The 47990-nt window shown below is 39.6% G+C and carries 57 protein-coding genes, 1 pseudogene and 1 riboswitch; of the genes and pseudogenes, 47 read left to right on the top strand and 11 right to left on the bottom strand.

Annotated elements, in window-relative coordinates:
- Positions 1-104: 104 nt before the first annotated feature.
- Positions 105-350 (bottom strand): hypothetical protein, encoded by a 246-nt coding sequence (locus P5G49_RS16455; protein WP_301245589.1) that lies wholly within the window; start codon positions 348-350, stop codon positions 105-107.
- 112 nt (positions 351-462) lie between these two features.
- Between P5G49_RS16455 and P5G49_RS16450 the strand changes: the two genes are divergently transcribed.
- The 3 genes from P5G49_RS16450 to P5G49_RS16440 are packed head-to-tail and all read left to right on the top strand — an operon-like array spanning position 463 to position 2506.
- A complete protein-coding gene (locus tag P5G49_RS16450) occupies positions 463-1227 on the top strand; it encodes a metal ABC transporter ATP-binding protein (RefSeq protein ID WP_301245587.1) in 765 nt (254 codons plus the stop codon).
- 2 nt (positions 1228-1229) lie between these two features.
- Positions 1230-2096, top strand: coding sequence for a metal ABC transporter permease (locus P5G49_RS16445; RefSeq protein WP_301245585.1), 867 nt, complete (start codon positions 1230-1232; stop codon positions 2094-2096).
- Positions 2093-2506 carry a Fur family transcriptional regulator gene (locus P5G49_RS16440; protein WP_301245583.1) on the top strand — a complete coding sequence of 138 codons (414 nt, stop codon included), beginning with the start codon at positions 2093-2095 and terminating at the stop codon, positions 2504-2506. Before P5G49_RS16445 ends, P5G49_RS16440 begins: the two co-directional genes overlap by 4 nt.
- A 45-nt stretch (positions 2507-2551) precedes the next feature.
- Here the strand turns inward: P5G49_RS16440 and P5G49_RS16435 are convergent, their stop codons facing one another.
- From P5G49_RS16435 to P5G49_RS16420, 4 genes are all read right to left on the bottom strand, one after another.
- The gene (locus P5G49_RS16435) at positions 2552-3133 is read right to left on the bottom strand and encodes a 5' nucleotidase, NT5C type (RefSeq protein ID WP_301245581.1); all 582 of its coding nucleotides are present in this window, start codon (positions 3131-3133) and stop codon (positions 2552-2554) included.
- Complete coding sequence (ispG, locus tag P5G49_RS16430; RefSeq protein WP_301245579.1) at positions 3130-4254, bottom strand: flavodoxin-dependent (E)-4-hydroxy-3-methylbut-2-enyl-diphosphate synthase; 1125 nt, start codon at positions 4252-4254, stop codon at positions 3130-3132. Before ispG ends, P5G49_RS16435 begins: the two co-directional genes overlap by 4 nt.
- An 88-nt stretch (positions 4255-4342) precedes the next feature.
- Positions 4343-4672, bottom strand: a complete 330-nt coding sequence (locus P5G49_RS16425; RefSeq protein ID WP_301245577.1) for a hypothetical protein — start codon at positions 4670-4672, stop codon at positions 4343-4345.
- A 46-nt stretch (positions 4673-4718) separates the two neighbouring features.
- The gene (locus tag P5G49_RS16420) at positions 4719-5222 is read right to left on the bottom strand and encodes a DUF1189 family protein (protein WP_301245575.1); all 504 of its coding nucleotides are present in this window, start codon (positions 5220-5222) and stop codon (positions 4719-4721) included.
- A gap of 202 nt (positions 5223-5424) precedes the next feature.
- On the opposite strand from P5G49_RS16420, the gene P5G49_RS16415 reads away from it, so the two are divergent.
- The 4 genes from P5G49_RS16415 (at position 5425) to P5G49_RS16400 (ending at position 10571) form a co-directional block, all read left to right on the top strand.
- Entirely contained in the window at positions 5425-7056 is a 1632-nt protein-coding gene (locus P5G49_RS16415) for a Na/Pi cotransporter family protein (RefSeq protein WP_301245573.1), read from the top strand.
- Between the two features lie 22 nt (positions 7057-7078).
- The gene (locus P5G49_RS16410) at positions 7079-7564 is read left to right on the top strand and encodes a DUF456 domain-containing protein (protein WP_301245572.1); all 486 of its coding nucleotides are present in this window, start codon (positions 7079-7081) and stop codon (positions 7562-7564) included.
- An 84-nt stretch (positions 7565-7648) separates the two neighbouring features.
- Complete coding sequence (gene sodA, locus P5G49_RS16405; protein WP_301245570.1) at positions 7649-8248, top strand: superoxide dismutase SodA; 600 nt, start codon at positions 7649-7651, stop codon at positions 8246-8248.
- Between the two features lie 109 nt (positions 8249-8357).
- The gene (locus tag P5G49_RS16400) at positions 8358-10571 is read left to right on the top strand and encodes a peptidoglycan D,D-transpeptidase FtsI family protein (RefSeq protein WP_301245568.1); all 2214 of its coding nucleotides are present in this window, start codon (positions 8358-8360) and stop codon (positions 10569-10571) included.
- Positions 10572-10613: 42 nt separating this feature from the next.
- On the opposite strand, the gene P5G49_RS16395 is transcribed toward P5G49_RS16400, so the two are convergent.
- Together P5G49_RS16395 and P5G49_RS16390 are read right to left on the bottom strand one after the other, a co-directional pair.
- Positions 10614-11099: a hypothetical protein gene (locus P5G49_RS16395; protein WP_301245566.1), complete on the bottom strand. Its 486-nt coding sequence runs from the start codon at positions 11097-11099 to the stop codon at positions 10614-10616.
- Positions 11096-11452, bottom strand: coding sequence for a hypothetical protein (locus tag P5G49_RS16390; protein ID WP_301245564.1), 357 nt, complete (start codon positions 11450-11452; stop codon positions 11096-11098). The genes P5G49_RS16395 and P5G49_RS16390 overlap by 4 nt, the downstream gene beginning before the upstream one ends.
- Positions 11453-11622: 170 nt before the next feature.
- On the opposite strand from P5G49_RS16390, the gene rpmG reads away from it, so the two are divergent.
- The 5 genes from rpmG to P5G49_RS16365 all read left to right on the top strand — a co-directional run bounded on the left by rpmG (position 11623) and on the right by P5G49_RS16365 (position 15837).
- Positions 11623-11772, top strand: coding sequence for a 50S ribosomal protein L33 (rpmG, locus tag P5G49_RS16385; RefSeq protein ID WP_060210366.1), 150 nt, complete (start codon positions 11623-11625; stop codon positions 11770-11772).
- A 62-nt stretch (positions 11773-11834) separates the two neighbouring features.
- The gene (locus tag P5G49_RS16380) at positions 11835-12416 is read left to right on the top strand and encodes a 5-formyltetrahydrofolate cyclo-ligase (RefSeq protein ID WP_301245561.1); all 582 of its coding nucleotides are present in this window, start codon (positions 11835-11837) and stop codon (positions 12414-12416) included.
- A complete protein-coding gene (locus P5G49_RS16375; protein WP_301245559.1) occupies positions 12413-12613 on the top strand; it encodes a YqgQ family protein in 201 nt (66 codons plus the stop codon). The genes P5G49_RS16380 and P5G49_RS16375 overlap by 4 nt, the downstream gene beginning before the upstream one ends.
- Positions 12614-12758: 145 nt before the next feature.
- Entirely contained in the window at positions 12759-14639 is a 1881-nt protein-coding gene (locus P5G49_RS16370; RefSeq protein ID WP_301245557.1) for an LTA synthase family protein, read from the top strand.
- Positions 14640-14718: 79 nt separating this feature from the next.
- Complete coding sequence (locus P5G49_RS16365) at positions 14719-15837, top strand: YqgU-like beta propeller domain-containing protein (protein WP_301245555.1); 1119 nt, start codon at positions 14719-14721, stop codon at positions 15835-15837.
- Between the two features lie 51 nt (positions 15838-15888).
- Here P5G49_RS16365 and P5G49_RS16360 read toward each other — a convergent pair whose 3' ends face one another.
- Complete coding sequence (locus P5G49_RS16360; RefSeq protein ID WP_301245553.1) at positions 15889-16077, bottom strand: DUF2759 domain-containing protein; 189 nt, start codon at positions 16075-16077, stop codon at positions 15889-15891.
- A 161-nt stretch (positions 16078-16238) separates the two neighbouring features.
- Here P5G49_RS16360 and P5G49_RS16355 point away from each other — a divergent pair, with 161 nt between their 5' ends.
- Positions 16239-16868, top strand: coding sequence for an MBL fold metallo-hydrolase (locus P5G49_RS16355; RefSeq protein WP_301245551.1), 630 nt, complete (start codon positions 16239-16241; stop codon positions 16866-16868).
- Positions 16869-16904: 36 nt separating this feature from the next.
- Here P5G49_RS16355 and P5G49_RS16350 read toward each other — a convergent pair whose 3' ends face one another.
- Positions 16905-17147: a DUF2626 family protein gene (locus tag P5G49_RS16350; protein ID WP_301245549.1), complete on the bottom strand. Its 243-nt coding sequence runs from the start codon at positions 17145-17147 to the stop codon at positions 16905-16907.
- Positions 17148-17451: 304 nt separating this feature from the next.
- On the opposite strand from P5G49_RS16350, the gene comGA reads away from it, so the two are divergent.
- The 11 genes from comGA to gcvPB all read left to right on the top strand — a co-directional run bounded on the left by comGA (position 17452) and on the right by gcvPB (position 26073).
- On the top strand, positions 17452-18459 hold the full coding sequence (gene comGA, locus P5G49_RS16345) for a competence type IV pilus ATPase ComGA (protein ID WP_301245547.1): 1008 nt from the start codon (positions 17452-17454) through the stop codon (positions 18457-18459).
- Entirely contained in the window at positions 18440-19483 is a 1044-nt protein-coding gene (gene comGB / locus P5G49_RS16340; protein WP_301245545.1) for a competence type IV pilus assembly protein ComGB, read from the top strand. The genes comGA and comGB overlap by 20 nt, the downstream gene beginning before the upstream one ends.
- Before the next feature lie 12 nt (positions 19484-19495).
- A complete protein-coding gene (comGC, locus tag P5G49_RS16335) occupies positions 19496-19819 on the top strand; it encodes a competence type IV pilus major pilin ComGC (protein WP_301245543.1) in 324 nt (107 codons plus the stop codon).
- Complete coding sequence (comGD, locus tag P5G49_RS16330) at positions 19816-20259, top strand: competence type IV pilus minor pilin ComGD (protein ID WP_301245541.1); 444 nt, start codon at positions 19816-19818, stop codon at positions 20257-20259. Before comGC ends, comGD begins: the two co-directional genes overlap by 4 nt.
- Positions 20249-20551 carry a hypothetical protein gene (locus tag P5G49_RS16325; RefSeq protein ID WP_301245539.1) on the top strand — a complete coding sequence of 101 codons (303 nt, stop codon included), beginning with the start codon at positions 20249-20251 and terminating at the stop codon, positions 20549-20551. The genes comGD and P5G49_RS16325 overlap by 11 nt, the downstream gene beginning before the upstream one ends.
- Positions 20536-20985, top strand: coding sequence for a competence type IV pilus minor pilin ComGF (comGF, locus tag P5G49_RS16320; protein ID WP_301245537.1), 450 nt, complete (start codon positions 20536-20538; stop codon positions 20983-20985). Before P5G49_RS16325 ends, comGF begins: the two co-directional genes overlap by 16 nt.
- Entirely contained in the window at positions 20966-21145 is a 180-nt protein-coding gene (locus tag P5G49_RS16315; protein WP_301245535.1) for a hypothetical protein, read from the top strand. The genes comGF and P5G49_RS16315 overlap by 20 nt, the downstream gene beginning before the upstream one ends.
- A 4-nt stretch (positions 21146-21149) precedes the next feature.
- Positions 21150-21662: a shikimate kinase gene (locus tag P5G49_RS16310; RefSeq protein ID WP_301245533.1), complete on the top strand. Its 513-nt coding sequence runs from the start codon at positions 21150-21152 to the stop codon at positions 21660-21662.
- 223 nt (positions 21663-21885) lie between these two features.
- A riboswitch (glycine riboswitch) is annotated at positions 21886-21978 on the top strand.
- Between the two features lie 142 nt (positions 21979-22120).
- A complete protein-coding gene (gene gcvT / locus P5G49_RS16305) occupies positions 22121-23218 on the top strand; it encodes a glycine cleavage system aminomethyltransferase GcvT (RefSeq protein WP_301245532.1) in 1098 nt (365 codons plus the stop codon).
- 25 nt (positions 23219-23243) lie between these two features.
- Positions 23244-24596: an aminomethyl-transferring glycine dehydrogenase subunit GcvPA gene (gcvPA, locus tag P5G49_RS16300; protein WP_301245530.1), complete on the top strand. Its 1353-nt coding sequence runs from the start codon at positions 23244-23246 to the stop codon at positions 24594-24596.
- A complete protein-coding gene (gene gcvPB / locus P5G49_RS16295; RefSeq protein WP_301245528.1) occupies positions 24589-26073 on the top strand; it encodes an aminomethyl-transferring glycine dehydrogenase subunit GcvPB in 1485 nt (494 codons plus the stop codon). The genes gcvPA and gcvPB overlap by 8 nt, the downstream gene beginning before the upstream one ends.
- Before the next feature lie 136 nt (positions 26074-26209).
- Here gcvPB and P5G49_RS16290 read toward each other — a convergent pair whose 3' ends face one another.
- Positions 26210-26593, bottom strand: coding sequence for a rhodanese-like domain-containing protein (locus tag P5G49_RS16290; protein WP_301245527.1), 384 nt, complete (start codon positions 26591-26593; stop codon positions 26210-26212).
- Between the two features lie 108 nt (positions 26594-26701).
- Here P5G49_RS16290 and P5G49_RS16285 point away from each other — a divergent pair, with 108 nt between their 5' ends.
- On the top strand, positions 26702-27556 hold the full coding sequence (locus P5G49_RS16285; RefSeq protein ID WP_301245526.1) for a hypothetical protein: 855 nt from the start codon (positions 26702-26704) through the stop codon (positions 27554-27556).
- A 23-nt stretch (positions 27557-27579) separates the two neighbouring features.
- Here the strand turns inward: P5G49_RS16285 and P5G49_RS16280 are convergent, their stop codons facing one another.
- Positions 27580-27801 carry a hypothetical protein gene (locus P5G49_RS16280; RefSeq protein WP_301245524.1) on the bottom strand — a complete coding sequence of 74 codons (222 nt, stop codon included), beginning with the start codon at positions 27799-27801 and terminating at the stop codon, positions 27580-27582.
- A gap of 498 nt (positions 27802-28299) precedes the next feature.
- Between P5G49_RS16280 and P5G49_RS16275 the strand changes: the two genes are divergently transcribed.
- The 22 genes and pseudogenes from P5G49_RS16275 (at position 28300) to P5G49_RS16170 (ending at position 47207) form a co-directional block, all read left to right on the top strand.
- On the top strand, positions 28300-28956 hold the full coding sequence (locus P5G49_RS16275; protein WP_301245522.1) for a PIG-L deacetylase family protein: 657 nt from the start codon (positions 28300-28302) through the stop codon (positions 28954-28956).
- Positions 28953-30284 (top strand): glycosyltransferase family 4 protein, encoded by a 1332-nt coding sequence (locus P5G49_RS16270; RefSeq protein ID WP_301245520.1) that lies wholly within the window; start codon positions 28953-28955, stop codon positions 30282-30284. The genes P5G49_RS16275 and P5G49_RS16270 overlap by 4 nt, the downstream gene beginning before the upstream one ends.
- A complete protein-coding gene (locus P5G49_RS16265) occupies positions 30285-31463 on the top strand; it encodes a carboxylate--amine ligase (protein ID WP_301245518.1) in 1179 nt (392 codons plus the stop codon).
- 26 nt (positions 31464-31489) lie between these two features.
- Positions 31490-32551, top strand: coding sequence for a phosphotransferase (locus P5G49_RS16260; RefSeq protein ID WP_301245516.1), 1062 nt, complete (start codon positions 31490-31492; stop codon positions 32549-32551).
- Positions 32548-33486 (top strand): NAD-dependent epimerase/dehydratase family protein, encoded by a 939-nt coding sequence (locus tag P5G49_RS16255; protein WP_301245514.1) that lies wholly within the window; start codon positions 32548-32550, stop codon positions 33484-33486. The genes P5G49_RS16260 and P5G49_RS16255 overlap by 4 nt, the downstream gene beginning before the upstream one ends.
- A gap of 3 nt (positions 33487-33489) precedes the next feature.
- A complete protein-coding gene (locus P5G49_RS16250; RefSeq protein WP_301245512.1) occupies positions 33490-34059 on the top strand; it encodes an AarF/UbiB family protein in 570 nt (189 codons plus the stop codon).
- 430 nt (positions 34060-34489) lie between these two features.
- Positions 34490-37051, top strand: a complete 2562-nt coding sequence (locus P5G49_RS16245; RefSeq protein WP_301245510.1) for a vitamin B12-dependent ribonucleotide reductase — start codon at positions 34490-34492, stop codon at positions 37049-37051.
- Between the two features lie 340 nt (positions 37052-37391).
- On the top strand, positions 37392-37787 hold the full coding sequence (locus P5G49_RS16240; RefSeq protein WP_301245509.1) for a DUF4362 domain-containing protein: 396 nt from the start codon (positions 37392-37394) through the stop codon (positions 37785-37787).
- Positions 37788-38035: 248 nt separating this feature from the next.
- Positions 38036-38692, top strand: coding sequence for a helix-turn-helix domain-containing protein (locus P5G49_RS16235; protein WP_301245508.1), 657 nt, complete (start codon positions 38036-38038; stop codon positions 38690-38692).
- Complete coding sequence (locus P5G49_RS16230; RefSeq protein ID WP_301245507.1) at positions 38667-39110, top strand: hypothetical protein; 444 nt, start codon at positions 38667-38669, stop codon at positions 39108-39110. Before P5G49_RS16235 ends, P5G49_RS16230 begins: the two co-directional genes overlap by 26 nt.
- A 280-nt stretch (positions 39111-39390) precedes the next feature.
- Positions 39391-40197: a helix-turn-helix domain-containing protein gene (locus tag P5G49_RS16225; RefSeq protein WP_301245506.1), complete on the top strand. Its 807-nt coding sequence runs from the start codon at positions 39391-39393 to the stop codon at positions 40195-40197.
- Positions 40198-40208: 11 nt separating this feature from the next.
- Positions 40209-41529: pseudogene (locus P5G49_RS16220) on the top strand (type I restriction endonuclease subunit R, EcoR124 family); the annotation flags it as partial.
- A gap of 160 nt (positions 41530-41689) precedes the next feature.
- A complete protein-coding gene (locus tag P5G49_RS16215; RefSeq protein WP_301245505.1) occupies positions 41690-41908 on the top strand; it encodes a DUF1659 domain-containing protein in 219 nt (72 codons plus the stop codon).
- 38 nt (positions 41909-41946) lie between these two features.
- Positions 41947-42165: a DUF2922 domain-containing protein gene (locus P5G49_RS16210; RefSeq protein WP_301245504.1), complete on the top strand. Its 219-nt coding sequence runs from the start codon at positions 41947-41949 to the stop codon at positions 42163-42165.
- A gap of 64 nt (positions 42166-42229) precedes the next feature.
- Complete coding sequence (locus tag P5G49_RS16205) at positions 42230-42346, top strand: YvrJ family protein (protein ID WP_301245503.1); 117 nt, start codon at positions 42230-42232, stop codon at positions 42344-42346.
- 215 nt (positions 42347-42561) lie between these two features.
- Complete coding sequence (locus P5G49_RS16200; protein ID WP_301245502.1) at positions 42562-42753, top strand: hypothetical protein; 192 nt, start codon at positions 42562-42564, stop codon at positions 42751-42753.
- A gap of 78 nt (positions 42754-42831) precedes the next feature.
- Positions 42832-43209 carry a hypothetical protein gene (locus P5G49_RS16195; protein ID WP_301245501.1) on the top strand — a complete coding sequence of 126 codons (378 nt, stop codon included), beginning with the start codon at positions 42832-42834 and terminating at the stop codon, positions 43207-43209.
- 69 nt (positions 43210-43278) lie between these two features.
- Positions 43279-44280: a protein kinase family protein gene (locus P5G49_RS16190; RefSeq protein WP_301245500.1), complete on the top strand. Its 1002-nt coding sequence runs from the start codon at positions 43279-43281 to the stop codon at positions 44278-44280.
- A gap of 979 nt (positions 44281-45259) precedes the next feature.
- On the top strand, positions 45260-45697 hold the full coding sequence (locus P5G49_RS16185; protein WP_301245499.1) for a VOC family protein: 438 nt from the start codon (positions 45260-45262) through the stop codon (positions 45695-45697).
- A gap of 17 nt (positions 45698-45714) precedes the next feature.
- Positions 45715-46410 (top strand): VC0807 family protein, encoded by a 696-nt coding sequence (locus tag P5G49_RS16180; protein WP_301245498.1) that lies wholly within the window; start codon positions 45715-45717, stop codon positions 46408-46410.
- A 35-nt stretch (positions 46411-46445) separates the two neighbouring features.
- Positions 46446-46709 (top strand): hypothetical protein, encoded by a 264-nt coding sequence (locus tag P5G49_RS16175; protein WP_301245496.1) that lies wholly within the window; start codon positions 46446-46448, stop codon positions 46707-46709.
- Between the two features lie 102 nt (positions 46710-46811).
- Complete coding sequence (locus P5G49_RS16170; RefSeq protein WP_301245495.1) at positions 46812-47207, top strand: metal ABC transporter substrate-binding protein; 396 nt, start codon at positions 46812-46814, stop codon at positions 47205-47207.
- Positions 47208-47990 lie beyond the last annotated feature (783 nt).

Raw genomic sequence — 47990 nt, 5'->3', positions numbered from 1 at the left:
TTTTAAAAAACCTGAGTTGCGTCTTCTTTAGTGTTGTCATTTTTGCGTAGTTGAGAGTTTAATTTTCATGGGAGTTGCTTGTAAGACAACTAACGGGACGTTTTTTAGATCATATCTAAATACTGACGGAATAATTCCTCGCCTTTTTTTTCACCAACAGCAAATTTCACTTTTGCAATGAAGCTTTCTGGGATTCCTGTAAATAGCCAATGAAAGGAAATCTCGTCAAGCAAAGGACGCAAAGCATGAATTTCTTTAACTGATAAATTAATGCCATATGCATCCGCCAATAGTTTAGCCTCATGATCACTCTTCGTTTTGATCTCATTTAAGATTTGCATGTAATCCATATTAACCATTCCTTCTCAATTAGTTGTGCCCTACCACCACTTCGTATATAATCTTAAAAGTAGTAATCGTAATCGTTCCTGTTTACTAAGGAGTATAGAAAGGGTTTTCCATTTGAAAAAGTCGATTATAGAATGTAAAGATGTTTATTTTCAATACGAGCATTCTACTGTTCTTGAAGAAATTACATTGGAAGTGAAAGAGGGGGAGTTTTGGGCGCTTATCGGTCCGAACGGCTCCGGAAAATCAACACTGATCAGTATTATTTTAGGGATTAAAAATCCAGATAAGGGAATCGTGAAATTATTTGGCGAGAATGTTGACTCTTTCCGGCAACGGGAACGGATCGGCTATGTGTCCCAGAAATCCAATTCATTCAACTCAGGCTTTCCGGCTACGGTGCTTGAAGTCGTAAAAAGTGGCTTAACTGGCAAGGTAGGGTTGTTTAAAGCGTTTTCCAAACAGGATGAGCAGCGTGCGATGGAAGCATTGCGCATCGTTAAAATGGATGCATTTTCAACAAAAAACATAGGTGAATTATCAGGCGGTCAACAGCAGCGTGTCTTCATTGCGAGAGCTCTGGTAGGTAAGCCTGATTTACTGATAATGGATGAACCGACTGTTGGAATTGATCAGAAAAACGTTGCTTCGTTCTATTCTATGCTCAATGGATTAAACCGTGAGCACGGTATTGCGATATTGCTTGTGACCCATGAAATCGATTTAGTGACCGATCTTGCAACTCATGTCGCGTGCTTAAATCGGTCAATCCATTTCCACGGCAGAAAAGCGGATTATAAAAATATGGATGATGAAGATATCTCTAACTGGTACGGTCATCCTGTAAGGCGCGTTCATGCTGATCGGGAGGGGGTATAACGATGATCAGTGCTTTATTGACTTATGAATTTCTTCAGAATGCATTTTTATCAGGACTGATTATCGGTATCATCGCTCCTCTGTTAGGCTTATTTATTGTCGTAAGAAGACTTGCATTGATAGCCGATGCACTAAGCCACGTTGCGCTTGCTGGTATTGCCGGAAGCCTTTTTCTTAGCCAATCGGTCCTATTTTTTTCTGCCTTAAATCCAGTTTACCTTGGAATTGCTACGGCAGTCGGGGGTTCGCTATTGATCGAAAAACTGCGGGGTGCGTATAAGCATTTTGAGGAACTTGCGATACCGATTATCCTATCTGCAGGAATCGGCTTTGGAGCAATCTTCATCTCTTTGGCAAAAGGATTTTCTTCCGATTTGATGGGATATTTATTCGGCTCTGTCTCTGCTGTAAGTCGGCAGGATCTATGGATAATCGTACTAGTAGCCATCATTGTTATTGCCTATATCCGATTATTCTATAAAGAACTTTTCGCGTTGTCGTTTGACGGCGAATATGCAAAAATCTCTGGTGTGAATGGAAAAGTCATACAGACGGTTTTTATGATTATTGTTGCATTGGTTATAGGTGCTTCTATGAGAATCGTAGGTATCTTACTTGTATCTTCTTTGATGACCATACCTGTCGCGGCAGCCATACAGCTTGCGAAAAGTTTTAAAGGGGCTATGCTGTACTCGATAATTATTGGTGAGCTTTCGGTCATCATCGGCTTATTTTCGGCGTACTACCTCGATATTGCACCAGGAGGTACAATTGTAATCACTTCAATCATCATATTGTTAGCGGTCTTAGGATGGAACAAAGTGAAAGGTAAACAACGAAGCCGTAATGTAAAGGGGGAATTTGCATGACTTTAGATGAGGCTTGGAGAATCTTGCAGGAAAATCAATTCAAGCGGACGAAGAACCGGGAGACTATTCTTGAATTCTTTGCCGAGAACGATAAATATTTGACGGCAATGGAAGTTCGTAATTTTATGGCTATTGATAATCCAGGAATTAGTTTCGATACGATCTACCGCAATTTAGCTTCATTTTCAAATCTTGGTATTTTGGAAGAAACAGAGTTGAACGGGGAACGTCACTTTCGGATGCAGTGCGATCATGGAGTGCATCATCATCATTTTATTTGCACAACATGTGGAAAGACACGAAATATACTGCATTGCCCAATGGAATCAATTTCGGTGAATTTACCTGGTTACGAAGTGGAAGGGCATAAATTTGAAATCTACGGAAAATGTCCCATTTGCATAGGCTAATAAAATAAGGAGTTGGTCCCCAAATAGGGGCCAACTCCTTTTGTATTACACGATTTCCTTTAGTGGAAACAGTTTGTTGATCCATTCATTTGCTTCTTGCCAACTTTTCACTCGTATAACCCCTTCCGGTATTGGTTCACGGTTATACGGGGTGTCGAAGAGGAAGACTGGAATGTTCAACTCTTCATGTATTCCGACGGCATTATCATGTTTATCCTCAAAAAAAGCATCGACTTCAAACTTCTTCGCAGTCTCGATTTTATGATGGCTTCCGATCAACTCAATGTGATCATACGGAATTTCCTCTCGTTCGAACCACTGGACTGTACAATCTTGGACGTTTTTTCCACGCGCAGATATATAATACAACTCAAAACGCTGTTGTAACTCCAGCAGAATCATTTTAGCGTGTTCGACTGCAGGGGATGTTTCATAGATTGTAGCTTCCGCTTGACGATACCATTCATAGAACTCTTCTTCCTTCACCGGGAAAGCTTTTGTCAAATCATATTCTTTTATATCATCTAAAACGAGATTGCATCCAAATTGTTTATTGATATGCGGGAGAAGGGAAGTTGGACAAGTGACAGTCCCGTCAATATCAATGCCAAAACGGAATTCCCTCATTCTGTTGCTCCGCTTTTCAAGAGAAGTTCTTCTTGACGTTTCTTTTCAAAGTACTCTTCAGCCAACTTATCGATTTCCATTTTCAACTCTTCGACCATAGTTTCCTCTGGAACTTTTCGGACTGTTTTCCCCTTCATGAATAGAAGGCCTTCTCCACGAGCACCAGCAATGCCTATATCGGCTTCGCGTGCCTCACCTGGACCATTCACCGCGCAACCAAGTACAGCTACCTTCAAAGGTGCCTTGATCGTTGAAATATACTCTTCAACTTCATTCGCGATTGAAATTAGATCGATTTCAATACGACCACAAGTCGGGCAGGAGATGAGTGTTGCAGCGTTGGATGAAAGTCCGAAAATCTTCAAAAGCTCACGTGCAACTTTCACCTCTTGTACAGGGTCTGCACTCAATGAAACACGAAGTGTATTTCCGATGCCGGCAGAAAGCAATGTGCCGAGTCCTGCAGCACTCTTAATGGAGCCTGCAAATAGGGTGCCGGATTCAGTAATCCCAAGATGTAAAGGATAGTCAAAAGCTGCTGCGGCTTTCGTGTATGCTTCCACTGCAAGATTCACATCAGATGCTTTCAATGAAACGATAATATCATGAAAATCTAAGTCTTCTAGTATTTTAATATGATGCAATGCGCTTTCAACCATTCCATCTGCTGTTGGATAACCGTACTTTTTAAGGATGTGCTTTTCAAGGGAACCAGCATTTACACCAATCCGTATAGGAATTCCTTTAGCTTTAGCCGCTTTAACGACAGCCTCTACCTTTTCCTGGCGACCAATATTACCAGGGTTGATCCTGATTTTATCAGCGCCTTGTTCAATGGCGATTAACGCAAGTTTATAGTCAAAATGGATGTCAACGACAAGTGGGATATTGATCCGCTCTTTAATCGCTCCGATTGAATTGGCTGCGCGTTCATCAGGGCAAGCCACACGAATGATTTGACATCCCGCTTCCTCTAAACGTAATATTTCAGCAACTGTAGCTTCCACATCATGTGTTTTTGTTGTAGTCATGCTTTGGATAAAAAGCTCATCACTGCCGCCAATCGTCAAATTGCCAACACGGACAGGACGTGTTTTGGATCTGTGAATCATTTCATTCATGGATTTTCTCTCCTTAAAAACTCATAACTGATTTCTATTTTAGCAATCAATCATATGAAAAGACAAGGGATAGTGTCTAAATCATTCTTCAATTGCAATTGTTTTGCCCCGATTTGGAAATAGGAAGCTTAATGGAGAGGCCTCCGATAATATCCTGGTTTCGTAGATGGGGGTTCAGGGAATAGAAAGTAGATAATCTCTCTACAAATGTCATAGTCATGTCCGGATACATTGCAAAAAGCGTTTCAATTGTATCGCCTTCTATAGTAGTGACACGTATCGAGTCAATTGGTGATTCGCTGCAAGGTGGCGCTGTATCCCCGAAAAAGGCTGCCAAAGGGATTGTCCCTTCCGCAAAGTCAATTCGAATAATATGGATAGCAAGAAAAATAACTACAGCTAGTAATAAAGTACGCATGGTCATTCCCCCTCACGGCACTATATGTGGGGAAATGGGAAAGTATTCATTTCGGTGCTTTTGGATAATACTTGAGTGCAGCGGCAATATAACAGATATGTATTAAGGACGTCAAAGTTAAACTAATAGTTTCAGCAGTAGGAAAGAAGTCCAGTCCAATCGTTACTAATAAAGGAACGGTTGCCGCAATGGCTGTAGTTCGCCATAAAAAACGGTACTCCACACGTTTCTTTCTGAGTGTCCCAATGAACATTCCAATTCCCGCAAAGATGCTGATCCTAACAAAGACATAAAATGTCGCAATGACAAATTGAAAGACGAAAGCCATCGGATAAATTAGTCCGCCGATTGTTTTACTATAATCGACTAATTCTGGGGAGGCTTCAAAAAGGTCGACATCACCGAACATAAAACGAAGAATAGAAATCAATGTCATTAATAAGATGAAAAAGAAAGCAAAGCGGATCACTCTTCCAATTGAAAGGAGACGGAATGCTGCAAGCTTTTTCGGTTCGTGAAAGGCAGCAAGGAACATTTGATGAAACTTCACAGTATAACCTCCTTCGATTATCAATAGTTTATCATTTCCGTTATTAAAATAGGTGAATATAAGAAAATTAGGCAGAATGGTGACATTATGTGAACGGATTGTTAAGGAAATGTAAAGATTTGTCCGCTTCTATTTACAATCCTGTAATGATACCAACATAATAGGGTGCTATATATAAAGCGTGATGGAGGTTGGCTGAATAATGGAAATGAATTGGCAGGAAATGCTCTTTCAGTTTGTGGGAGGTTTAGGGATTTTCCTCTTTGCCATTAAATACATGGGTGATGGACTTCAAAAAGCGGCGGGGGATAGATTGAGGTCCATACTGGATAGGTTCACGACCAATCCATTCATGGGTGTGCTTGTCGGTATCATCGTTACCGTTCTTATCCAATCCAGTTCGGGGACAACAGTCATTACTGTAGGATTGGTAAGTGCAGGATTCATGACATTGCGACAAGCAATCGGCGTTATAATGGGAGCTAATATTGGTACAACGATTACGGCTTTCATAATTGGGCTGGACGTAGGGGCATACGCATTGCCAATTATGGCTGTAGGTGCTTTCCTAATATTCTTCATGAGAAAAAATACGACGAAAAATATCGGAGAAGTTATCTTTGGTTTCGGTGGCTTATTCCTTGGTTTAGAGTTAATGAGCGCTGGTATGAAGCCTCTTAGATCGCTTAGTGAGTTCTCCGATTTTACGGTAGCAATGGCAGACCATCCGTTATTAGGAGTAGTTGCCGGAACCGTATTTACTCTTATAGTTCAAAGTTCAAGTGCAACCGTCGGGATTTTGCAAGGCCTATATGCCGAGAACCTTATCCCGTTGAAGGCTGCTTTACCAGTACTTTTTGGAGATAATATCGGAACGACAATTACAGCGGTACTTGCAGCGATTGGTGCATCTGTTGCAGCAAGAAGGGCAGCTGCGGCACATGTCCTTTTCAATGTTGTTGGAACAATCGTGTTCATGATACTCCTTTATCCATTCACTTTATACGTTGAATGGATTGCGCATGTTTTGAACTTGGAAAATAAAATGCAAATCGCCTTTGCACATGGTTCTTTCAACGTTGTAAATACCATTTTGCAATTTCCACTAATTGGGGTTTGGGCGTTATTTGTCACGAAAATCATTCCGGGTAAAGACGTTACAATTGAATACAAACCGAAGCACCTTGATCCGAACTTCATCAATCAATCGCCAGCTGTCGCGATTGGACAGGCGAAGGAGGAAATAATAAGGATGGGTGATTTCGCAGTTCAAGGATTACAGGAAACATATGAGTATTTGAAAACGAGTAATAAAAGAAATGCTGAAACAGCCTATCAAATCGAAGATGCAATCAATAATTTGGACAGGAAAATCACTGATTACCTAGTTGAAATCTCAGCAGTCAACATTTCGCCAATTGAATCAGCACGACACGTAATGCTGATGGACACTGTACGAGACATTGAGCGAATTGGTGACCATTTCGAAAATATTATCGAATTGATCGATTTCCGCGAAGTGAACCGTGTGAAATTGACGGATGAAGCTATGGATGACTTAACAGAGATGTTTACATTAACAATTGGCACCGTTGATAAAGCGATTCGCTCACTAGATATGAATGATACTGAATTAGCGAAGTCGGTTGCCGAACAAGAAGACTTGATCGACAAGATGGAGCGGAAATTCAGGAAAAACCATATCGTCCGTCTAAATGAAGGACTGTGTACTGCGCAGTCAGGCATGGTCTTTGTCGATATCGTTTCGAATCTTGAACGAATTGGCGATCATGCTGTAAATATTGCAGAAGCGATTTTAGGGAAACGGGTGTAAGACTGAACCGGGAGGAAAGATCATGGAAATCATTGCTTGGATACTAGCTATTATCATGTTCATAATCGCATTTATCGGGCTGGTTTATCCGATCATTCCTTCCGTGCTTTTTGTTGTGGCCGGTTTCTTATTGTATGGATGGATCATGACGTTCGATGGGATGAACTGGTTGTTTTGGCTCATCCAAATTCTCTTTGTGATTTTACTGTTCGGTGCTGATACATTTGCGAATATTGTTGGTGTGAAAAAATTCGGAGGTTCCAAAGCAGGTATGTGGGGAAGTACAATCGGCTTGCTTGTCGGACCATTTATTATTCCAGTGGCGGGCATCCTGATTGGACCGTTTCTTGGTGCAGTATTAGCCGAGCTATTAATATCCCGGAAAGGCCTGAAGCAATCTATGAAAACGGGAATTGGTTCCCTTGTAGGCTTTTTGACATCAATTGTTGCAAAAGGTGCAGTTTTGCTTCTAATGATTGGAATATTTATTTATTTTGTTTTAATATAGTTCATTAAATTTGAATGACCTCCCTTATTTTGATAATGTTTATAGTGCAGGGTAAATTATGAATCAATCAAGGAGGAATGGAAAATGGCTTACAAATTACCAGAACTACCATACGCATACGATGCGCTTGAGCCTCACATCGACAAAGAAACGATGAACATCCACCACACGAAACATCACAATACGTATGTGACGAACGTGAACAACGCATTGGAAGGGCACGAAGATTTAGCTTCTAAATCTGTTGAAGAGCTTATTTCCAATTTGGATGCTGTTCCTGAAAACATCCGTACAGCTGTCCGCAATAACGGTGGTGGACATGCAAACCACACATTCTTCTGGAACATCCTTTCACCGAACGGTGGCGGAGCTCCAACGGGTGCACTTGCAGAAGCTATCGATAAAAAGTTCGGCAGCTTTGATGCATTCAAAGAAGAGTTCGCGAAAGCGGCTGCAACTCGCTTCGGTTCAGGATGGGCTTGGCTTGTTTCGAACAACGGAGAACTTGAAATCATGTCTACTCCAAACCAAGATTCACCATTGATGGAAGGTAAAACTCCAATTTTGGGTCTTGACGTTTGGGAGCATGCATACTACCTAAACTACCAAAACAGACGCCCTGACTACGTTTCTGCTTTCTGGAACGTTGTAAACTGGGACGAAGTTGCAAAAAACTTCGGCTAAACTCATAAAAAGATGCAACTTGGCATACATTCTGTTCGTCAGAATGTATGCTTTTTGTATATAGAATGCTATAATCCAAAGTGGACTATTTTAAGTAAGGGGAATACATATGAAAAAGCCGATGCGCAAGGTGGATCAAGCGAAAATCCGTCAACGGAAACATATTGCCTTTAGGATGAACCTTCTATTCTTCTCGATTTTCATCCTATTTTCCATGCTCATATTCAGGCTTGGGTATTTGCAAATTGTCAAAGGCGAGACTTATACAAGGGAATTGGAGAAGAAAGAGGAAATCGCTGTCAATACTAGTGTCCCGCGTGGAAGAATCTATGATCGCATGGGAAATATTCTTGTTGATAATAAACCAATGAACGCCATCACATATACGAAAACAGCCTCTACAACGGCAAGGGAAATGTTGGAAATCGCGGAAAGCCTTTCCGAATTAATCGAACAGGATACGAGACGAGTGACGATCGGTGACAAACGTGATTTCTGGATTCTCTTGAATCCTGAAGAGGCAAAAGCGAAAGTCAGTGCTGACGAAATAAAGGAAATTGGCAAGGACGGCACACTCTCCAAACAGGAGATTCAACGCGAAGTGAATAGGCTGACACGTGAAAGGGTTACGGATGAAGAGTTAAATTCATTTACAGATCATGAATTAGAAGTATTAGCAATCTATCGTGAGATGATGTCGGGATATGCTTATTCTCCACAGATCATAAAGAGCGGAAATGTGCCGGAAGAGGAGTTTGCTGCAGTATCTGAACGTTTGAATGAATTTGAAGGAGTCAATACAACTACCGATTGGGAACGTGTTAAATTCTCTGATAGTACAATTTTAGGTACGATGACAAGTTCAATTGAGGGAATCCCACTGACTCATCTTGACTATTATTTGGCAAGAGATTATTCCCGTAATGACCGTATTGGGCGAAGCTATTTCGAACAATATTATGAAGAACTTTTAAAAGGCCAGAAGACTATCGTGAAAAATATCAAAGATCGTACTGGACGTGTCATCGAGACAAAAACAATCAGGGAAGGTGAGCCGGGCAAAGATCTTGTTCTATCGATGGACAGTGAATTACAGGGATCATTGGAAAAGCTCATTTCAGACAAGTTAGTAGAGTTAAAGAAAGAACCTAATTCAGGCTTATTGGACCGAGCTTTTCTTGTCATGATGGATCCAAACAACGGAGAAGTACTTGCGCTTATAGGAAAGCGATTGGTGAAGGATCCAGACTCTAATAGATGGGAAGTTCGGGATTTTGCCTATGGAACGTTCACTTCTGCCTATGAGGTTGGATCAACGGTAAAACTTGCGACAGTGCTCACGGGCTATAGTGAAGGGGTATTGACTGTCGGAGAGAATAAAATCGACGAACCGATCTATATTGCAAATTCTCAACCGAAACGTTCTCTATTCAATCAGAATGGAAGGTACCAAATCAATGACGTTGTAGCACTTGGCAGATCTTCTAACGTCTATATGTTCCGGATTGCCATGTCACTTGGGAATGCAGTGTATCGACCGAATCTACCACTACCAATCGATATTGGAGGATTTGATAGGCTGCGAAATGGGTATGCCTCATTTGGTTTAGGTGTGAAGACAGAAATTGACTTGCCGGGTGAATACACAGGTGTTACGGGTATAGAAACAATTTCGGGTAAGCTTTTGGACTTCGCAATCGGACAGTTTGATACGTATACACCGTTACAGCTTGCTCAATATGTGTCAACGGTTGCGAATGGAGGATATAGGGTTGCTCCGAAGATTTTGAAGGAAATACGCGAACCATCTCAAGATGGTGAAACACTCGGCGCTCTGTTGCAAGAGACGGAAGTGAAAGTGTTGAACCGTATCAATAATACGGAAAAAGAGATTGAACAAGTGAAGAAAGGCATGCATTACGTCTATTATGGACCGAACGGAACGGCGCCGAACTTGTTTAATGATGCACCATACACAGCTGCAGGTAAAACGGGGACTGCCCAATCTTCGTACTATGGTGATGATCGTAGCAAGTATGGCATGCCGTCTGTCAACTTGACACATGTCGGGTTTGCACCAGCAGAAGAACCTGAAGTGGCGTATGCGCTTGTCATTCCCTATGCTTCTACAGATCGTGGCAACTACAGGACACAAAGCAGGGAAGCAAATCGGTTAATTCGAGAGGCGCTTGATATTTATTTTGATTTGAAGGAAAAAAGAGGAAAAGAAAATCAAGCGGAGACAACAAGTCATGAAATAGGTCGAAAAACCGGGAACGTTAATGACGATGTTGAAATTGTTGACGAGAATGATGAAGAATAAAAATGCTGCCATTTCGATATCAAATCGATAATGGCAGCTTTTTTAGTTCGTTTTAGTAATAATACCCGCAACCGTTTTTATATCCATCGTTGTGTCAACTTCGTATTCTCCAATTTGAATGAGTCCCGATAAGCCATTTTCAATTAAATACGTTTCAAGACTTCTTGCACTTTCGATTACGCCGACTCTTTCGAGTTTGGCCGCAACGCTTTTGGAGTTGGACCCTGGTTCGATGGAAATTATTATTTTTGTGACAGGATCCGGTGTAGTTTGTTGTTCCTCTTCAGTATCCTCCTCGATTTCGTTTTTAGCTGAACCTAAATCATTTTGATTGTCGGATTCCGAAAGAGTTGCTGTTTGAGCTACCGCCAATTCCTTTTTCACCCGTTCCAATTCCGCTAACAGCTCCTGTATTTCTGTTTCATCATGCTGAGAGGTGGATGGTATTGCTGATGTATTCGTGAAATAAAGAATCGCCCCAGCCAAAATGCAGCCAATTCCTGTTGCCCTAAGTAGTTCATTCATCATATTAGAACACCCCGAGATCTTAACACATCCAAAACTTCGCTGTCAGTGAGTGATGAGCGTTTTGCGATTTCAGGAATTGAATAACCTTGTGCTTGTAAGGAAAGGATTTGGTTAACGATGATTTCATGCACTGGTTTTGTTTTTGGTTGCCTACCCTTAGGAATTGGACCGACACCAATCATCAATTCCTCTTCGATGGCCCTTAATCTCTTTTTTAACTGATTTGTCTCCTGATGCAGGCTGATTGAAATGATTTCTATTTCATCTTCAGTTTTACGTGAAGACTTTCCGAAAAAGAATGAGAGTATGATTAAAATAATGCCGATGCTTAGTAAGATTAATGGTATATCCACTTGAAAACGCCTCCGGGAAAGATTACTTTGTTCCCATAGTATCATATGTACCAATTTATTGTAATTTGAAACTTTCTTCTTTACATACACGTGTGATATGATACAATGAAAAAGTCGTATAAATCATGCTCATATTAAATTTATATTGCCAATGAGTGGGAGGGACAACAATGCGCGTAAATATTACACTTGCTTGCACAGAATGTGGAGAGCGTAATTATATTACAAAGAAAAACAAGCGTAACAATCCGGAACGTCTTGAAATGAAAAAATACTGCTCACGTGAAAAGAAACAAACTTTGCACCGTGAAACGAAATAATTGCTCATGCCAAAACTCTTCACGGGTTTTGGTTTTTTATTTCAAAATGGGGGAATAATATAATGGGGAAATTATTTAAACGAAAACAACTACTTGCTATCATGAAAAATATGAATACAAAAGATTATATTAATAAATCCTCGGCTATTGCAGAGATCTTTCTTGATTCAGAGGAATATCGCAATGCTTCAACCATTGGTATAACGATATCCCGTTTTCCTGAAGTCGACACGATATCTATAATCGAATCTGCCTGGAAATCAGGGAAGAATGTAGCCGTACCAAAGTGCATATCAGCGACAAGGGAAATGGATTTCCGACTCATCACATCTTTCGATGATTTGGAGACAGTCTATATGGATTTAAGAGAACCAGCAATTGATAAAACGGAAGCGATAGACAAATCATCCATCGATTTGCTGATTGTACCGGGTGTTGTCTATTCTAATGAGGGCTACCGAATTGGCTTTGGCGGCGGATATTACGATCGCTATTTGGTCGATTATCCCGGAGATCGTTTGTCTTTAGCATTCGAAGTACAAACCGCACAATCGTTCATGAGCGAATCACATGACCAACCTGTCGATAAGATAATTACCGAGAGTGGAGTCATTCAATGCCGAATGATCCGTGAAAAAATATGAATGAGCTGAAAGATTTTTTTAGTGTTCTGCAACTACTTAAACGTTTCGGGATTTTCATCTATACTGGAGATCGAAAAACTGATATTGAGTTGATGGTGTCCGAAGTTACCGAGTTATTCGATAATGGCTTAATCCTTAAAGAGGATTATTTACGGGCCCAGCTCATATTGAAAAAAGAAATAAATCAAAGATATTAAGATTAATTCTTTTAGACTATTTAGAAGTGATTTTTAAATGATTTTCTGAAACTTTTTCTGCTCTTAACCGTCTATAATATGTAGTGCATGTACAAGTGAGAGGGTAATTATACAAAAAGCTTCAATGATGAAAGGAAGATAGTGAATGAAAAAAGTATCATGGCCCAAACATTCCGTACTCGGCATTGCAATAGTCGCTACGTGGCTAACAACATATATAGGCTACATTACCAGCTTCAATATGAAGATCGATAATATGGTGCAGGAGTTTATCCTGTTTATTAATCCATTAAGTTTCCTATTATTTCTGTACGGCCTTGCGCTATTCATAAAGAGTACAAAACGTAAAAATATCTATATATTTTCAATCAGCTTGATAACATCTATTATAATGTTTAGTAACGCAGTTTTTTATAGGTTTTTCAGTGACTTCATCACTTTACCATTATTGTTTCAAACTAATAATTTCGGGGACCTATCCTCGTCCGCCACAGCTAATATGAATTTTACAGACATTTTCTTTTTCACGGATGTAATTATCGTAGCATTAGCGATCAAATTCATTCCACAAAGGGAAAGTTCTTTAAACCGTCGTAATATTGGCCGAAAGCTTTACTTTGTAGTAGCTGCCACAATATTGATGGTGAACTTAGCGTTATCTGAAGCTCAAAGACCCCAACTTCTCACAAGAAGTTTTGACCGAGAGCTGCTTGTAAAAAATATCGGTACTTACAACTACCATATTTATGATTTATTCATCCAATCGAAAACACATGCGCAACGCGCTCTTGCAGACGGTAGTGAGTTGTCAGAGGTCGCGAACTATATCAATGCGAATTACGCGGAACCGAATCCAAAAATGTTCGGTGTTGCGAAAGACCGTAACTTGATCATCGTTTCGCTGGAATCTCTACAAAACTTCGTTATAAATAATAATATGAATGGGTATGAAATTACACCATTCCTTAATAGTTTGACAAACGATAAGGATACATTCTACTTCAACAATTTTTATCACCAAACTGGTTTAGGAAAAACTTCCGACTCCGAATTCATCTTGGAGAACTCATTATACGGAAGAAACGGTGGAGCTGTATTCTTTACAAACAGTGGAAATACATTTAATGCATTATCCGAAAAGCTTGGGGACAATGGCTACTTTACAAGCGTAATGCATGCTAACAACCGAAGCTTCTGGAACAGGGATATCATGTACCAAGCACTTGGAATTCAAAAATTCTATGATGTGGAAAGCTATGAAATCGGCGAAGGGGAAGCTGTCAACTGGGGAATGAAAGATATCCCGTTCTTAGAACAATCCGTCGAATTGATGAAAGAAATGCCCCAACCATTCTCAACACGATTAATCACGTTGACGAATCACCATCCTTTCGATTTGGATGAAGAGGATATGTACATTCCTCAATATGATTCGAACTCTAAAACCTTGAATAAGTATTTCCAATCCGTCCGCTATATGGATGAAGCGTTGAAGGTCTTCTTTGATGACTTGAAGAAAAGCGGTTTATACGATAACTCAATAATCGTGATGTATGGGGATCATTATGGTATCTCAGAAAACCATAACAAAGCGATGGGCATGTATATGGAGAAGGAAATTACTCCGTTTGATACGGTCGAATTGCAGAAAGTTCCAATGTTCATCCATATACCTGGATATGGAAAAGGTAAAACTATGGATGAACTATCAGGCCAAATGGATTTAAGACCTACAATCCTGCATTTGCTTGGTATTGATACAAAAGAAGATATGCAGATGGGGGCCGATGTTTTCTCCCCTGATCATGAACCTTTTGTTATCTTCAGGGATGGACGATTAGTGACAGAAAATAATATCTTCACGAATGAAGTATGTTATGATATCCATACTGGGGAAGAAACAGACAATGCAGCGTGTGAGCCGTATGTTGAACGGGCCACAACCGAACTTGACTATTCTGATTTAATCATCAATGGAGATTTGCTCAGATTCACAGATGGTGACCAGGAAAAAGTCGAAGAGTAAGATATATTAAAACGACTAAGTTCTGCACGGGTCAGTTTCCCCGTGCAGTTTTTTTATAATAAAGAGGGGAGGGGACGCAATGAATAGAGTAATGATCATCCTGCTTATTTCGGTGTTAGTAGCTGTGGCAGGTTGTTCAACGGAAGAAAAGGATTCAGTTGTTGCACCTGATAATGAAAAACCGCTTGAACCAAATGATGAAGCGGTCGAAGAAAACAATGTTGCACCCTTGCCCCCTCCTGTTTTTATCGCGGACCCCTCTTTGTTTCATTTCATTGCAGACTGGATTACTGATTCCGAAATACTATATGTCGAAAAAGGAAATGGAGTTTATCAAATTAAATCATTTAATTTTGATACAGGAGCTTCAAATCTTGTCTATGAAGATGAATCCTTTATAACAGACATTATGGTGCACCCTTCTTTGGACTATTTATTAGTACATACAAGTGATCAATCAGACTTTGCAATTGTTAAAATGGTTGCATTGGATGGGACGGTCCAACATCAGGTTGAAATTAATTCGACAGAATTAGCGATTGAATGGAATGATATGGACCCGGAGATGATAGTATTCACTGCATTCCATGAAGATTGGTCATTTGATCTTTTTGTTTTTAACGGGCACACAGGGAATCTTTCAATCATCGAATTAGATGATCCATTTCCCAAATGGATCGGTGAAAGACAAATCGCAAATATGCTTTTTGCAGAACATCCCCTTGATGGTGGGGAAATAATAATCCTTCATACCGATACAGGAAAAATCAATTCTTTAGGGGTAGATAATGTAATTTACTTTGACTCTTTTGAAGATAGATTACTCATTGTCCAGTCCCATCAAGCTGATAATTTTTCTTTTTCCTTAAGAGATTATGATGGTACTATCTTTGCTGAATGGGATATGCCCGCAGTTAGCAATTATTCGGAGTGGGTGATTCCAGAAGTTGAGTGGATTAACCGGGATCGATTTCTTTATAAAGGAGCTTTGCAAAGTGGGCAGTTGGACGAGCTTGCTTCTGCATTCAATTTATATCTTTACGAAGAAGGTAACTCAAATTTGATAACTGAGGGATTGGATGCGGAGCCGGTCGCATGTTCTCCTTCCGGTAAACGATGTTTAAATGGTTATACATTCGAAGAATTATTAGAAGTTGAAACTGGTGTGAGACGAAAGTGGATTGAATTTGATAAATGAAAAACATCCTTTGCACGTATGTGCAAAGGATGTTTTTAGGACCATTTCTGATTAATGTAGAGTTGCTGGATATCCTCCGAAAACAACTGTTGCAATTGTGAAACCGCCAAAGATGACAGCGGCTGCCAAATTGAACACGATGCTTAGGATATTGCGCTCTTTAAAACCTTGTACAGTTCCGATAACGGAAAGAATTGCAACTAAGCCGAAGATGACCATTAAAATCAAACTTGCGTTCATAATGAAGACACTCCTTTCAAGTAGAGAAAAAATGAATGCCGATTTAGCAATATTCCTCTCTTATTGTACTGTTTAAAAAACATTTTGTCGAGGCATATAAGTGACGTTTGTTTGAAAACGGAATGCAACTTCATTATTATTACCTAAAGGAGGAGAGATTAATGTTGAAGGTACGTACATATCCATTAGGTCCAATTCAAACGAACTGCTATATTATTAAAGATGGTGAAGGTCAATGCCTTATAGTGGATCCTGGTGAAGAGGGAAGCAGGATTATCGAGGAAATAGTAAAAATGAATGGCAAACCTTTGGCGATTCTTTTAACGCATGCCCATTTTGATCATATTGGGGCTGTTGATCAGGTTAGAGATCATTTTTCAATACCCGTCTATATTCATCGTGAAGAGCAATATTGGCTGATGAATCCAGATCTTAACGGTTCGTCAAGGTACCCGGGATTGCCACTTATCTCTAATAAGGCAGCAGATCACTTCCTACAAGAAGGTCAATTGAAGATTGGGCCGTTTCAATTTGAAGCCCGACATACACCCGGCCATTCTCCTGGCAGTGTGTCCTTTATTTTTGAGGATGCCCATTTCGCAATAGTTGGAGACACGCTGTTCAAGCAAAGTATCGGTAGAACTGATTTAACAGGTGGCGACACGAATACGTTGCTCAATTCGATTGAGGGGAAGCTTATGTCATTGCCGAATGATTTCATTATTTATCCAGGTCATGGCCCATCAACAACAGTCGGGGATGAAAGGGAATCGAATCCATTTTTGAAATAAAAAAACAGCCTTTTGGCTGTTTTTTGGTTTCGGCAGTTAGTGCCCGCCACCTGGTACATGAATGAATGTTGAATAATAGCTGAATCCTACCATGAAAATCATTAGGTAAGCTCCGAACATGTACATATACATACGCTCTGTAAGATTCAAATATCCAAGCAACAGGAAGAAAATAGTGCTGGCTACGAAGATGACAGTTGCTGGCATCATTCCACCGATGAAGAACATTACAGCGAAAATACCTGTCCAAAAACCGCATAGCTTGAACATATTATCCATAATTGCGTCCCTCCTTAACTTGAAACAGTACAAAGATCTCCTATTCATTATAATGGATACCAACTCGAAATGTAAACTCATATCAAGTCAACATTGTGACAAATGGATGGATTGGAGTTGTTTGGAAATACAGCAAAATTTGATTTTGCCCCAGAAATTGCGGTTTTAAATTTCTAAGGGGCCGATATTGCCCTTCAAATTTCGAGTTTGCTTCAATCTATTCCTTTATCAAATTTTTCATCGTATACTCAACATTAAGGTGAAAAGCGGTCTTTCACCCCCATCTTCGAAAGAGGGGTGTTTAATGAAAATGCGTACTAACCTCGTAGAAATAAAATGTTTTGAACTTTTGGAACGGGCAATTGCCAATGACGCCACTGATATTCATCTTGTTCCAATGCGCGACGGTTATGATGTGCGTTTCAAAAAGAATTCAAAATTAGAACGGACTGGCTCATATCCCCCACAGTTGGCCATCCGTATGATCTCCTTTTACAAATACCTTTCATCTTTAGATATTAGCGATAAGCGCAAACCCCAAAGTGGTTCATTTCATAAAAAAGTACAGAATGAAAATTATTCCTTTCGCGTATCAACGATTCCCTCGGTCCATATGAAAGAAAGTGTTGTTATCCGGTTGCAAAGGCATGACAGGATTCTGCCCCTTGATAAGTTGTGTATCGACCCTGTATGGGAACAAAAGTTTAGGTATGCTACCCAAGAGCAGCAGGGGCTCATCATCGTGACCGGGCCGACAGGAAGTGGAAAAACGACAACTATTTATTCGCTGACTGCCCATTGTGTCAATCATCTTGAGAGACATGTCATTACATTGGAGGATCCTGTAGAAAATAATCATGCTCATTTGCTGCAAATTGAAGTGAATGAAAGGTCCGGAATGACATATGCCGCTGGTTTGAAAGCTATTCTTAGACATTCCCCTGATGTGATTATGATTGGTGAAATCAGAGATGCGGAGACTGCGAAAACAGCTGTAGCAGCTGCTTTGACGGGGCATCTTGTATTAACGACGGTCCATTCAAAGGATCCGGAAGGCTGCTTTTACAGATTAATGGATTTCGGAATCACCCCGGAAGAGTTACGGCAAACGATAGTCTGCATTTCTGCACAACGGTTAATACAGAAAAGTGATGGCAGCCCGGGAGTTGTATTTGAAATTGTTCAAGGAAATCTTTTAGAGTCAATTGCCGAAGAAATTATTAAAGGTAAAAAGGTTTCCATTCCGAGAGAAATAAAAATCGAATCATTATTAAAGAAATACAGTCGACAAAATGAAAAGACTTATGGATAAGAGAAGGCTTAATATAGAAAACCGTCCTGCGTTTTTAGAAAGGTTATCGATTTTACTACAGGAAGGATATACATTTTACGAATGTCTTGTTCTATTGTTGCCTCATCATACCAAGGATTATTTTGAACTGCTTGAACTGATAGAGAAGGATTTGAAAAATGGACAAGGTGTACCAACAATCCTTGAAAGGCTTGGCTTTTCTTCAAGCGTCCTTTTACCGGTAGTTGTGTCTGAAGTCGATGGACAATTAGTCGAAGCGTTGAAGGGGATAGCGGAACGGTTGAAAAAGACCGCTGAAAGACAAAAGAAGTTAAGGGCTCTCCTTCTTTATCCAATAGTTCTCTTTTTCTTCATGGCAATATTGTTGTTGGCGTATCGCAACTATTTCTTACCGAATCTCCAGGCGTTATCTGTATCGAGGAACGAAGACGCGGCAGGAGTCATCGAGATGCTACCTTACATCGTCTCCAAGATTCCTGATGTGTTAATAGGTTCAGTTATCTTGGTAAGCATAGTGGCGGTTGGCGGTTCGCTCTTTTATCGGAAACAATTACCTTCAGCTAAAATCAGATTTCTCTTAGCGCTTCCAGTAGTCTGTCGATTTTTTTCGAAGCTTAAAACACGGGACTTTGCGGGTGAGATAGGAAGCCTGTTGTATTCAGGGCTATCAATGCAAGATGCGCTTGAAGTATTAGTAGAACAAAAAGTGGATCCTATCATGAGTGAAGTTGCGAGTACGATTAAGAAGCACGTTGTTTACGGTGAGTCTTTCGAGCAGGCAATCCATATGACCCAAGGTCTTCTTGATGAATTAGGTGCATACGCCAAACACGGGTCCGATACCGGCCATCTTGCAAAAGAACTTATGATTTACAGTGAAAAATTAGATGAGATGATTGAGGAAGAGTTAGGGAAGTGGCTTGCGATGTTACAACCTATTTTGTTTACATTACTGGCCATATGCATTTTATCAGCCTATTTAGCATTGTTGCTACCGGTATATGGAATGTTCGACAAATTTTAAGGAGGGGGCAAGTTGAAATATCTTAAAGGAGAAAAGGGATTTACTTTGATAGAAATGATGATAGTACTTTTGATTATTTCTTTACTGGTTTTAATTGCTTTGCCGAATGTGACGAAACATGCGGAAAAGATAGATGAAAAGGGCTGTGATGCTTATATACAAATGGTACAGGGGCAGGTTGCAGCGTATAGGATGGATAAACATGAAACTCCAGATCTTGAAGATTTAGTCGTTGGTAAATACTTGCTTGGAGAAGCGAAGTGTCCCGATAATACAAAAATAAAGATAACAGAAGGTGTAGTAGAACGGGATATAGAAAACGCCGGTGAAAATTGAAGGTTGATAAGCAATCCGGCTACACATTCCTTGAACTACTATTAGTTCTCAGCGTAGTCATCATCTTAACAATCGTCATCATTCCAATTGGCGACCGTTGGATTCAAAAACAGAGTGAGGAAGAGGCACTTCAAACCCTGATAGCGACAATCCATCATGCTCAGGCCTATGCAATTGCTCATGAAGCATTTACTTCTATTCAATTTCGCAATTCAGGGGGGGCATACAGCTTATACACACCGGACTCCGTGAGGTATTCAACTATCGATTTTCCGGAAGGTATGAGGTGGATTGCTAACGGTAATCGGATTAGGGCGGTGGAGTTCCATCAGAACGGCCATATCATTAACCCAGGGACTCTTATTATCCGCACGTCAACTGGTGACAAACGGTTGACGTTGCAATTACAACATGGGAGGATACTTGTCTATGATCAATGAAAATGGATATTCATGGCCGGAGTCTATCTTATCCCTTGGAATTGTTATGGTCATTTTCGGGACGTTATTTCCTTTTTACTCTCATATGACTATGAGATTGGAAATGAAACGACTGGAAATGCATGCTGCTGAAACGGCATACCATGGCGCGATTCTTCATAAATCATATGGTTTGAGTGAAGGAATAAATCGTATACAAGAGGTTGCTTATAAATGGACAGTGAACTCTGATTCCATTTGTGTGAAGTATAATTTCATTGAAACGGAAGTCATCAAGTGCCTAAACTTTTAATGAACTTGAATGAAAATGGGTTCACGTTTTTAGAGTCGCTGTTTCATTTACTGATCGCTGCTATTTTTCTTCAATTTGTCGTTCTGTTTTTTTATTGGAAAGCACCTATTGAACGACAATTGGAAGATTATTTTGCTACAGAATGGGAGTTATTTGCAATCGATCTTCAAATGTTATTATTGGAAGTAGAAGATTTTAGCGTAGCTGCAGGGAATCAAACAATATCTTTTATCAACAAAAGGGGAAAGATACAAGTAGGGCAAAGCGGTACGCTGATTCGGAAAACGACCTATGACAGAGGTTATATCCCACTTTTCACTAATGTATACAGTACGACTTTCATTGTTGAAGGACATGAATTACTTTTAAAAGTTACAATGCTGGACGGGAGTCAAAGGGAGAGGTGGTTTGCTATTGGGTCGCATCCAAAATGAAGATGGAATCATCTTGGTAGCCTCACTTATTTTACTTTTTATCGTAAGCCTCTTTCTTTTTACCCTTGTTTCATGGCATAGTAATTTATACAGAACATTCGATTCTATTGAAACGTATTACGAAAAAGAGACAAAAAAGATTATGTGGCAAGGCGGTTAAAACAATGAAGAAAGTGTACTTGGTAGGATTCATGGGGAGTGGGAAAAGTGCCATTGGCAGGCGGTTAAGCACTTTGTTGAATATCCCATTTTATGATATGGATGCTGAGATTGCTGCACAAACCGGGATGACGATTCCCCAAATATTCGAAACGTATGGTGAAGAAAGTTTTAGGGAAATGGAAACGGACTTTTTACGGCATTTTCACGATGAGTATTGTATTATTGCCACTGGCGGTGGAGTGGCCATGCGTGAGGAAAATAGGAGTATTATGAGACAAACTGGTCTTGTCTTTTATTTGAATGCCAATTTCCGGGATATTTGGCGCAGAATCTCGACAGACATCAACAGGCCAATCGTTCAAAGGTCATCAAGAATTGAATTGGAAACCATTTTTAACAAGAGAATGCCGCTCTATCTTAAAAGTGCACATATAAAAGTTGAGACAACTGATAGGACATTGAAAGAAATTACACAGTATATAGCGTTTCAAATAGATCGGTTGAAAAACCAATAGTACAATGACGAATCTTATGTTTATTTGTCGAAAGTATGCATGTGGAATTATTTCGATAAGTAAAACACGAACGTTAATGTGTGTTTTTTATTATTCGTTCGTAAAATAACCGTTGCATTAAAAAGGATTGCGCTTCCACTTGTGAAATGTTAAGATATAAGGCGAAAGGGCATATAGTTGCCAGAATTTTTTTGATGCCTAACACTTAACTGCATATGGCGGATGATTGGATTGGGGAGAGCACGCATTGGGCGTCGCCGAAGGAGCAAATAACTTAGGTTATGAATCTCTCAGGTAAAAAGACCCGTTCATGACGCATCTCTGGAGAGTGCCGGTACTTTCGGCCACCAACGAGGAAAGCCGCAAGGTCAAACTTTCAGGTACATGGACAGAGGTTCTCTTACAAGTTAAGGGGACTTCTGTCTTTTTTTATCAATTATCCAAGGGGGAATATGGCTGTGGCAGAAACTTTGAAACGAACCGCTCTTTTTGAAAGCTATAAGCAGTACGGCGGTAAGACAATCGATTTTGGCGGGTGGGAATTGCCAGTTCAGTTTTCAAGCATTAAAGCTGAACATGAAGCTGTTCGAACAAAAGCAGGTTTATTCGATGTATCTCACATGGGTGAAGTCTTCGTTTCCGGAGATGGCGCTTTAAATTACTTGCAAAAGCTTGTAACGAATGATGTCTCTAAACTGAAGGACGGTCAGGCACAATATACTGCAATGTGCTATGAGAATGGTGGGACCATAGATGATTTATTAATCTATAAAAGAAAAGATAATGACTATTTACTTGTTGTAAATGCTTCAAACATTGAAAAAGACGTCGAATGGATGATGAAACATGCAACTGAGGATGTTGTCATCGAAAACCGTTCTGATGAATTCGGTTTGATTGCTTTACAAGGACCGAAAGCGCAGGAAGTTTTGCAAAAATTGACGTCTGAACCTTTAGAGGAAATCAAATTCTTCCGTTTTAAAGAGAATGTCGATGTTTCTGGACACGATGTACTTGTTTCTCGGACAGGTTACACAGGGGAGGATGGCTTTGAAATTTATGGTTCTCCTGAGTCCATTGTTGCCCTTTGGCCGATTATCCTGAATGCCGGTGAAGAAGAAGGCGTTGTCCCTGCCGGATTAGGTGCACGTGATACACTTCGTTTTGAAGCGGGGTTACCTCTTTATGGGCAAGAATTATCAAAAGATATATCTCCCCTTGAGGCAGGTTTGGGCTTTGTTGTTAAGTTGAATAAAGAAATAGATTTCATAGGTAAAGAAGAACTCGCTAAACAAAAAGAAGAAGGCGTACCTCGTAAACTTGTAGGCCTTGAAATGATTGACAAGGGAATTCCGCGTACCGGTTATAAAGTTTTCATTGGTGATCAGGAGATTGGTGAAGTTACTACTGGGACCCAGTCACCTACCTTGAAAAAGAATATTGGTTTCGCACTACTTGAAACTGAACATACAACTGTTGGAACAGAAGTAGAAGTTGAAATTCGCGGCAAGCGTTTGAATGCAGTACTAATTGCAACACCATTTTATAAACGATAATTGAATGTAGAGGAGAAATGTGGACATGAAGCTCAAGCATCGTTATATTCCTATGACGGATCAAGATCGCGACGAAATGCTATCGGCAATCGGAGTTGCGACGATTGATGAACTTTTTGAAGATATCCCTGAAAAAGCCCGCTTTAAAGGCGAATTGAATATAAAACAGGCAAAATCCGAGTCGGCATTGACGAAGGAACTTGCTCAACTTGCAGCAAAAAATGCTGATGCTCGTACATATGCATCATTCCTTGGAGCTGGTGTGTATGATCATTATAAGCCGATCATCGTTGACCATGTAATTTCACGTTCCGAATTTTACACGGCTTATACACCATATCAGCCTGAAATTTCACAAGGTGAATTGCAAGCGATTTTCGAATTCCAAACGATGATCTGTGAATTGACTGGCATGGATATTGCAAACTCCTCCATGTATGACGGTGGAACTGCACTTGCCGAGGCGGGCACAATGGCCGCAGGTCACACACGCCGGAAAAAAATTCTTGTATCAGAAACGGTGCATCCGGAATCCCGTGACGTCGTTGCAGCTTATGCAGCTGGCCAATATATCGAAGTCGTGACGATTCCACAAAAAGACGGGGTTACGGATATGGCTCAACTTGAAGAATTATTGGATGACAATACTGCAGGTGTGCTCGTCCAATATCCGAACTTCTTTGGACAAGTCGAAGATATCCAGAAAATCGGGGAAATGGCTCATGACAAAGGTGGACTGTTAGTCGTTTCGGCAAACCCACTTGCACTTGGTGTGTTGACACCTCCTGGAAAATTGGGCGCGGATATTACAGTAGGTGACGCTCAACCATTCGGTATTGCTGAACAGTTCGGCGGACCGCATTGCGGATATTTCGCATCAACGAAAAAGCTTATGAGAAAAATGCCGGGCCGGTTAGTAGGGGAAACTACTGACGAAGAAGGAAGACGCGGCTATGTGTTGACGCTTCAAGCGAGGGAGCAGCATATTCGTCGTGATAAAGCGACATCAAATATTTGTTCGAACCAAGCGTTAAACGCGCTTGCGGCATCAGTTGCGATGACCGCTTTAGGTAAAGTCGGCGTGAAGGAAATCGCCTACCAAAATATTGCGAAGACGGCATATGCGAAGAATGCTTTTGAAAAAGCAGGATTTGAAGTGAAATACGGTGGAGCGCATTTCAATGAAATTGTCGTAAAAGTTAATAAATCTGTAAAAGAGATTAACGCAAAGCTTCTTGATAAAGGATTCATCGGTGGATATGACCTTGGATTAACTTATCCTGAGCTTTCCAATCATGTTTTGATTGCGGTAACTGAACAGCGTACAAAAGAAGAAATCGATGCACTTGTGCAGGAAATGGAGGCCCTTCATGCATAAAGATAACCAACCGCTTATTTTCGAAATTACAAAAGAAGGTCGGATCGGCTATAGCCTTCCGGAACTTGATGTGCCGGAAATCGATTTGTCCAGCCATTTGCCAAATGGGTTTCTAAGGGAAGAATCTGCTGATCTTCCTGAGGTTTCAGAGCTTGACATAATGCGCCATTATACTGCATTATCCAATCGTAACCATGGCGTTGACACTGGTTTCTACCCGCTTGGTTCATGCACGATGAAATATAATCCGAAAATCAATGAGTTTGTTGCACGTATCCCAGGATTCGCTAATATTCACCCATTACAAGACGAATCGACTGTCCAAGGTGCAATGGAAATGATGTATGATCTGCAACAACATCTTTCTGAAATTACAGGTATGGATGAAGTGACACTGCAACCGGCAGCTGGTGCACATGGTGAATGGACTGCGTTAATGATGATTCGTGCATTCCATGAAGCGAACGGAGAAAGCAATCGTACGAAAGTTCTTGTGCCAGACTCCGCTCATGGAACGAACCCTGCTTCAGCAACTGTGGCAGGATTTGATACAGTAACGATAAAGACGAATGAATTCGGATTAGTCGATATTGAAGATTTGAAATCAAAAGTTGACCAAGACACAGCAGCATTCATGTTGACGAACCCGAATACACTTGGGCTTTTCGAACGGGATGTTCTCGAGATTTCCGAAATCATCCATGGTGTCGGCGGCAAGATGTACTATGACGGAGCTAACCTAAATGCAATTATGGCAAAAGTTCGTCCGGGGGACATGGGCTTCGACGCTGTTCACTTGAACTTGCATAAGACATTTACAGGTCCACACGGTGGCGGTGGCCCAGGTTCTGGCCCTGTCGGCGTTACAAGTGAATTAGCGCCATTCCTGCCGAAGCCGGTACTTGTGAAGAAAGACGACCAATATACATTCGAATACGATCTTCCGCAATCAATCGGTCGCGTTAAACCGTTTTACGGAAACTTCGGCATCTATTTACGTGCGTACACGTATATCCGCTCTATGGGTCCAGATGGTTTGAAGGCCGTAACGGAATATGCGGTATTAAATGCGAACTATATGATGCGCAAACTCCAGCCATATTTTGATTTGCCATATACACAGCATTGTATGCATGAGTTTGTTTTATCCGGACGTCGCCAAAAGAAATTGGGCGTACGTACATTGGATATGGCGAAACGCCTGTTAGACTTCGGCTTCCATCCGCCAACAATCTACTTCCCATTGAACGTTGAAGAGGGGATGATGATTGAGCCTACAGAAACTGAGTCCAAGGAAACCCTTGATTCGTTCATCGAAGCAATGATTCAAATTGCGAACGAAGTCGAAGAGACTCCTGAAATCGTTCAGGAAGCCCCTCACACGACTGTTATCAACCGCCTTGACGAAACGAAAGCTGCCCGTCAACCGGTATTGCGCTACATTAAAGAAGAAGAGCTTGTTGCTGTTAAATCATAAAAGTATAAAAACTAAAGGAGAGTCCCGAAAGCGGGGCTCTCCTTATTTGTTCTTTCAAACAATTGTAGGCATAGAAAAAGTTCCTCCAAAGGAAGAACTTAGACGTGTTATACGTTTTGTTTAAAGCGAAAAAAAGTCACTTGCTTTTCACTTTGCCTGTCCAAGTGCGGAAGCCGCCTTGTAATTGGTAAAGTTGAGTATAATCCTTCTTTTTAAGGAATAAGGCCGCACGGGCACTTTTCCCTGTGTTTTGATCGTACAAGTAAACGGGCTTGTCCGGTCGGATTTCCTTGTAGCGCTGACGGAATTGCGAATATGGGATATTACGTGCGCCTAAAATATGTCCCGCCTCATATTCCTTCGGCTCCCTGACATCGATTAATTGGGACTTACGATACCCTTCGATAAATTGCTCTTGTGTCAGGTTAATAACAGCTTTTCGCAAGCGCAGCATTGTGATGACGAAATATAAGATCAAAATTAATAATACTGCACCTAAAATATAATAATTCGGATTCAAGACCGCTTTCCCCCTTCTATATATAGTTACATTATATAGAATGAGTCCCACTTGTTCAACAGACAACATATATTGCTATATAGATTTAATGGAGGAGGCAAGTCTGCTTTGGATTTTCGCACTAATGCAATTCAGACAATTTTCTTTCCAAATGTTGTACACAACCCGACAAATCAACGAACATCCTATTACAATACACATGAAAAAAGAATCAGTCCAGTTAAGGAAAATTATGAATCCCCGAATGACCAGGATACATCTGTAAATGACAACTTTCATCAAAACTTGGCTGATCTTCATTCGAGACATCAAGAATTTGCTGATTTACTTACAAAAACAGAGAGTGAATTCTCAATGCGAAGTATTGAATTGCTTATTGATGAAAAATTACAACCCATCCTATTGGATCAAAAAAATAAAAATGAGATGTATCTTTCAAAATTAAGAGATTTGGAGGAAAGTATAATGCAGGAATTTCAACCAATAAAGGAGCAACAAAGTAGTCTTAAAGAAGCACTTGAAACAATAACAGAAGAGCAGGAAAATAAGAATAACGAAATACAAGGCCAGCTTGAACAGGTGAAAGATGAAACAAGGGAAGCTTTAGACTTGCTTTCTCATCATGGAAGTATAGTAGAACAAAATTCGCAACCTAATGACGAGCAGTTAAGCATAATAATCACGCAACTTAAAGAAAAAGTCCTGCAACATGAAAGTATCATAAGGAAGGAAGTTCAGCCTCTATTGAAGGATTTACAAGAAGCTATGACAAACCCATTAGTAATATTATTAAAGAATCTAACACCCGGAACATTAATAAAGCAACTGAACGTAAATGGTGTAGTTTTTGAAGTAATCTATTTCTTAGACTTTGATAGTCATTCGAGTCTGGCTACATTTCTCATAGAAGGAAAAATCATTTCAATAAAAGCAACAAAAATCGACTCCTTAACTTTTGGTTAAGGGTCGATTCTTTTCGTGTGAATTTATCTTTGTATTGCATCAATTCTACGGTAGTCAACGAGTAATACCTCATTGTTTCCTTTTACGAATGTCACGAGACCTGTGAAACGATTAAAGGATGCGAAAGTTTCTACGGATTCTTTTTTACCATTTATGAAGACTTCCTCTATACTTTCCCCAGGAGTTAAAGATGCAAGCAAATCAAAGATAGGTCCCCGATGAGCAATATTCGTGTTTTCTGTCATTGTATCCACCTCCTTTAACGATACACACACTATATTTATTCCATTTTTCAGTGAAGCTTTAGTGCATCAATGGTTTCAATATCTATCAGTAATAAAGAATGATCATGTTTCGTGAATGTAACCAAATTAGTAGTTTCGTCAAACGAAACGAAGGATTTCACAGATTCACTCCTGCCGTTAAAATACACCCGGCTAACTTTAGTTCCTTGGCTCATTGATGATAGTAAATCAAAAAAGGGACTTCTACTTGAAATACCCATACTTTCCTTTCCTCCCCATTCATTTATGTTATTGCCTCAAACTTGGATCCTCTTGACGGACCTAACCCTATACTATTAAGGAATTCATCAGTGCATTGGACGAACAACATTAGTTGTAATGTCCATGAGGCAAAATCCCGATTAAATGGACATTTGCAATCCGCTCATGTCTACCCTCTCGAACTAAAACCCTCATATACATAAATGAATCACTTAAATTTGTTGAGAGGTGAAAAGGTTGGATGAATATGTGTTAGTGATAGCAGCACATCCAGATGATGAACTTTTAGGGTGTGCTGGTACATTAAAGAGATTAATAGATCAAGGTTATAAAGTAGTAACAGTAATTTTCGCAAAAGGAAGGAAAGACAAGGAAGAGGAAATGTTGCAAGCAATGAAAGATGCAAATAATTGTTTAGGGGTAGAGGAACATATCTTCCTTGCTTATCCGAATCTATTATTGGAGACGTATCCATTACATGTAATAAATGAAGAAATAGAATCATTAATTAACAAATACGAACCCTCAATCATCTTCACACATCATTACGGGGACATAAATAGGGATCACCAGGTACTCTTTCAAGCGGTACTAACTGCCGCTCGGCCATTACCTAACAAAAAGCCGATAGAAATACTTTGTTTTGAAACAGTATCATCTAGCGAATGGACTCCGTTCACTGATGATAAAACATTTAAACCTACTTATTATGTCGATATTACGGATACTATAGATAAAAAAATCGAGTCTCTTAAATTTTATGATGCTGAAATGAGGCCATTCCCTCATCCGCGATCCTATGAGGGATTACAACATTTAGCGCGGGTAAGAGGCATGGCGGTAGGCGTGGAGTATGCAGAGGCATTTGAAGTGATAAGGAGGGTGTGGAAATGACGGAAAAAAGTAAATCTGCCGACTCTTTCATACCTGATCCATATTTAGTGTCAGCTACTGATGAATTTTATGGTATTGATATTGATACGGACAAAGACAATATATCCAAAAAGAAAAGCAACAGTAGGAATAAGAAACCCCTCGTTAGTCAGAAGAAAACAAAAACCTTGCGGATCTTATTGACAACCTTCTGGGATTATCCAGCTGTAGGAGGTTTACAGAACTATATTTATTCACTTAAAGCCGGTTTGGAAAGTCTTGGTCATAAAGTTGACGTAATAGCTCCAAACCTCTTTACGCAAGACAATAGAAAGGGTCTAAATAAAGAAATCAAAGTGAAGACAAAACAATTTTATATCGATCGTTATGGAAGCTTTAACGAGGAAATTGTGAAAGAGAATGTGCGGTTAATCAGTTATGAAATGAAATTAGAGAAAATGAATCTTGAGAAATATGATCTAATTCATGCCCAAGACCGTTTTACAGCGACTGTTTTAAGCAGAGTCAATGAAAAGTATCAAAAGCCAATCCTTTTTACACCACATGGGTTTATGACACAACGTAAACTCGATTTCAATTTAATACAACAAGAATCAGTCGAAGAATCCTTCTATTTAGCGTTGGACCGACTTGCCGTTAGGACTTCGAGCCATATTATTACCCTATGTGAACTATTTCGCCCTTTGTTGAAAGACCTTGGAGCAAAGGATAGTAAAATGACGACAGTATATACCGGGATTGACTTTAAACTTAAAAAGAAATCAGAGAAGAAAAAAGAGACGAAAATGATTATTACTTGTGTTTCCCGCTTACGGCCTCGTAAAGGACATAAATATTTGTTTGAAGCATTAGCGTTAATCAGGCAAAAATTAAAAAATGTCGAGATATGGATCGTCGGTGATGGCGAGATGAGAGATGAACTCGGGAAGCAAGTTAAAGCTTTGAATCTTACGAATGTCGTTTTTCTTGGTGAACGAAAGGATGTACCACAGCTATTAGCAAGCTCTACAATTTTTGTGTTACCGACAACGAGCGATACGCTTCCTATCGCAATCATTGAAGCAATGTTTGCAAAAAAACCGATTTTAACTACTTATCATGGAGGGATTCCGGAATTGATAACCGATAATCATTCTGGATTGCTTGTAGAGCCGGGAGAACCGAAAATGCTTGCTGAAAAGTTGGAACAGCTGCTTAGCGATCAGTCATTGAGAGACCAATTGTCTCAAAATGCGAAAGAGTTTGCGGAAAACAATTTGACGAGGTCGATCATGGTCAAAAAAATAGAAAGCATCTATGTATCACTTGTATCAAAGGAGATGTCTTGAATGATACACTCCATTCCAGCCGTCGTCCTCGATTTGAGCGCAACAGGTATCGGTATTGTGAGAAGTTTAAGTGAAAAAGACATTAATGTACATGCGTTCGATATAAAAGGAAAATATGAAATTGGTAAAACTCGTCATGCAACATGTGGCATTTGCCCTCATCCTGTACATGAGGAATTGGAATTGTTGAAGTTCCTTTTGGAATTAGGTAATAACTTTAATGAGAAAGCCGTACTATATGCAGGTTCTGATGATTATGTCCAGTTCATTTCCAAGTATAGGGAAGACTTGAGAAGGTGTTATTTGTTTCTATTGCCTTCACCTTCCATTGTGGAAGCTGTCTTGGATAAAAGGCTGACATATGAATTGGCTGTTAAACACGAAGTGCCTTGTCCGAAAGTTTTCGAGCTTGAAAATGAGCACCAATTGGAAGACGTTGTGCAAGATATAACCTTCCCGTGCATTCTTAAGCCGACAAACTCATCAGCATTTCGAAGTCGAATTCCAAATGAGCTGTACAAAAAAGCGATTGTCGTAAATGAGGCATCTGAGTTACATGAAAAATACCTCTTTTATCGTCAGTTTGGTGAATTAATGATACAAGAAATCATTGAAGGAGAGGAAAGCCGGATTTATTCGGTGAAGACGTTTTTTGATGAAAATATGAATCTAATTGGAATCTACATGAATCAAAAAATACACCAATTCCCTCCGGTATTCGGCTCTTCTGCAATGGTCCTCAGCATTAGAGATGAGGAAGTTATTCGAAAAGCGTTTGATTTCTTATTGAAATTGAATTTTAAAGGGCTTTCTATAACGGAATTTAAGAGGGATCCAAGGGACGGTGAGTTGAAGTTCATCGAAATCAATTCGCGAATCGGGCTTACTCAAAGACTATCAACAGCCTGCGGGGTAGATTTGGCGTATTTATACTATTTGTCACTCACAAATCAGAATCCAAAACCAGTTCTAACGCAGCGGGAAGGGATTAAATGGGTTTATTTGGTCCGGGACTTCATTTCTTATCGCCATAAGAGGAAGAATGGAGAAATGACATTTATTGATTGGATGAAAGGTCTCTCGGGAAAACGAGTGGAAGCGCTTTTCGCTTGGGATGATCCGCTTCCATTTATCCGCAGTTTTTATTCCCACTTGCGGAATTTATGGAAGAACAGGTAAATGCAGTTTAAAAGGGAGTGAAACGGTTGGATCAAGAAAAGATTCGCAAACAGTGGAAGCGGTATGATTTTGGCGGGAAAATAGGAAAGGTATTCGGAAAAGAAATCAAATTGATGGACTCGGAAATTGTATGTCTTAAAAATTCGCGAGAAAAGACAAGTATTTGGAGAATCATGGTTACCGATGGGAGTGAACAGATACCTATCGTACTGAAAATATACAAACTACCACTGAAAGAAAACCACGAAGTTGAACTAAATATGTATAAGAAAGGGCAAGTTGCCTTAGGAGCATTTATGCCAAAAACGTATTGGATTGAGGAGAATTCGGAAGAGGTTTGGTTGTTCATGGAGTTTGTACAATCATTGCGAGGTCAAATAAAACTTACACCGAAACACTATGATCATATCATTCCTGTCCTTGCAAAGTTCCATGCAGCAACTTACGGCAATCGTATAAAAAGTCATGGAGATATCTTTGAATCATGGCTCCCGACGTATGATTCAAAAAAGATGGCTGCTGAAAGAGAAAGCCATGTAAATAAGACGAAAAAATACCTTGAACTGGCGATGAATGATGATCGCTTAAAAAAAGTGATTGAAGCTAACTATGAAACACTTAATCGGATTTTGCAGAGGGGTCCCATATTCTTCCCTGAAATCATGGAGAACGGGCAAAGTCTCATACATGGGGATCTCCATATTCATAATATCAGTAGCCATAATGCAACCGATGATACTAATTGGGAAATTCGTTTTGTGGATTGGGAGTCCGCTAAATTTGCACCGGGCTGGTACGACATGGTAGTTTTGGTGGAAATTTTACTTGATTTTCGCCGCGATTGGCGCAAAGACGCGGAGCAAATTCGATCGTCTTGTGTGAATCTATATGCTGAAGAAATGAAAAAGCATGGGATTGTTTTTCAGACTGAGCCGATGCGGTTATTTAAGATGGCATATTTACAAAGAACATTAGAGAAAAGATTGTTGAATCACATACGAAGAGTGTTGCGTGGAGAAGAGAGTGTATTGTTGGAAAGATATATTGAGAAAACAATTCTATGGGGGAAAGAGTTGGGATTATTATGAAAGTACTTGTTACTGGAGGGGCGGGCTTTATAGGGTCACACGTTGCTGAGTATTTGATCCAGTACGGTCATGAAACAGTTATTGTTGACAACTTTCAAACCGGTAAGAAAAATTTTGTACCATTACAAGCAAAATTAATTGAAATGGATATTAATTCACCCATGTTGGAAACCGTTATTGCTCTTGAAAAACCTGAGATTGTTATCCACCTTGCAGCCCAGATAGATGTCGCGGTCTCCATTAAGGATCCGATTTATGACGCAGAGCAAAACATAGTAGCTACAATTCGTCTTTTGGATTATTGTCAAAAATATCATGTAAAGAAAGTCATTTTTTCATCCTCATGTGCAGTCTATGGTGAAACTGAAGACTCAAGCATAACCGAATCATTTCCCGTTAATCCACTATCCTTTTATGGTCTATCAAAAGCCACCTCTGAAAAATATATACAGCTCACAAGCACTCTCCAACAACTTCCTTACACAATTTTACGGTACGCCAATGTCTATGGTCCGAGACAATCAATAATAGGTGAAGGGGGCGTTGTTTCCGTCTTTTTTGGAAAGATGTTAAACGGCGAAACCCCTGTCATTTTTGGTGATGGCGAACAGACACGTGATTTTGTCTACGTTAAAGATGTCGCACAAGCTAATTTGCTTGCGATAAACAAAGGCGATAATGAAATAATTAATATTGGAACGGATACGAAAACAAGCGTGAATGAACTGTTGAGCAAGATTATGTCAATCTCTTCTGTTCAGATAGCCCCTATAACAATGCCGGCTCGGGAAGGGGATATCCAACATAGTAGACTGGATAATACGAAGGCATTTACCGTTTTGGGGTGGAAGCCATCTTTTGATATACAAACCGGGTTAGAAGAAACTTTCTCTTATTATAAGGTGATTAGTGAGTATCAGAAAGGAGTTGATTAACTAATGGATAATTATAGCGAACTGCTTTCCTCAAAAAATGGAGTCGTTACTTTGAGGGATTTTGAAGGACGAAAGGTGATAGGCAAAGGAGCAGATGGTTCGGTCATTCAACTAACAGAGGATCGTTGCATTAAAATCTTTGAAAAAGAACAAACGAAGAATTTGGAATTGGAAGCATTTCAAGTTGGGCAACAATCATCAATCATTCCGCGACTCTATGAGCATGGTAAAAACTTTATCGTAATGGAATATATAAGTGGAATTTCATTGCCTCAACTCTTAAAGAAGGAGAAAAGAATATCTGAAGTAGTTGTCAGGAAAATCTTGTACATGCTTGAAGAGATGAAGAGAATAGGATTTCTACGTTGCGATACGGAAGTCCGCCATATACTTTTCAATGAAAACATGGATATTAAGGTGATTGACCTAAAAAGAGCCTTTGGTTCCTCCCGATCGATACCGACAAAGTTATTGAAAGGGATTGCTAAGAAAGCGGATTTAAAGGAATTCATGGGGCATCTTAACGATATTGACCCGGGACTTTACCGTGAATGGACGCGTGCACTCAAATGAAGTTAAATAAGCTTATTTTAATACAACAACCCCTCAACGGTTATGCAGAAACTGTTGAGGGGTTTTTTACATATCTTGACGCTTTGTAAAAATCAATACTTATTCGTGTCGAATCTTCATGGTATTATGGAAATATTGTCTGAGTGAAGAGCTCGCATAAATCGACATTGGGATGGTAGAATAGGAACTTGTGATTCAATTAATTCACTTATAGTGATTTAGTTCTGAATTGATTATTAATTGAGGTGCTACTTCTTGAGTTGATTGGCACTTTAGAATTAATTTTTACAAGAAACCGCATGGAATCAATGCTGAAATTTCAATGTCGAAATTTTAACGTTGCAGCAGGTTTCAATATGTAGTAGATTAGGGAATAGAACTAACACAACATGTTGTGTTATCAAAAAAATACCAGAAGGAGGATGCGTTAATGGTAATTGTTTCAAAGCATCAGGAACCAATTCTGGACAAGGCGCGGTTAAACGCGGATATTGCCGAATTTCCGCAGGTGCATCCAATTACAGAAGATATGAAGATCGAACACAGTGGGGTGTCCCGACTTGTCATGATTGACCGGTATTCCTTCAAGGATATCGAAAAGAAAACACTAAAAGTTGGTGATTTCGTCGTCTTAACCGTCAAAGAAGATCCGAAGTTTCCTGCAAGAGGGCTTGGCTTCATCACAGCACTTGACGAAAAAAATCGAAAAGCAGATATTTGGATCGAGAAAGAATACCGTAGTGCAATCGACAACCCCGAGAGCATTGAAACAGGTATTATCACAAGACCGATTGATGTCATTGAAAAGCCACTTGAAGTGTTCTATGAGCAGATTGCAAAACGGAATGCGACTGGCCTTGCAGCTGTTGAAAAAACTGAAGAACAGCGTAACGCGTCATTCGAACGGTTCTATCAACAACTATCGAATTTGAATTTTATCCCGGCAGGCCGTGTATTATATGGTGCTGGTTCAGATACTGAAGTAACGTTCTTCAATTGTTATGTGATGCCGTTCGTGGCAGATTCACGTGAAGGCATTTCGGATCATCGTAAGCAAGTGATGGAGATCATGAGCCGTGGCGGTGGTGTGGGAACAAACGGTTCGACATTACGACCACGCAATACATTAGCACGCGGCGTCAACGGTAAATCCTCCGGGTCAGTATCCTGGTTAGATGACATCGCGAAATTGACACATCTTGTCGAACAAGGTGGGTCTAGACGCGGAGCGCAGATGATTATGTTGGCGGACTGGCATCCTGACATTTACGAGTTCATCATTTCGAAAATGCAAAATCCAAGGATTCTGCGTTATCTTATTGAAAATACAGAAGATGAATTGATTAAGAAACTCGCAAATGAAAAACTGAAATTCAAACCGCTTTCCGCACAAGAGGAAGCGATGTACCAAGGAATCCTTAACTACAGGACAATCCCTGGTATGGGTGGTTTCAACGAAGCGATCTTAAGAGACGCTGAAACGAAATTACGTGATGGTGGAACTTATTCCGTTAACAATCCAGAGTTCTTAACTGGTGCGAACATTTCGGTCACATTGACAGATGACTTCATGAAAGCCGTGGAACAGGACGCTGATTATGATCTTCGTTTCCCAGCGGTTGAGAAATATTCTACTGAAGAAATGACGACATATAATGAAGAATGGCATAAAGTCGGCGATGTAAGAGAATGGGAGCGTCAAGGATTTGGAGTCCGCGTTTACCGGACGATCAAAGCCAGGGCACTATGGGATCTCATAAACATTTGTGCAACGTACTCTGCAGAACCAGGCATTTTCTTTATCGATAATGCGAACAGCGAAACAAATGCAAAAGCATACGGCCAGCAAGTCGTAGCTACAAACCCGTGTGGGGAACAACCGTTGGCTCCTTACAGTGTCTGTAATTTAGCTGCTGTAAACCTTGCAGAATTCGCTGATAAAGAAACAAAGACAGTAAATTACGATAAATTGAAAGAAACAGTCCGTGTCGGAGTCCGAATGCAGGACAACGTAATCGATGCGACACCTTATTTCCTTGAAGAAAATAAAGTACAAGCCCTTGGTGAGCGCCGTGTCGGACTTGGCGTCATGGGACTTGCCGATCTTCTTATCTACTGTGAAAAAGAGTATGGTTCAGAAGAAGGCAACGAACTTGTCGACAAAGTTTTCGAAGCAATCGCGACAACTGCTTACCGCGAATCAATTGAGCTTGCGAAAGAAAAGGGGAGCTTCCCCTTCCTTATCGGTAAAACAGACGAGGAAACAAAAGCACTACGTGAAGCATATATCAACACTGGTTTCATGAAAAAAATGCCGGAAGATATCCGTGAGGCAATTCTTGAACACGGAATAAGAAACTCACATCTACTAACTGTTGCTCCGACGGGATCCACTGGAACAATGGTTGGCGTTTCTACCGGATTAGAACCATATTTTTCCTTCACTTATTACCGCAGTGGTCGTCTTGGTAAATTCATCGAGGTGAAAGCTGGAATCGTGGAAGAGTATTTAGAGCGTAATCCAGAAGCGGATCCGGACAATCTACCTCATTGGTTCATCTCATCAATGAGCTTGGCACCGGAAGCACATGCGGATGTACAATGCATCATCCAACGCTGGATTGATAGCTCGATCTCTAAGACTGTTAACGCACCACGCGGCTATACAGTCGAACAGGTAGAAAGCGTCTATGAGCGTCTGTATAAAGGCGGAGCAAAAGGCGGTACTGTGTATGTCGACGGTAGCCGTGACTCTCAAGTTCTAACGCTGAAAGCAGAAGAAAACGAAATGGATACCGATTATGTTGAAGAAGTTGTCGAACAACGTAAAGTCGTGCTCGTTAATACGATCCAAGACCTACGTTCAACGAATGTCACAATCGGCTCCGAAGTAGGCGATACATGCCCTGTATGTAGACAAGGCACCGTCGAGGAAATGGGCGGCTGTAATACATGCACAAACTGTAATGCACAGTTGAAATGTGGATTATAATCAAGCGAACTAAGAGTATCCCAAATCATTGTTACAGTTAAAAAGTAATTGAATTAAATATAAAAATCGTCCTTTCTAAAATGGGTTGGCTAACCCCATTGTTAGATAGGACGATTTTTTTGCGTTATTAATGTTAGTTTCATATAAAAAGGAAATCTGCTAAGTGCCTTCGTTAAACAAGTCAGTTTGTAGAACAAAAAAGAAACTTATTTAGGGTGAATCCGTCTAACCATTCAAGAGGAATTATGCATAATTCGAAAAAGATTGGCAGATTGGCTCTTTAACTAACGAGTATGTCAGTATAGTGAATCGCTACAAGTAACTAATGGAGGGGAACGGTATGAGAAGAATATTATTTTTAGTTGCCGTACTTTGTTTTGCGTTATTGGGATGTACCCAAGGGTCTTCAAATCAACTTGAAGAAGTAGTAAATAATCACAATGATATTGAAAACCTAGAGGGCTTAGATAGATTTGTTGAAAATGTGGAAAATCAAAATGGCGCGAAAATAAACTATATTCAGTATGGTGTAGAGGGGCAACGTGGCGTTAAGACATTGACGTTTGACGGAAAGAGCATTAATGTTTCACAGAGTGTAGCTGGTGAATTTATTGAGGAATATAATTGCCAAGGATTAACAATTGAAATAGAGAAAGATATAAAACAATATATTCTTAGAGATTGTAGCGGAAGTTTTAATGGTGATTTTGTATTGTTGTCAATCCCGAATAAATAAAAGATTCTTTACATAAACAAACACAATGCAGTAATTGGTAAGTCGGGTTATACTTCAATTTGTTCAGTGCCTGTGCAGTAAACAATTAAAGAAAAAGAACCTTCTGTACTGGGAAGGTTCTTTTTTTGCGTTGATTCGTATAATTTGTATAGATAAATGTCAATAATAAACTTTAAAAGTGCTTTCAGTTCACTTTCAGTTTATTGACAAACTGAAAGACTAACGGTATATTGGAGGTGAGAGGTGAGATGATTATGCGTCCTACTGTAATTGAAAGAGAGATTTTAACTGGATCTGCTGCTTACGATTATACGAAAAAGATGGTGGAGACAGACTTAATAGTTACTGCCACATTGGTTAAACACTTATTATTTACAGTAAAAGGTGCTGAGCGGTATCGATACGAATGGAATGAAGACAACTTATCTAATAAGGATAAGCTTGTTGAATACTTAAATCAGTTATTAGTACACATTTCAACGGAATCTATTCAAGGAAGCACAGTGACATTCTCAACAAGTGAAGTAGCAAAGTTTATTGGTGTATCACAACAAACCATTAATGCTTGGATACGTGATGGGAAAATTAATGGTGTTGAAAAAGATGGAAGTAAGTGGTCTAAAATACCTGAAGATGCTGAAGTTGTTTTATCAAACGGAAAACGATTTACAATTGCTACTTTAAAAGCCAATTGGGAAGCTGAAAACCAAGAACCAGAAGTAGATGAAATAACTTACTTAGAGTGCTCAATAAAAGAATTAGAAGAAAAATACGATGGTAAAACTTTCGAAGAAGTTTTTGGCGATAAAACAATTTTGGAATTAACTGAAGAAGATACGGATGCTTCAATTTGGTTGTCATATAAAGTGAGGTTGGAAAGTGCCAAAAATGCTAGGAATAACTAAAACAACCTTTGGCAACCTTGAGGTGCGTTATGAACAAATTTATAGCGTGTCATTTTCTGAAACACCGAAAGGGCAATTAGATCATAAAAAGGGCAGAGAAGTGCTAGCGAAGATTAAATTTTTTGATGATACTTGTTATCTACATTGTAGAGAAATCTTTATTAAAAATGATTTAGTAGAATACTATTATGATTGGTATGCCGGCAACGGTACCATACTCCAAAAATTTCATGCGCATTATCATCCAAATGATACACCGGAGGAAATAAAAAAGTTTGATCCTTGGCATTGGCATGTGCCTAAAGATAATAAAGAGAAAGATGGTCAACGGGTACCCGGCAAGGAAGGGTACACAATTTACGATGTACTTGAAGAACATGTGCTACCACACATACTTCGATTGAAGCGCTCTAAATAGTAGAAAGTTGGTTAAGGAACAAAACCGGCTTTCTACTTTTTTACTTCCTCGTGTCTATTTAGTCAAACAATTCAAGTATTATAATCGCATAAAGATAAAAAGAAAAAATGTAGTTGTGTTTTATTTTTATATTTTTATACAAATTGGTTGAATTGTCATGAATGTTATTGCACAGGCACCTTAAAGAATTGAGCATTTAGACCTGTTTTAAAAAACTTTCAATCCTGAGTATCCCTTTTGATCTCTCACATCTATATAGAGAGTGAAGGGGGATCATAAAATGACATATTATTTGAGAGACTACTCACGCTTCGAAACTATTGCAGAAATGGATGCAGCAGCTGAACAACACTTGATGAAACATTGGAATGACCTGACAAAGTCGGATATTCAGGTTTTCGATATTATCCGCCGGTATTCAGTGAAATACGGAGCGGCACATTTGAAACATGCGACGATTGAGAAGGCGATCGGCAAATCAAACGCAACGGTAAGACGTGCAATAACCAAACTCGCCAGCTTAGGCATCATCGAGAAAGTACACTTCATCCGTCCGGTAATGAGCGGACTCGGCGCCAACATCTACGTCATTTTGCCTTTCAATGAACAGGGGAAAATGAACGACCGCGATCATGTGGAAGAATCGCGTGAGGTCAAGGAAAGCGAGCAAATTTCAAAGGACCAAGCTCTTCTTTCTAAATCTCTAGTAAAATCTAAAGATCTTAACTACACGTCTCAGCAAGAATCGTCAAAGTTATCCACAAGTCTATTTAGTCGGATGAAAGATTTACTTGCAGGAACACTTGGAGACAGTAAATTAGCCCGTGAATTCTTCGGAATTCACAGGGCCATCTCTGGACGGATGTTGAAATACGAAATCTACCAAGGGGACGGACATATCTTCGAGGACCTTGCTTATCGTGCATTGATGATCACTGTGATGGCCACAAAAAAGAAAGTAATCCGCAATTTACCTGGGTATTTCAAGGGCGTCTTGGATAAATTGGTCGATGATATATATTTCAAGGACATTTTCATGCTATATGATAAGCCGATAGAAGGGTTTTACTGTCCTGAAGGCTTATAAATATTAGGGTAGAGGTATCCGATCATCCGATCCGGACGGGACGGACGATTGAAGATCCGGATTTCCCACGGATTGCGATTACGTATTCCTTGCAGGAAAACGAAGTTGATTCCAAACAGGCGCAAGATGAGATGAAGGAAATCATTAAGGACTATAACGATTACTATGATACCGCCTGGTCCATCGAAGATATTGAACGCTATAATGGCGATATAAATAATCGACTTGCGCGTAAGAGGGCGGAGTTCAAGGAGTTCGGCAAACAGATTGACTTGGTCATCGTTGTCGACCGCTTATTAACCGGGTTTGATGCTCCTACGATTCAGACGTTATTTGTCGATCGGAATTTGAGTTACGCCAATCTGATACAAGCTTTTTCAAGGACGAATCGTACATATCCAGGGAAGACGAAGGGGTTAATCGTAACATTCCGGAAGCCTTCCACGATGGAGAGAAATGTGGAAGACGCGACAAAGTTGTATTCGCAGGCGCAAGAAGAATCCGGGCTTATCTATCCAACGTACGATGACTCAAGGAAACGTTTTAAAAAGGCTCATAGTTCATTGGAGAAAATCGTACCGAACCCAACCGATATTGACGAGCATTCTTCGATTGAAATGCGAATTGAGTTTGTTAAAGCATTCCAAGAGTTGAACAATGCCTATGAGGCTTTGGTGACCTATGATGATTATAATGATGAGATGGAGAAATCTAAAGCGCTACAGGATCAGGTGAAGACATTGGAAGCGTATATCGGCGTTTACAACACCGTGAAAGGTTCGTTGGTGGATGAAAGGGATGGAGATGGGGAAGAGCCCGATTTGTCGGAAATCGAGTTTTATGGGGAAAACGCAATTAAACTCTATGATATCGACTCCACTTACATCGACCGTCTGCTTGAAACATACTCAGCAAACAACAAGAATATCCGTGATGAAATTGAAAAAGCCCTTCAAAAGCTTCAGAAGCCTGAAAGCGTCAAAGACGTTTACCGTTCGATGTTAAACGCCATCGATGATGAAGGAATTTAACGCGAAGATGATATTCTTGCGGTGAAGAGACGTTTTTTTACGAATGCCGATGATTCGGCGATTGGAAGATTTGCTGATACGTGGTATGTGAAGGAGAGCGAGCTGTATTCCTCCGCAATCCAGTATGTCGTCGGGACGGAACCGATTCCAAGTGGGTGGAATCATCAATAGTAAGGAATTTGATCAGTATAAAGTGGTTCATCCAGAGGCAAAACCGTTGAAATACGGACCGGAGGTGAAACGTCAGTGGCGAAAGACGTTAGATGAGGTTGTTGTACCGTTGAATGATGAGTTGCGGTGAAAAGTAGTGACCATACACCTTCTCTGACTTAGGGGAAGGTGTATTTTTCTTGGATGAACTTTCTAAAAGTACTCGGGAAAAGTTTTTTAAAAGAATTTCACGCATAGTATCCTTTCCCTCTTTTCAAGTCTATATAGTATGTGAAAGGAGGGGAAAGCAGATGGCGACAATTGAATTCAGAAATGCAGTTGGTAAGGTGTATTTCAATGGTGGGATGACAGAGGGCGGGAAATTGATCCGCAAATCGAAATCCTATCGCGGCATTGCAGAAGGGGCGACGGCTGACAATCTATACAAAGCTCTTGAGCAATTGGCACAGCTCTCCGAATATCCATTTATCGGAGCAGAAAGGCTGGAAACAGCAGACATTATGAACTAAGAAGTAATTATTAATTAAGTAGAAAGGAGAGATGAGGAATGGCAAAATCGTTACAATTGAACTTTTATACGGCAGCTGGAAAACAAACTTCACTCACAGTGGACGAGCCTCGCGCTAATTTGACACCGTCCGAAGTGGAGGCAGCCATGCAGGAAATTATCGATTCTCAAGTGTTTGAAGTCGATGGTTCTTTTCTTGCAAGCGTAAAAGGTGCCCGCATTATCGACCGTACCGTCGAAGAACTTGTAATTGCATAATTAATAGCGGCTCTCCAGCCCGGCTGGGGAGCCTTTTCTATTGGGAAAGGAGGTTTCTTTCAAAATGGAACAATGGCTAAATCTCATACAGCAAATCGGATTTCCGATTTTTGTATCCTTTTATCTCTTGCACCGGCTTGAAACGAAACTCGAGGCCATTCACAGTGCGCTTGTAAAGTGAAGTGAATGATGATTTGTGGGTATAGTTTTGATTGTACACCTTCCTTGGTTTGAGGAGGGTGTATTTTTTGTTTTGAATGAACCTTTTGAAAGTGGTTAATGTCTTCATGGTATAATAGACTAAAAGGAAATATTAGGGTTAAAAAGTAGTCCTATCTTTTTGATATAACTTAAGAATGCATATTAGTGACCAGATTGGGACGGAGGAGGATTTGTTTGAAAAGTGATTTATTGTTAGTGCTTTTTATAATATGGGGAATTGTTTTGGTAATTGAATTAATTTGGTTCGATTTTTTGACTCAAACACCTCACACCATATCAGATATTGCGTTTGCTATGACTGTGATTGCTGTAACAACTGTTATAGGATCCACTGGAATGTTTTTAATAAAAAGCTCAAAGAATTAAAACGGTGGTTAAATGGACTTATATCTCAAAAAGACGGTTTATTTCAACTAATACAAGTAGTCGGGGAGTTAAAAATAGGTGAGTACCGAATTAAATAAAATTAAAATCCTTAAAGCGTCGGTAGGTGGTTTCTTTGAAGGCAATTATAATTTTGAAATCAACCTGACCACTCATGAAGTATTGTGGAGTCATTGGCTTGGCGGGGAAGAGGAATTGATGATCAAAACAATTTCCGCAGCGGAAGTTAAGAAATTTATGAGGGAATTACAAGCTCTTCGTATAATGGAATGGAAGAAAAAGTATAGCGATCCGCGTATTCTTGACGGTACGCAATGGAGCTTGGAAATCGTTACTGACGGACTCACAATCAAAAAGTCGGGAAGTAATCAGTTTCCAAATGAATGGGATGGTTTTTGTAAACTGATTCGCGAAATCACAGAAAATGAATTTTCATGATTACATTATGTGTTGCGAAGGCACCCGGGTTGGTAGATTATGAATATTTGTGAAACGGGGAAATGCAACATGAATATCGGTGTAATAGATGTCAATAAAATCCTAACATCGTACAACATTAATGGGCAAGTATCTAACGTTTTTGATTTTATTCATTACTACAATGAGAAAGATAAAGAAATTAAAATTATTTCTAAGGTGGAATTCACTAATAGAGAGCCGTTAGTCGTCAAATTTGTTAAAGAAAATACTCATCCTCCTCACATTATTGAGTCACAAAGTGTCTTTTCCGAATATCTAAGAAGCCAAGGAATATTGACGCCAAGAAGATATGTCAGTGGGGGCAAGTATTGCCTAAGTTATAAAGTGAATGGTATGGATGTTGCCGTAACGGTAGAAGATTATTTCGGTGAAGAGATAAAAGCTATCGACTTTAACCTTGCCTATCAAATGGGACAACTAATGGGGAAAATCCACAGAATATCGGAGAATGGTAACTGTCTAATTGGAAGGAGTACTATTTTTGATCTTCTTGGATATAACGAAGTCAGTGGGTACAATACGTTTCGTGAACTTGGTGAAGCTGGGAAAATAAATGCAGAGATGTACCGGAAAATAAAAGGTCTTTATTCAGAAAGACTTGAAAGGATCAGGCTATCTTGGAGAAAATTGCCGAGGTTTGCAACACAAGGTGATATTTCCATAAACAATTTATCGTATACAGGAGGAAACCTGGGAATATTTGATTATAATATTGCTGGCGATCAAACTCTTGTCGGAGACATGGTGCTTGAAGGATTGTTGACGGCAAATGAAATGGATTTATCCGATGGACTAACAGACAATGACCGACCTGAGCTATTTAAGCAATTTTATAAGGGATATATAACTGAGCGACCTTTATCTGATGAAGAAAAAAATGTATTAAGTGACATTTACACAATATCATCTGCCTTATGGTTTACCAAAATCAAATATAATGAAAATTCATTGGAGAAGTTAATTGACCGTAATGAGCGTGAAAAGGTCGGGGAGCTATTGCATGAAATCTATGATACTTTGCAAAGATAATCAGACTAAAAAGGTATAGGTAGTCATACGGACGTGGTAATGATTAACCGTTGCTCTATAACTGAACACTTAAGAAGACGAACAAATAATTTCTGGAAGGAGTATTGCATGGAAAAGTTATTAAAGTTTATAATTGCCATTTCATTATTTATTCTTGCCCTAAATAGTTTCCGGATTGTTAGCTACTTAAGTAATCTTACTGAATTAATGGGAGCTTTAATAAACGTTACAAATTAAAGTGGTTGTGAGAGATAACTGAAGAACAGTTCAAGTTATTGGAATGCGATTATATCAAATATGGTGTATTTGAGGGTGAAGTATGAAGTTAATTGGAAGTATTTGTATCCTATTGGGGATAATTTTAAGTTTTATAGGTTTGTATTATAAGCTTGGAGGAACACAATCAATTTACTTCCAATATGCGTTTGCGACAGGCATTATCTTGTTTGGCATTGGCATTCTACTAGATGGAATAGGTAGAAGAAAATTGTAACCTGGATAATAATTTTCAACAATCGGCGGGTTCGTTTTCTTTTTAAAATCAAGCGATTTTCATTCATAAAGTGGCCAGACTGTAGGATTGACTTAAGGAGGTACAATTTCTTGGGAAATGTCCAAGCATATTTCAATTAGGTTGGTTGAAATTATCTCTATCTTAGCCAATGGATTATTTTTTACCGTGAGGGGCAAGTACTATTGGCTGGTATCACTATGTGTGGCAATTACCGGCATCTTCCTTAAATTGAAATTCCCTCCGAACGGCTTTCATTATGCATATATGCTACTGTTTTCATTTTGGAGAGCTACATACGTAATTGGCAAATAAAAATTCGTAAATATACGGTTTCACACGGTACGGTCCCATGAACAGGCGCAATTCCAGAATATTGATTTGTGCTTGTTCAATAGCAGAACCAGAATGTTTAAGTGTCAAAAGGAGCAGGATATAGTAATAACGAGTACCAAGGAGGTTTGATGAATGAAAATCAATAGAATCGATCATGTAGGTGTAATAGTCTATGATCTTCCTGCTGCCAAAGCCTTTTTTCTTGACCTTGGACTAATGGTATTAGGGGAAACAGAAGTGTTAGGGGAAGGGATAGACCGGATAATTGGGCTTACTGATGTTAGAAAGACGATTGTATGGTTTGGGATGTCGGATGGCCAGACAACTTTGGAACTGGTCAAATTTCATATCCCGTCAGAAGCGAAAGGCGTTCAGCAGCCTTTTGGAAATACCCTGGGTATCATGCATATTGCGTTTGCTGTAGAAGACATTGAAGCCATTGTCGCCAAACTGAAAAAGAAAGGCGCGGAACTTTTGGGTGAGATACAAAACTACGAAAATGCTTATAAATTATGTTTCGTCCGTGGTCCTGAAGGGATTATTTTAGAATTGGCGGAGAAAATGAAATAAAAACGGGGTAAATTGGGATGGAGAAAAAACAGAAAAAATCCGGAAATAAATTCATTATATTAGATTTGTTTTTCTATGCAGCTATTCCTTATGTGCTATGGAAGTTTGGCAGAGATCCTTTTGGGGACTATATTGCAATGCTGATCTCAACGATTCCGGGATTCATTTACACTGTTTACCGGTTTTTAAGAGAGAAGCAATTCAATATTACAGGATTGTTTGTGATCGCTTCACTTCTCTTGGGGACTTTGGTGGATTTGTTATCCGGTTCCGCTGAACGAATGCTATGGAATGGCGTTTATCTCGGGATGTTTTACGTTATTGTTCACTTTATTGCTCTAACAGTAAAACGCCCATTTGCCTTGTACTTTGCTGTGGATTTCGCTTATTTGCAAGGACATGATCGAAAAGAAAGCACAAAATTATTTTATGAAAAAGGAATTTTTATTTGGTTCCAGCTTATCCAATTGTTATTTATCGTTCGTGGCCTTTTTATGGCGGGATTGAAGGTTTATTTGCTGAAGAAATATGGTGTGGACGGCTTTGACCAGATGTTGATATATAGACAAATAGCAAGCTGGATATTTGGCGCGCTAATAACAGGTATGTTTTTTTATACAAACGTACTGATACAGAAGTTTGTGAACTTGCAATTGAAGCGCGAAAGAGAAAGTTCCATACACAGAGGAATACAAGAGTTGACCGATAAGTAAAAAAATGGTAAGTGGAAATTTAGGAGTGATACAACTTGAAAAGAGTCCTAATTGGTGGATTCGTAATGATGGGCGGAATAATCATCGCTGCAACCGTTATTTTAGCAGGTGCTATATATGTACCAGATTCGACGTCATGGTGGTCAGGTAGGTCGAAGTTTTGGTTCGCGATTATTGGTGGAGAACAATATGGTGATGACGTTGTTGATTCGTTATTTCTGGGCTTGCCGCTTATTATAGGCGTGATATTAGCGTTAGTGGGGTTAATCATTTTGGGACGCGAATACTATAAGAAATAATTCGCTACCAACCACCCCTCGTGATATGAATTGTCAGTTGTTCCAATTAGATAATATTTGCGATGTGGTTAGGGGGAGAAAGTAAGGAAGGATTTATTAGTCTTGGCAATAATTTCATTACTTTTGTTAGCTGGTTGTTCACAACAAGAAACATTGCCAAAAGCAGAAAATGAAAATAACAGTGAAATAGAGATGGATGTCTCTATACCGACCATTGAAAGTATTTTAGAAGATGGTCGCTATCCAATAAATGATAATGGACAAACTTATGGACCAAATATGGGAGATGCGACGATCATTCTCGGTGAACCTGATTTGCTGTTAGCGGTAGGTGAGAACGGTAAAACAGGATATGTGAAGCAAGTAGATTTGGATGGTCCACAGCCTAAAACTCCTGAAGAGGCAGTAAGACTTACAAAAGGAGCTAAGCCAAGAGAAATTCCTTTATATAATGAAGATGGAGAGACTATTATTGGTAAGTTTATTGTAGGTCGATAGAAGCTGTTCTATTATTGAACAACTTATAGAGAATGTATTATTAGAGAAATGGGCGCGATTGTGGAACAGAATAATTAAAGGGGTGGCAATCGCCGCCTTTTTTTTAATTGGGCAAGTGCAGTTCTACTAAGGACGGAAAGGGGTCCCTTTTTCCATTTTAGGTTAGTTGCATCTTTAGTTTCAGTCACAGCAATAAAAAAATGCCTAAAACCCATATATACCAAAGGTTTAAGGCGTTCCGCGCTTATCGTTGAGTCGTGTTAGTATAGCTTTAGTTCAAAGTATCTACTTACTGAAGTCTTTAATTAGAAATTAATTGTGAAATGACCAATCAATACGTTATCTGTAGCAATAGGATCATAAATAAAATATTTTTTTCTTCATGCCATTGCGTAAATCGTCAAATCCTCTTCCTTTGATGAATGCGGAATCAACTCTCATGACAATCAGTTTTGTGATTGGTCCATGTATTGCCAATAGATGTGCCTTTCAAATCCCTTAATGTAGGGCTTGTCCTCGAGGTTGAATAGAATAACCACCGTAAAAGGCATTCAGATAAAAAAATGATAATTTTGAAGGGTGCGAGAAATTTTGTGTTAAAATAAACTGCAAGTGGCTTTAACGAGCCTAATCAATTACCGAGCCATTTAATTGAACAAAATAACGTGATTGTTAAGAATAAGTGCGTTTGTGAAGAAATGTACTTCAACTCCCATGAAAATTAAACTCTCAACTACGCAAAAATGACAACACTAAAGAAGACGCAACTCAGGTTTTTTAAAA

It is taken from the genome of Sporosarcina highlanderae (assembly GCF_030433715.1).
Classification (GTDB): domain Bacteria; phylum Bacillota; class Bacilli; order Bacillales_A; family Planococcaceae; genus Sporosarcina; species Sporosarcina highlanderae.
The sequence above is the reverse complement of the archived record's forward strand: the minus strand, read 5'-3'. Positions and strand labels throughout refer to the sequence as shown.

What these genes read in the sequence shown, in the direction of transcription:
- P5G49_RS16455 (WP_301245589.1), bottom strand. Translation starts at nt 350, where the DNA reads ATGGATTACATGCAAATCTTAAATGAGATCAAAACGAAGAGTGATCAT.
- P5G49_RS16445 (WP_301245585.1), top strand. Translation starts at nt 1,230, where the DNA reads ATGATCAGTGCTTTATTGACTTATGAATTTCTTCAGAATGCATTTTTA.
- P5G49_RS16440 (WP_301245583.1), top strand. Translation starts at nt 2,093, where the DNA reads ATGACTTTAGATGAGGCTTGGAGAATCTTGCAGGAAAATCAATTCAAG.
- P5G49_RS16435 (WP_301245581.1), bottom strand. Translation starts at nt 3,133, where the DNA reads ATGAGGGAATTCCGTTTTGGCATTGATATTGACGGGACTGTCACTTGT.
- ispG (WP_301245579.1), bottom strand. Translation starts at nt 4,254, where the DNA reads ATGAATGAAATGATTCACAGATCCAAAACACGTCCTGTCCGTGTTGGC.
- P5G49_RS16425 (WP_301245577.1), bottom strand. Translation starts at nt 4,672, where the DNA reads ATGCGTACTTTATTACTAGCTGTAGTTATTTTTCTTGCTATCCATATT.
- P5G49_RS16415 (WP_301245573.1), top strand. Translation starts at nt 5,425, where the DNA reads ATGGAAATGAATTGGCAGGAAATGCTCTTTCAGTTTGTGGGAGGTTTA.
- P5G49_RS16410 (WP_301245572.1), top strand. Translation starts at nt 7,079, where the DNA reads ATGGAAATCATTGCTTGGATACTAGCTATTATCATGTTCATAATCGCA.
- sodA (WP_301245570.1), top strand. Translation starts at nt 7,649, where the DNA reads ATGGCTTACAAATTACCAGAACTACCATACGCATACGATGCGCTTGAG.
- P5G49_RS16400 (WP_301245568.1), top strand. Translation starts at nt 8,358, where the DNA reads ATGAAAAAGCCGATGCGCAAGGTGGATCAAGCGAAAATCCGTCAACGG.
- P5G49_RS16395 (WP_301245566.1), bottom strand. Translation starts at nt 11,099, where the DNA reads ATGATGAATGAACTACTTAGGGCAACAGGAATTGGCTGCATTTTGGCT.
- rpmG (WP_060210366.1), top strand. Translation starts at nt 11,623, where the DNA reads ATGCGCGTAAATATTACACTTGCTTGCACAGAATGTGGAGAGCGTAAT.
- P5G49_RS16380 (WP_301245561.1), top strand. Translation starts at nt 11,835, where the DNA reads ATGGGGAAATTATTTAAACGAAAACAACTACTTGCTATCATGAAAAAT.
- P5G49_RS16375 (WP_301245559.1), top strand. Translation starts at nt 12,413, where the DNA reads ATGAATGAGCTGAAAGATTTTTTTAGTGTTCTGCAACTACTTAAACGT.
- P5G49_RS16370 (WP_301245557.1), top strand. Translation starts at nt 12,759, where the DNA reads ATGAAAAAAGTATCATGGCCCAAACATTCCGTACTCGGCATTGCAATA.
- P5G49_RS16365 (WP_301245555.1), top strand. Translation starts at nt 14,719, where the DNA reads ATGAATAGAGTAATGATCATCCTGCTTATTTCGGTGTTAGTAGCTGTG.
- P5G49_RS16360 (WP_301245553.1), bottom strand. Translation starts at nt 16,077, where the DNA reads ATGAACGCAAGTTTGATTTTAATGGTCATCTTCGGCTTAGTTGCAATT.
- P5G49_RS16355 (WP_301245551.1), top strand. Translation starts at nt 16,239, where the DNA reads ATGTTGAAGGTACGTACATATCCATTAGGTCCAATTCAAACGAACTGC.
- P5G49_RS16350 (WP_301245549.1), bottom strand. Translation starts at nt 17,147, where the DNA reads ATGGATAATATGTTCAAGCTATGCGGTTTTTGGACAGGTATTTTCGCT.
- comGA (WP_301245547.1), top strand. Translation starts at nt 17,452, where the DNA reads ATGAAAATGCGTACTAACCTCGTAGAAATAAAATGTTTTGAACTTTTG.
- comGB (WP_301245545.1), top strand. Translation starts at nt 18,440, where the DNA reads ATGAAAAGACTTATGGATAAGAGAAGGCTTAATATAGAAAACCGTCCT.
- P5G49_RS16325 (WP_301245539.1), top strand. Translation starts at nt 20,249, where the DNA reads ATGATCAATGAAAATGGATATTCATGGCCGGAGTCTATCTTATCCCTT.
- P5G49_RS16310 (WP_301245533.1), top strand. Translation starts at nt 21,150, where the DNA reads ATGAAGAAAGTGTACTTGGTAGGATTCATGGGGAGTGGGAAAAGTGCC.
- gcvPA (WP_301245530.1), top strand. Translation starts at nt 23,244, where the DNA reads ATGAAGCTCAAGCATCGTTATATTCCTATGACGGATCAAGATCGCGAC.
- gcvPB (WP_301245528.1), top strand. Translation starts at nt 24,589, where the DNA reads ATGCATAAAGATAACCAACCGCTTATTTTCGAAATTACAAAAGAAGGT.
- P5G49_RS16280 (WP_301245524.1), bottom strand. Translation starts at nt 27,801, where the DNA reads ATGACAGAAAACACGAATATTGCTCATCGGGGACCTATCTTTGATTTG.
- P5G49_RS16270 (WP_301245520.1), top strand. Translation starts at nt 28,953, where the DNA reads ATGACGGAAAAAAGTAAATCTGCCGACTCTTTCATACCTGATCCATAT.
- P5G49_RS16265 (WP_301245518.1), top strand. Translation starts at nt 30,285, where the DNA reads ATGATACACTCCATTCCAGCCGTCGTCCTCGATTTGAGCGCAACAGGT.
- P5G49_RS16255 (WP_301245514.1), top strand. Translation starts at nt 32,548, where the DNA reads ATGAAAGTACTTGTTACTGGAGGGGCGGGCTTTATAGGGTCACACGTT.
- P5G49_RS16250 (WP_301245512.1), top strand. Translation starts at nt 33,490, where the DNA reads ATGGATAATTATAGCGAACTGCTTTCCTCAAAAAATGGAGTCGTTACT.
- P5G49_RS16245 (WP_301245510.1), top strand. Translation starts at nt 34,490, where the DNA reads ATGGTAATTGTTTCAAAGCATCAGGAACCAATTCTGGACAAGGCGCGG.
- P5G49_RS16240 (WP_301245509.1), top strand. Translation starts at nt 37,392, where the DNA reads ATGAGAAGAATATTATTTTTAGTTGCCGTACTTTGTTTTGCGTTATTG.
- P5G49_RS16235 (WP_301245508.1), top strand. Translation starts at nt 38,036, where the DNA reads ATGATTATGCGTCCTACTGTAATTGAAAGAGAGATTTTAACTGGATCT.
- P5G49_RS16225 (WP_301245506.1), top strand. Translation starts at nt 39,391, where the DNA reads ATGACATATTATTTGAGAGACTACTCACGCTTCGAAACTATTGCAGAA.
- P5G49_RS16215 (WP_301245505.1), top strand. Translation starts at nt 41,690, where the DNA reads ATGGCGACAATTGAATTCAGAAATGCAGTTGGTAAGGTGTATTTCAAT.
- P5G49_RS16210 (WP_301245504.1), top strand. Translation starts at nt 41,947, where the DNA reads ATGGCAAAATCGTTACAATTGAACTTTTATACGGCAGCTGGAAAACAA.
- P5G49_RS16205 (WP_301245503.1), top strand. Translation starts at nt 42,230, where the DNA reads ATGGAACAATGGCTAAATCTCATACAGCAAATCGGATTTCCGATTTTT.
- P5G49_RS16190 (WP_301245500.1), top strand. Translation starts at nt 43,279, where the DNA reads ATGAATATCGGTGTAATAGATGTCAATAAAATCCTAACATCGTACAAC.
- P5G49_RS16185 (WP_301245499.1), top strand. Translation starts at nt 45,260, where the DNA reads ATGAAAATCAATAGAATCGATCATGTAGGTGTAATAGTCTATGATCTT.
- P5G49_RS16180 (WP_301245498.1), top strand. Translation starts at nt 45,715, where the DNA reads ATGGAGAAAAAACAGAAAAAATCCGGAAATAAATTCATTATATTAGAT.